Annotated in this window: 42 protein-coding genes and 1 pseudogene; 9 read left to right on the top strand and 34 right to left on the bottom strand. The window is 68.8% G+C overall.

The window, feature by feature from the left end:
• Positions 1-177 precede the first annotated feature (177 nt).
• From EFAMC1_RS02635 to EFAMC1_RS02565, 15 genes are all read right to left on the bottom strand, one after another.
• Positions 178-960 (bottom strand): tyrosine-protein phosphatase, encoded by a 783-nt coding sequence (locus EFAMC1_RS02635; protein ID WP_154052786.1) that lies wholly within the window; start codon positions 958-960, stop codon positions 178-180.
• Positions 961-1,123: 163 nt separating this feature from the next.
• Positions 1,124-2,299, bottom strand: a complete 1,176-nt coding sequence (locus tag EFAMC1_RS02630) for an MFS transporter (protein WP_261981726.1) — start codon at positions 2,297-2,299, stop codon at positions 1,124-1,126.
• On the bottom strand, positions 2,292-4,526 hold the full coding sequence (gene ligA / locus EFAMC1_RS02625; RefSeq protein ID WP_154052785.1) for an NAD-dependent DNA ligase LigA: 2,235 nt from the start codon (positions 4,524-4,526) through the stop codon (positions 2,292-2,294). Before ligA ends, EFAMC1_RS02630 begins: the two co-directional genes overlap by 8 nt.
• A 150-nt stretch (positions 4,527-4,676) precedes the next feature.
• Positions 4,677-6,329 carry a S1C family serine protease gene (locus EFAMC1_RS02620; RefSeq protein WP_154052784.1) on the bottom strand — a complete coding sequence of 551 codons (1,653 nt, stop codon included), beginning with the start codon at positions 6,327-6,329 and terminating at the stop codon, positions 4,677-4,679.
• Between the two features lie 274 nt (positions 6,330-6,603).
• A complete protein-coding gene (locus tag EFAMC1_RS02615; protein WP_154052783.1) occupies positions 6,604-7,278 on the bottom strand; it encodes a DNA-binding response regulator in 675 nt (224 codons plus the stop codon).
• Positions 7,279-7,590: 312 nt separating this feature from the next.
• Complete coding sequence (locus tag EFAMC1_RS02610; RefSeq protein ID WP_154052782.1) at positions 7,591-8,409, bottom strand: amino acid ABC transporter ATP-binding protein; 819 nt, start codon at positions 8,407-8,409, stop codon at positions 7,591-7,593.
• Between the two features lie 13 nt (positions 8,410-8,422).
• Entirely contained in the window at positions 8,423-9,775 is a 1,353-nt protein-coding gene (locus EFAMC1_RS02605) for an ABC transporter permease subunit (protein ID WP_154052781.1), read from the bottom strand.
• A gap of 180 nt (positions 9,776-9,955) precedes the next feature.
• A complete protein-coding gene (locus EFAMC1_RS02600) occupies positions 9,956-10,795 on the bottom strand; it encodes an ABC transporter substrate-binding protein (RefSeq protein ID WP_154052780.1) in 840 nt (279 codons plus the stop codon).
• A 240-nt stretch (positions 10,796-11,035) separates the two neighbouring features.
• Entirely contained in the window at positions 11,036-11,803 is a 768-nt protein-coding gene (locus tag EFAMC1_RS02595) for a ComF family protein (RefSeq protein WP_261981725.1), read from the bottom strand.
• A gap of 54 nt (positions 11,804-11,857) precedes the next feature.
• Complete coding sequence (locus EFAMC1_RS02590; protein ID WP_154052779.1) at positions 11,858-12,949, bottom strand: D-alanine--D-alanine ligase family protein; 1,092 nt, start codon at positions 12,947-12,949, stop codon at positions 11,858-11,860.
• Between the two features lie 174 nt (positions 12,950-13,123).
• Entirely contained in the window at positions 13,124-14,260 is a 1,137-nt protein-coding gene (locus EFAMC1_RS02585) for a TatD family hydrolase (RefSeq protein WP_261981724.1), read from the bottom strand.
• Positions 14,261-14,262: 2 nt separating this feature from the next.
• Positions 14,263-15,192: a 16S rRNA (adenine(1518)-N(6)/adenine(1519)-N(6))-dimethyltransferase RsmA gene (gene rsmA, locus EFAMC1_RS02580; protein ID WP_154052778.1), complete on the bottom strand. Its 930-nt coding sequence runs from the start codon at positions 15,190-15,192 to the stop codon at positions 14,263-14,265.
• A gap of 338 nt (positions 15,193-15,530) precedes the next feature.
• Entirely contained in the window at positions 15,531-17,135 is a 1,605-nt protein-coding gene (gene metG / locus EFAMC1_RS02575) for a methionine--tRNA ligase (protein WP_154052777.1), read from the bottom strand.
• 206 nt (positions 17,136-17,341) lie between these two features.
• Positions 17,342-18,190, bottom strand: a complete 849-nt coding sequence (gene rsmI, locus EFAMC1_RS02570) for a 16S rRNA (cytidine(1402)-2'-O)-methyltransferase (protein WP_261981728.1) — start codon at positions 18,188-18,190, stop codon at positions 17,342-17,344.
• Between the two features lie 98 nt (positions 18,191-18,288).
• The gene (locus EFAMC1_RS02565) at positions 18,289-19,386 is read right to left on the bottom strand and encodes a glycoside hydrolase family 5 protein (protein ID WP_154052775.1); all 1,098 of its coding nucleotides are present in this window, start codon (positions 19,384-19,386) and stop codon (positions 18,289-18,291) included.
• 395 nt (positions 19,387-19,781) lie between these two features.
• Between EFAMC1_RS02565 and EFAMC1_RS02560 the strand changes: the two genes are divergently transcribed.
• Entirely contained in the window at positions 19,782-20,333 is a 552-nt protein-coding gene (locus tag EFAMC1_RS02560) for a glutathione peroxidase (RefSeq protein WP_154052774.1), read from the top strand.
• A gap of 206 nt (positions 20,334-20,539) precedes the next feature.
• On the opposite strand, the gene EFAMC1_RS02555 is transcribed toward EFAMC1_RS02560, so the two are convergent.
• The 5 genes from EFAMC1_RS02555 to EFAMC1_RS02535 all read right to left on the bottom strand — a co-directional run bounded on the left by EFAMC1_RS02555 (position 20,540) and on the right by EFAMC1_RS02535 (position 26,675).
• Positions 20,540-21,121 carry an NAD(P)H-dependent oxidoreductase gene (locus EFAMC1_RS02555; protein WP_154052773.1) on the bottom strand — a complete coding sequence of 194 codons (582 nt, stop codon included), beginning with the start codon at positions 21,119-21,121 and terminating at the stop codon, positions 20,540-20,542.
• A 152-nt stretch (positions 21,122-21,273) separates the two neighbouring features.
• A complete protein-coding gene (locus EFAMC1_RS02550; RefSeq protein WP_154052772.1) occupies positions 21,274-22,536 on the bottom strand; it encodes an alpha-L-fucosidase in 1,263 nt (420 codons plus the stop codon).
• Between the two features lie 21 nt (positions 22,537-22,557).
• Positions 22,558-24,459, bottom strand: coding sequence for an ABC transporter ATP-binding protein (locus EFAMC1_RS02545; protein ID WP_154052771.1), 1,902 nt, complete (start codon positions 24,457-24,459; stop codon positions 22,558-22,560).
• A complete protein-coding gene (locus tag EFAMC1_RS02540; RefSeq protein WP_154052770.1) occupies positions 24,449-26,233 on the bottom strand; it encodes an ABC transporter ATP-binding protein in 1,785 nt (594 codons plus the stop codon). Before EFAMC1_RS02540 ends, EFAMC1_RS02545 begins: the two co-directional genes overlap by 11 nt.
• The gene (locus EFAMC1_RS02535) at positions 26,226-26,675 is read right to left on the bottom strand and encodes a MarR family winged helix-turn-helix transcriptional regulator (RefSeq protein ID WP_154052769.1); all 450 of its coding nucleotides are present in this window, start codon (positions 26,673-26,675) and stop codon (positions 26,226-26,228) included. The genes EFAMC1_RS02540 and EFAMC1_RS02535 overlap by 8 nt, the downstream gene beginning before the upstream one ends.
• Between EFAMC1_RS02535 and EFAMC1_RS02530 the strand changes: the two genes are divergently transcribed.
• A complete protein-coding gene (locus tag EFAMC1_RS02530; RefSeq protein ID WP_154052768.1) occupies positions 26,676-26,927 on the top strand; it encodes a hypothetical protein in 252 nt (83 codons plus the stop codon). It abuts the gene before it with no gap.
• Between the two features lie 556 nt (positions 26,928-27,483).
• Here EFAMC1_RS02530 and EFAMC1_RS02525 read toward each other — a convergent pair.
• The 3 genes from EFAMC1_RS02525 to EFAMC1_RS02515 all read right to left on the bottom strand — a co-directional run bounded on the left by EFAMC1_RS02525 (position 27,484) and on the right by EFAMC1_RS02515 (position 30,753).
• Positions 27,484-28,233 (bottom strand): sulfite exporter TauE/SafE family protein, encoded by a 750-nt coding sequence (locus EFAMC1_RS02525; protein ID WP_154052767.1) that lies wholly within the window; start codon positions 28,231-28,233, stop codon positions 27,484-27,486.
• A 134-nt stretch (positions 28,234-28,367) separates the two neighbouring features.
• Positions 28,368-29,408 (bottom strand): GTP-binding protein, encoded by a 1,041-nt coding sequence (locus tag EFAMC1_RS02520; RefSeq protein ID WP_261981723.1) that lies wholly within the window; start codon positions 29,406-29,408, stop codon positions 28,368-28,370.
• 286 nt (positions 29,409-29,694) lie between these two features.
• Positions 29,695-30,753 (bottom strand): NAD(P)-dependent alcohol dehydrogenase, encoded by a 1,059-nt coding sequence (locus tag EFAMC1_RS02515; protein ID WP_154052765.1) that lies wholly within the window; start codon positions 30,751-30,753, stop codon positions 29,695-29,697.
• A gap of 562 nt (positions 30,754-31,315) precedes the next feature.
• Between EFAMC1_RS02515 and EFAMC1_RS02510 the strand changes: the two genes are divergently transcribed.
• The 3 genes from EFAMC1_RS02510 to ppdK all read left to right on the top strand — a co-directional run bounded on the left by EFAMC1_RS02510 (position 31,316) and on the right by ppdK (position 36,527).
• Positions 31,316-32,290: a pyridoxamine 5'-phosphate oxidase family protein gene (locus EFAMC1_RS02510; protein WP_154052764.1), complete on the top strand. Its 975-nt coding sequence runs from the start codon at positions 31,316-31,318 to the stop codon at positions 32,288-32,290.
• Positions 32,291-32,445: 155 nt separating this feature from the next.
• Positions 32,446-33,354 carry an N-acetylmuramic acid 6-phosphate etherase gene (gene murQ, locus EFAMC1_RS02505; RefSeq protein WP_154052763.1) on the top strand — a complete coding sequence of 303 codons (909 nt, stop codon included), beginning with the start codon at positions 32,446-32,448 and terminating at the stop codon, positions 33,352-33,354.
• Positions 33,355-33,641: 287 nt separating this feature from the next.
• Complete coding sequence (ppdK, locus tag EFAMC1_RS02500) at positions 33,642-36,527, top strand: pyruvate, phosphate dikinase (RefSeq protein ID WP_154052762.1); 2,886 nt, start codon at positions 33,642-33,644, stop codon at positions 36,525-36,527.
• 120 nt (positions 36,528-36,647) lie between these two features.
• Here ppdK and EFAMC1_RS02495 read toward each other — a convergent pair whose 3' ends face one another.
• The 5 genes from EFAMC1_RS02495 to EFAMC1_RS02475 form a co-directional block, all read right to left on the bottom strand.
• A complete protein-coding gene (locus EFAMC1_RS02495) occupies positions 36,648-37,184 on the bottom strand; it encodes an ECF transporter S component (RefSeq protein ID WP_154052761.1) in 537 nt (178 codons plus the stop codon).
• A complete protein-coding gene (locus EFAMC1_RS02490) occupies positions 37,181-37,891 on the bottom strand; it encodes an energy-coupling factor transporter transmembrane component T family protein (protein WP_261981727.1) in 711 nt (236 codons plus the stop codon). Before EFAMC1_RS02490 ends, EFAMC1_RS02495 begins: the two co-directional genes overlap by 4 nt.
• Positions 37,888-39,702: an ABC transporter ATP-binding protein gene (locus tag EFAMC1_RS02485; protein ID WP_187324514.1), complete on the bottom strand. Its 1,815-nt coding sequence runs from the start codon at positions 39,700-39,702 to the stop codon at positions 37,888-37,890. The genes EFAMC1_RS02490 and EFAMC1_RS02485 overlap by 4 nt, the downstream gene beginning before the upstream one ends.
• 1 nt (position 39,703) lies before the next feature.
• Positions 39,704-40,420: a class I SAM-dependent methyltransferase gene (locus EFAMC1_RS02480; protein WP_154052758.1), complete on the bottom strand. Its 717-nt coding sequence runs from the start codon at positions 40,418-40,420 to the stop codon at positions 39,704-39,706.
• Between the two features lie 186 nt (positions 40,421-40,606).
• Entirely contained in the window at positions 40,607-41,248 is a 642-nt protein-coding gene (locus EFAMC1_RS02475; protein WP_154052757.1) for a hypothetical protein, read from the bottom strand.
• A gap of 581 nt (positions 41,249-41,829) precedes the next feature.
• On the opposite strand from EFAMC1_RS02475, the gene EFAMC1_RS02470 reads away from it, so the two are divergent.
• Positions 41,830-44,412, top strand: coding sequence for a ribonucleoside-diphosphate reductase subunit alpha (locus EFAMC1_RS02470; protein WP_261981722.1), 2,583 nt, complete (start codon positions 41,830-41,832; stop codon positions 44,410-44,412).
• Positions 44,413-45,060: 648 nt separating this feature from the next.
• A complete protein-coding gene (locus tag EFAMC1_RS02465) occupies positions 45,061-45,597 on the top strand; it encodes a pyridoxamine 5'-phosphate oxidase family protein (RefSeq protein WP_261981721.1) in 537 nt (178 codons plus the stop codon).
• Between the two features lie 38 nt (positions 45,598-45,635).
• Here the strand turns inward: EFAMC1_RS02465 and EFAMC1_RS11115 are convergent.
• Positions 45,636-45,821: pseudogene (locus EFAMC1_RS11115) on the bottom strand (flavodoxin); the annotation flags it as partial.
• Between the two features lie 377 nt (positions 45,822-46,198).
• Here EFAMC1_RS11115 and EFAMC1_RS02455 point away from each other — a divergent pair.
• The gene (locus EFAMC1_RS02455; protein WP_222838614.1) at positions 46,199-47,257 is read left to right on the top strand and encodes a ribonucleotide-diphosphate reductase subunit beta; all 1,059 of its coding nucleotides are present in this window, start codon (positions 46,199-46,201) and stop codon (positions 47,255-47,257) included.
• A gap of 12 nt (positions 47,258-47,269) precedes the next feature.
• On the opposite strand, the gene EFAMC1_RS02450 is transcribed toward EFAMC1_RS02455, so the two are convergent.
• The 4 genes from EFAMC1_RS02450 to EFAMC1_RS02435 are packed head-to-tail and all read right to left on the bottom strand — an operon-like array spanning position 47,270 to position 51,629.
• Positions 47,270-47,638: a multidrug efflux MFS transporter gene (locus tag EFAMC1_RS02450; protein WP_154052754.1), complete on the bottom strand. Its 369-nt coding sequence runs from the start codon at positions 47,636-47,638 to the stop codon at positions 47,270-47,272.
• An 18-nt stretch (positions 47,639-47,656) separates the two neighbouring features.
• Positions 47,657-49,984: a xanthine dehydrogenase family protein molybdopterin-binding subunit gene (locus EFAMC1_RS02445; RefSeq protein ID WP_154052753.1), complete on the bottom strand. Its 2,328-nt coding sequence runs from the start codon at positions 49,982-49,984 to the stop codon at positions 47,657-47,659.
• On the bottom strand, positions 49,981-50,577 hold the full coding sequence (locus EFAMC1_RS02440) for a (2Fe-2S)-binding protein (protein ID WP_154052752.1): 597 nt from the start codon (positions 50,575-50,577) through the stop codon (positions 49,981-49,983). The genes EFAMC1_RS02445 and EFAMC1_RS02440 overlap by 4 nt, the downstream gene beginning before the upstream one ends.
• 2 nt (positions 50,578-50,579) lie before the next feature.
• Positions 50,580-51,629, bottom strand: a complete 1,050-nt coding sequence (locus tag EFAMC1_RS02435; RefSeq protein ID WP_222838613.1) for an FAD binding domain-containing protein — start codon at positions 51,627-51,629, stop codon at positions 50,580-50,582.
• 402 nt (positions 51,630-52,031) lie between these two features.
• Here EFAMC1_RS02435 and EFAMC1_RS02430 point away from each other — a divergent pair, with 402 nt between their 5' ends.
• Positions 52,032-53,033, top strand: coding sequence for a glycosyltransferase family 2 protein (locus tag EFAMC1_RS02430; RefSeq protein WP_154052750.1), 1,002 nt, complete (start codon positions 52,032-52,034; stop codon positions 53,031-53,033).
• Positions 53,034-53,121: 88 nt separating this feature from the next.
• On the opposite strand, the gene EFAMC1_RS02425 is transcribed toward EFAMC1_RS02430, so the two are convergent.
• Positions 53,122-54,429, bottom strand: coding sequence for an EpsG family protein (locus tag EFAMC1_RS02425; RefSeq protein ID WP_154052749.1), 1,308 nt, complete (start codon positions 54,427-54,429; stop codon positions 53,122-53,124).
• Positions 54,430-54,463 lie beyond the last annotated feature (34 nt).

Genomic DNA, 54,463 nt, shown 5'->3' with positions numbered 1-54,463 from the left:
ATATTCAAATCCGCCTAAACCGCACGCCCAGCTAGCAAGGCAAGGCTGCACCCACACAAATCCGAAAGAACTGCACACCGGGCTTCTCCGGTGTGCAGTTCTTTCGTCCAGTACGCCAGTTCAAGGGGCGAAAACCGACACCAATCCAGGCGCGCCGCCAATCGCGAGCGGGCGGGTCTACGCCTCGAGATAGCGTTCCCGCAGCTCGTTGAGGTCGGAGTCCTTGAACCCGAGCGCACCCTTGATGTAGCCGGCGATGCTGCCGTACTCGCGGTCGACGGCGCCGACGGCCGCACGGATAAAGCGGATGTTGGCGTCGGTGCGCTCGCTTGATGGCTCGTCGGTGTAGATGTTGGTGGCCAGGTAGTCGTCCTCGATGACCGACATCGGCACGCCCAAGATGTATTCCACGAGCATGCTGGCCATGCCGCAGCGGTCGCGCCCCACGTGGCAATGCCACAGCACCGAGCCGCGCGTCGTGTCGAGCACGGTCTTCAGGAACTTGCGGTACGCCTTGATGCCTGGGTCGGACAGCAGGAGGTCGGGGTAGACGGCCTCCATGAACGCAGGCGGGTCGTCGGTGGACGCGCGCTCGAGTTCGAGGAGGCGCGCCTTGGAGGCCTCGTCCTGCGAGATGCCCTCGATGCCGCCACGCATCACGTCGGCGTGCACGTAGCGCACGAGCGGCAGGCGGCGCATCGGGTCCGGCTTCTCGGCAAGCTCATCGTCGCCGCGCAGGTCGACCACCGCATGCAGGTGGTACTCCTTGCGCAGCCGCTTGAGGTCCCCGTCGCGGGCAAAGAAGAGCGTCCCCGAGCGCAGGAGCCTGCCCGAGCGCACGTGCCGCCCGTCGGCAGTCTCGAGTCCGCCGAGGTCACGGGTGTTGGGAAGGCCGGCAAAGTCGATATGGCCGTGGTTCGTCCGCAGCTCGGTGGAGTCCGTTCCGTGCCCGTAGCTCATGCGTCGCTCCCGTCTCTCATGTCTTATGGGAAAACGATAGCGCAAACGGGCGAGGCGGCGGGTCCGCGCGGGGAAGTTTACCAAACGAAACACCAAGCCACAGATGGCAGGGCACGGCAAAAAGAGTGGAACGGCTGCAACACAGACGGCCCGAACCCGTCCCCTACCCCCGGCGGCGGTCGACCCGCAGCGTCAGCGCCACGAGCGCGCAGGCCACAAGCGAGAATACGGCGCCCACGTAGCCGCTCACGCCCATGCCCGGCCCCGACACCACGACGCCGCCCACGGCCGTACCAAACGCGATACCCACGTTGAACGCCATCGGCTCGATAGAGCTCGCCAGGGTGAGCGCCTTGGGATGGCGCTCGGTTGCGATGCGCATGAACATCGAGATGATGGGCACCGACAACAGGTACATCGAGAGGCCCACGGCCATGATGAGCACGAGCGCCCACGGCATGGCCGGCCCCACCAGCGAGAGCGCTGCCAGGAGCAGCGCCTGTACAGGAAACGTCACGAGCTCGGCCCGCATGCCGAAGCGCGCGTCAAGCCAACCCGCGATGAGGTTGGACGCGAGCGTCATGGCGCCGTAGCCCATGAGCGTGGCGCTCGCCGCGGCCGTGTCCATGCCTAGGACCTGCTCGAGGTAGGGTGTGATGTAACCGTAGAACGTGTATACCGACCCCACGCCGAACACGAAGATGACCATGCCGCAGAGGATCGCCGGCTCGCAGAGCAGCACCGCCTGCTCGCGCACGGTGGCAGGCGCGTCGGTGGCGCCCTCGCGCGGCAGCATGGCCACGAGCAGCAGGCACGTCACCACGGCAAGCACGAGCGTGGCCACCATGGCCGCGTGCCAGTCGAGCGCGTCGGCGACGATCTTGGCCAGCGAGGTCGAGATGACCATGGCCACCGAGAAGGCCGCGTACACCACGCTGATTGCGAGCGACACACGCCGGGGGCCGACGAGCTCGGGCAGGTAGGTGACGCCCACGGCAAGAAGCGCCCCCGAGACGCTGCCGATGATGACGCGCGAGACGAGCAGCACGTCGAACGCCGTGGCCACGGCCGCCACGAGGTTGCCCGCGCAGAACAGCGCGGAGTAGCCAACGAGCAGCTGGTAGCGCCTGAATCGCCCCGTCGAGAGCGCCAGCACCGGCGTCGCCACCGCATACGTGAGCGCAAACGAGCTGATGAGCTGCCCCACCCGCGCGAGGCTCACGTCGAACGCGGCCGCAAGCTCGGGCTCGATGCCGATGACCACGAACTCCGAGCACCCAAGCGAGAAGGCGAGCAGGACGAGAAGCCCCACGCAGAGCAGCTTCCGGTTCCTACTCACTGGGCACCTCGCCCGTGGCCAGGATGTGGTCGAGCGCGGCTTCGTCGAACACGGGCACGCCCAGGCTCTCGGCCTTGGTGAGCTTGGAGCCGGCCGCAGCACCCGCCACCACGTAGCTCGTCTTCTTCGACACGCTGCCGCTCACCTTGGCGCCCAGGGCCTGGAGCGCCGCCTTCGCCTCATCGCGCGTGTGGCGCTCGAGCGTGCCCGTGAGCACGAAGGTGAGGCCGGTAAGCGTCTGCGGGCGCTCCTCGGCCGGCCGCTCCTCCTCGAGCGAGACGCGCGCCTCGCGCAGCCGCTCGAGCACGGCCACGTTCTCCGGCACGGCCAAGAACTCGCGGACGCTCCGGGCAATCTTGGGACCCACGCCGTCCACCGCGGCGATGCGCTCCTCGTCGGCAGCCTGCAGGCGGTCGAGCGAGCCGAACTCCGCCGCGAGCGAGCGGGCCACCTGCTCGCCCACGTGTCGGATGCCCAGGCCAAAGAGCACGCGCGCCAGCCCGCGGCCGCGGCTCTCCTCCACCTGCGCCATGACCTTGGCTGCAATGACCTTGCCCACGAGGATGTCATCGCCGGCCACGCTCACGCGACCGGTGGGGCACGCCGCCAGCGCGCGCTCGTCGAGCCCGTCGTAGAAGTCGGCCACGTCGGAGACGAGCCCGGCTGCCACGAGACTGCCGATGAGCTCGTCGCCCAGCCCGTCGATGTCCATGGCCTTGCGGCTCACCCAGTGGCAGAGGCGCTCGTGGGCCTGCGCCGGGCAGTCGATCGAGACACAGCGCCAGGCAACCTCGCCCTCCTCGCGCACGACGGGGCTACCGCAGCTGGGGCAGGTGCGCGGCATGCGGAACTCGGGGGCGTCGGCCGGACGAAGCTCCAGCACGGGACCCACGACCTCGGGAATCACGTCGCCAGCCTTGTGCACCACGATCGTGTCGCCCACGCGCACGTTCTTGCGGCGCACCTCGTCCTCGTTGTGCAGCGTGGCACGCGCGATGGTGGACCCCGCCACCACCACCGGGTCGAACTCGGCCACCGGCGTGAGCACGCCCGTGCGGCCCACCTGGATGCGGATGTCGCGCAGGACGGTGCGCTTCTCCTCGGGCGGGAACTTGAACGCGATGGCCCAGCGCGGCGCGCGCGCCGTGAAGCCCAGGGCCTCCTGGCTCGCGAAGTTGTCGGCCTTCACCACCACGCCGTCGATGTCGTAGTCGAGGCCGTCGCGGTTGGCGAGGGCGTCGGCGCAGTACTGGTGCACCTCGGCGGCCGTCTTGCAGCGGCGCCAGTTGGGGTTCACGCTAAAGCCGCAGCTCTTGAGCCACTCGAGGAAGCCGTGCTGCGTAGTCACGTGGAGCGGGTCCTCGTCGGCCACGGCGTAGATGAAGGTCTCGAGGTCGCGGCGCGCCGTGATCTTGGGGTCCTTCTGGCGAAGGCTGCCCGCGGCGGCGTTGCGCGGGTTGGCGAAGGGCTCGCGGCCCTCGGAGTCGGCCTGCTCGTTCAGGCGCTCGAAGCTGTGCTTGGGCATATAGACCTCGCCGCGGATCTCGAGCGAGTGCCCAAAGCCGCCGCCATCCACGCGACGCAGGCCCTCGGGCTTGAGGTGCATCGGCACGTCGCGGATGGTGCGCACGTTGGCGCTGACGTCCTCGCCCGTGGTGCCGTCGCCGCGCGTGGCCGCGCGCACGAAGGCGCCGTCGCGGTACGTGAGCGCCACGCCGAGGCCATCGATCTTGAGCTCGCACGTGTAGGCGACGGGGTTGGCCTCGCTCGCGCCCAGGGCCTCGTCGGTGCGGGCAAGCCACTCGTCGAGCTCGTCGAGGTTCATCGCGTCGTCGATCGAGTACATGCGCGCCGCGTGCGTCACCGGGGCGAACTGGCGCGAGACGAAGCCGCCCACGCGCTGGGTGTAGGAGTCGGGCGTCACGAGCTCGGGATGCAGTTCCTCGATGGCCTGGAGCTCGCGGAGCATCCGGTCGAACTGGGCGTCCGTTATCTCGGGGTCGTCGAGGGCGTAGTAGCGGTAGGCGTGGTAGTCGAGCAGGTGGCGAAGCTCGGCCGCGCGGGCCGCCGGGTCCTTGGCGTGCGTGTCGGCCGGGTGGGCGGGGACAGCGGGGCCCTGGTCGTCCGGCGCCGATGCGCCCGCCTGGCCCTCAGCCGGGCCGGCGACGGGGTCGGCGCCTCCCTCGGGCATGGCATCAAACAGGCTTGGCGTCGAATCGTCTGACATGGGGTTCCCTTCGCTTCGTCCGCACGCAAATGGCCGGCGGACCCAGTTGTCCGCCGGCCATTATCTCACGCCTTGCTGACCTTCGATTCGTCTCCGCGCCCCGCGGTGGCTGCCTTGTCCGAGCCGCCACCGGACGTGCGGGCCACGTCGCTACGCGGCCGCCTCCGCGGAGGTCGAGGCAGAGCCCGTGGAGGAGTCGTCATAGGAGCTTCCGCCCAGCGAGCCGCCGCGTCCGGTTGATCCGCCGCCGGAGTCCGACCCGGAGCCGTTGCCATAGCCGTACTGTTTGAGGTGTCGCTCGAGGAGCGACCCCTGCGAGCTGGACTGGTCGTCCTGCTGCGACTGCAGCGCCTCGTCGGAGCCTAGGGTGACGCTCACGGTCATCTCCTGCGAGCCGCGCATGAGCTTGACCTGCACGGTGTCGCCCACGTTGTGCGAGCGCACCGCCAGCACCACGCCGTCGGAGCTCGTGATCTCCTGGTCATCAATGGCCGTGATGATGTCGCCCTGCTTGATGCCGGCCTGGTCGGCGGGGCTGCCGCTCGTGACCTCGGCCACGTAGGCGCCCTGGTTGACCGACAGGTTGTTGCGGCGCGCGTTCTGCGCCGTCACGGTCTGGAACGATCCGCCCAGGTAGGCGTGCTTCACGGTCTGGCCGCTGATGATCGTCTTGGCCACCTCGACCGCATAGTTGCCGGGGATGGCGAAGCCCACGCCCGAGCTCGAGCCACTCGCGCTCTCGATGATCGAGTTGATGCCCACGAGCTGTCCCCGCTCGTTCACGAGGGCACCGCCGGAGTTACCGGGGTTGATGGCCGCGTCGGTCTGGATGAGGTTGGTGTAGATGGTGTTGCCCGACGAGCCCTGCAGCATCGTGGAGCGATAGAGCGAGCTCACGATGCCCGTGGAGACGGACTGCTCGAGGCCGAAGGGGCTACCGATGCTCATCACCCAGTCGCCCACCTGAAGGCTGCTGGAGTCGCCCACCTCGATGGGGGTCAGCTTGTTGGAACCCGGGTCGATCTTGATGACGGCAAGGTCGCTCGACTCGTCGGTGCCCACGACCGTGGCGTCGTAGCTGTTGCCGTCAGCCGAGACCGAGATGGTCTGCGCGCCCTCGACCACGTGGTAGTTGGTGAGGATGTTGCCGTCGGCGTCGAGGGTGACGCCCGAGCCCACGCCCTCGCCGTCGCCCGTGGTCACGTTGATGGAGACCACCGACGGCAGGGCCTTTGCGGCCACGGCGCTGGCGAGCTTCGTGGAGTCGTCGGACGGGTTGATGGTGATGGGCTGGCTGGAGCCGCCGCTCGTGGTGATGGTGGTGTTGTTGCCGATGACGCCCGCGAAGTGCAGGGCCGCCACGAGCGCGCCCGCGCCCACCACGCCACCGAGGAGGCCGAGCAGGGCCGCCTTGACGGCGGGGTGCCTGCGCTTGGGCCTCTCGGGCTCGGGGGCGCCGGCACCGGGGCCAGGGACGCCGGGGGCCTGGGGCGGCACCGGCGGCACGAAGGCCTGACGCTGCGTGGCGCCGAGCGGCTGCTGGGTCGCGGCATGGGCTGCCCGCGGAGCGTCCTGAACCGTGGCGCCCGGCTGCGCGGGGGCGCCCGGCTGCGCGGCGTTGGGACGGGCGGCGTCGCCCGCCGCGCGGGCCTGGGCCCTCGCCTGCGCCGCCGCATACCAGCTGTTGTCCTTCGCGGCAGCCGGCTGTGCGGCCGTGGGCTGCCGGGCGTCAGGCTGCACCGGGGCCTGCTGGCTGGGAATGCCGCCCGGAAACGGCGGCCTCTGATCGTTGTTGTCGGACATACCCGCTCCTTATCACATGGCGCTCTCAACGCCCTTTTTGGCCACAGACGCGAGGTCGCCGCCAGCCACCAGATGCCGAGTCGGGCGGCCGGCGGGCGCCGTCGCGTTGTTGAGACATGTTGTACCCCGGAAACCTGAAAGCTCCCACGGAGACACCACGCGCCACCTGCGCAGAACAAGGCTTGCGGCATCCTGAAACAGAGAGGCCGCTGCCCGCTCGCGGCAAGGAGCCGCAGGCTGGCAGTAGTCAGAAAACGCAGGCGCTAACGAGCCGCTACAGCTTGAAGAGGTACCCCACGCCACGAACCGTGCAGATGTGCGAGGCCACTTGCGGCCCCACCTTGGAGCGTACGCGACGGATGTGGACGTCGACCGTGCGCGTGCCGCCGCAGTACTCGAAGCCCCACACACGGTGCAGCAGCGTCTCGCGCGAGTAGGCGCGCGACGGATGCGTGGCGAGGAAGCTCAGCAGCGAGTACTCCATGAGCGTGAGGTCGACCGGTTTGTCATCGATGTAGATCTGGTACGTGGCCAGGTTGATGGTCATGTTGTCGATGACCACGATGTCCGAGGGGGCGTTCTCCTCGCCAGGCCAGAGGAGCTGCGTCATGCGCACCTCGAACTCGTCCTGCTTGGCGCTGGAGAGGATGAAGTCGTTGCATCCCTGCACGGGCATGTGGAGGCCGGACAGCTTGTCCTCGTCCACCACGAGCAGCTGCGGGATGCAGCCGTTGTCCGCAGCATAACCGCTCGCGCGCAAGACGAGGTCGTCGGTAACCCCGGCAAGGTCGAGCGTGATCAGGTCAAAGTCGTTACCGCTGGAAACGGCCTGGTCAAAGGTATCGGGAGTAGCCAGCAGCACGGAGACGTCGAGGGCATGCGACAGCTCGCGCATGCGGTCATGCAGCCTCGTGGTGCGCGATATGAGCAAGACCTTCTTATGGTGCATACCCTGCCCCTTGTCCTCGATACGCGCTCCATCCCGCCTCAAGACAGGGCGTGATAGCAGTCAATAAAGAATACCACGAACCGTCAACATCCATCGGTAAACGGTTACAACCAGCAACAATCAAGAAAGAAGCCCGGCGCCCACTGTGGTCTCGCCGATGGGGCGGGCCGGCAACGTCAGCGTCCGGGGCCTTCCCCTTCGCTCGCCCGCGAGTTCTTTGCCAAGCAAAGCGAGGCAAAGCTGTCTGAGCGGAGAGCGAAGGGGAAGGCACCGGACGGCAACCATCACGAAGCCCGCCCCATCGGCGACGGCCTACACGCCCTTGATGTTGCCGAGGAACTCCGCCGTCCTCTCGCTCCTCGGATGGTCAAACACCTGCTCGGGCGTGCCCTCCTCCACGATGACGCCGCCGTCCATGAAGACCACGCGGTCAGCCACCTCGCGCGCAAAGCCCATCTCGTGCGTCACCACGATCATGGTCATGCCCTCGCGGGCGAGGTCGCGCATGACGCCCAGGACGTCGCGCACGAGCTCGGGGTCGAGGGCGCTCGTAGCCTCGTCGAAGAGCATCACGTGCGGGTTCATGGCAAGGGCTCGCGCGATGGCCACGCGCTGCTGCTGGCCACCGGAGAGCTGGGAGGGCATGTAGTCAACGCGCTCGGCCAGGCCCACCTTGTCAAGCTCGGCCAACGCGACCTTCTCGGCCTCCTCCTTGGAGCGCTTGAGCACCTTCTGCTGGGCGATCATGACGTTCTTTCTCACCGAGAGGTGCGGGAAGAGGTTGAACTGCTGGAACACCATGCCCAGCTTGGTGCGCACGGCGTTGATGTCGGTGCCCTTGGCCGTGATGTCGGTGCCCTCCACGAGGATGTGGCCGCTCGTGGGGGTCTCGAGCAGGTTGACGCAGCGAAGCATCGTGGACTTGCCCGAGCCCGACGGCCCCAGCACCACGACCACCTCGCCCTTGTGCACGTCGAGGTTGATGCCGCGTAGCACCACCGTCTCGTCGTCGTAGGTCTTGTGGAGGTCGCGGATGCTCACCATGACCTCGCGCGAGTCCTTGGGCGCGCCCGAGGACGCGGCGGGCTCGGCTGCGGCCTGGGCGGCCTCGATCGTCTTGTCGTCTGCCATGTCTCGCTCCTCCCTAGGCAAGGTGGTCGCCGTCGATGACGGGCATCTGGCCCGCGCTCTTCCTGGGCTTCCCGCGCTTGCGCGAGCCGGTGTCCTTGCCCAGGAGCCTGGCCTCGAGCTTGCCGACCACGCGGGCGAGCGGCAGCGTCACCACGAGGTAGAAGAGCGCCGCCACGATGTAGGGCGTGATGGAGCCCGTGCTGGCCACTATGGTCTTGGCGTACATGACGACCTCCATGACGCCCACGGCGGCAAGCAGCGAGGTGTCCTTGTAGAGCAGGATGAACTCACTCGTCATGGTGGGCAGGACGTTGCGCAGCGTCTGCGGGATGATGACGTAGAGCATCGTCTGCGCAGCGGTCATGCCCAGCGAGCGCGCGGCCTCGTCCTGGCCCTTGGGGATGGACTGGATGCCCGCACGGAAGATCTCGCAGAGGTAGGCCGCCGAGTTGAGCGCCATCACGGCCACGCCGAGCGGGTAGCTGGGAATCTGCACGCCCGCGAGCGGCAGGCCGAAGAAGGCGATGTAGATCTGGAGGAACGCCGGCGTGCCTCGCACGATGTTCACGTAGAAGCTCGAGACGGCGCGCAGGACGCGGCTCTTGGAGATGCGCATGAGCGCAAGCACGAAGCCGAACGGGATGGCGAGCGGAAACGCCACGAGCACGATGGCGAGCGCCATGATGAAGCCCTGGAAGACGCTCGGGAAGCTCGACACGAGGATGGGCGGGTTCAGGAACAGGCGCAGGAACGTGTTGGAGTTCCACCGCTTGACCCATTCCTGGCCCTCGAGGTAGGTGGCCAGCTGCTCGGTGGGCGTCACGCCCTTGACCGCGATGGTGGGCACGTCGGTGAGCTCGCCGCCCTGGGCGAGCGAGCCTGCCTCGCCCGTCGCGTAGGAGACCTTGACCTGCATGTCGCCGCCCATGGCCGGGAAGTCAACCCCGTAGAGCTCGAGGCGCACGTACGAGCCGGCCGGCAGGGGGTCTGAGAAGGCGTAGGTGACGCTCTGTCCGTCGCTCGAGATCTGGAACTTGGGCGTGTCGCGCTTCATGAGGTCGTTGCCCGGCTTGGAGGGGTCGCTGTCAGAGAGCAGCGTGACCTTGGCGTCGTTTGTGGTGTAGGCGGTGCCGTCGGGCAGCGTGAGCGTGACTGCCGTGAGCTGCTCGTCGTCCGAGGCCTGACCCTCCCACGTGATGCGTGTGTCGGTGGCGCCCAGTACGTCCGAGCCCGAGTCGGAGTTGGGCTTGGCCGTGAGCTTTGCCGTGCTCAGCGCCTGCGCCGGCGCGGGTGCCGCCAGCACGAGCGCGCAGGCGGCCGCGAGGGCGAGGAGGAGCCGGGCGGGTTGCAGGTAGCGATGATTCATGAAGCGTCCGATCGACGACGGGTTGCGCGGTCCCAGCCGGCGGGCTCGGGAGAGCCCTCCCATCTGGGCCGAATCATTGTCGCATGCGAGCCGGACAAGAAATCGTCCGAAACGCCAAAGGCCCCTCCCCCGCCACGGGCCGCAGAGCGGACGGGCGCGAGAGGGGCCAGGGAGGCAAGGCTAGCCGAGATACTTCTTGACGAGCGCGTCGAGCGTGCCGTCGTCCTGAAGCTGCTTGATGGCGTCGTTGACGGCGGAGAGCAGGGCGTCGTTGTCCTTGGAGACGGCGCAGGCGTACTCCTCGCCCGTGGCGATCTCCTTCACGACCTGGGCGTCGGTGTAGGCGTCGGCGACCATCTGCTTGCCCACGGCCTTGTTGGTGACGACGGCCTGGGCCTGGCCGGCCTGCATCGCGGCGAAGCAGTCGGTGGCGTTGCCGTAGGGCTGGGTCGTGGCGTTGGGGAAGTTCTCCTTGGCGTAGGACTCGCCCGTGGTGCCGGACTGCACGGCGATGGTGACGCCGGCAGCGTTGAGGGCGCTCTGGTCGTCGGCCGTGACGGAGGTGTTGTCCTTCATGACGACGATGCACTGGTCGTCGATGTAGTACGAGTCGGAGAAGTTGACCTGCTTCTCCCGGTCGGGCTCGACGGTGATGCCCGAGATGCCCAGGTCGACCTGGCCACCGGCGGCGACGGCGGGAACGATGGCGTCGAACTGCAGGTTCTTGTACTCGACCTCGAGGCCCAGCTTGTCGGCCAGGTCCTTGGCGAGGTCGATGTCGAGGCCCACGTAGTTGCCGTTCTCCATGTTATCGAACGGCGGGAAGTCCGGCGAGACGCCGATGGTAAGCTTGCCGGCGCTGACGAGGCCGAGATCGCCCGTCTCGGCGGCGGTGCTCGCGGCGGCAGAGGTGGCGGCCTTGTTGCCACCAGCGCTGGAACCACAGCCCGCCAGGGCGATCATGCCGGCGAATGCCCCAAAGGCGCCCACGAACTCGCGCCTGCTCATGTTCTTGCTCATGCGTTCCTCCCTCGTCTACCCCGGGCATGTGCGATGCATCCCGAGGCCCCTTCTCCTTGCATCGGTTTTACATTGTATGCATGTATAGATATTTTTCGTACAGGATTCTTAACTATTTCCGTATATTTCTGGCCCCAGGGCCGCAGTCTGGGGAATAAACGGCCCCTCTCGCACGCATCTGTCGCCGCAGAGATGGGGCCTGTTCCGGGCAGATGGCAACTGCCCGGGACGGGCGTCGTCTCACCAGGTGCGGGCGAGGGCACAGGCGGTGACGGACTCGGCACCACGGTCGAGAAGGGCCTGGGCGCAGGCGCGCATCGAGGCGCCAGTGGTCACCACGTCGTCCACGAGCAACAGCGCGCAGCCCGAGACGTCGCCCACCACCTCGACGGCAGACCCCACGTTCTCGAGACGCCGCTCGCGACCGAGCCTGCGCTGGTCGAGGCCGTGTGGGCGGGCCACCACGTCGGCAAGCGGCAGCCCCAGGATGGGCGCGAGCGAGCGCGTGACGGCTTCCATGTGGTCGAAGCCGCGCCGGCGAAAGGCCGCCTGCGTGGCCGGCACGAAGCACACGGCGTCGAGCTCGTCTGCGCAGAAGCGCGCGGCCCCGTCCGCCGCCGGCCAGGCCGACGCCTCGTCGAGCGCGCAGGCGATGGCCGCCGCGATGACGGGCGCCAACCGGCGCTCGCCCGCATCCTTGTGCGCGAGCGCGAGGCGGCGCGCGGGCCCCTCGAGCGGCAGGGCGCACACGCAGGCGCGCGTCTCCCAGGCAGAGCCGCGGGCAGCGTCGCACTCCGTGCAGGTCATCCAGCCAAAGGGGGCACCACAGGTGGGGCAGGCCCAGCGCTGCGAGACCCAGGGGAGCTTCCGGCGGCACCGCTCGCACAGAAGCTCGCCCGGCTCGTCGCAGACGACGCAGCGCGTGGGCCAGGCAAGCTCGAGCAGGGCGTCTCGGGCGCGCTCGAGAAGCGAGGGCACCGGGACGAGAGGCGCCTGCGGCTCACCCAAGCCGCCCTCCCCCACGCGCGTGCGCCCCAGGCCCGCGCCCCCGGGGTCCGTCACCTAGCGGTCCGGACCCGCGACGGCCGCCATGATGAGCTGGTCGAGCACGCCGGCGAGGTCGCGGCCGGCAGCCCTCATCATCTCGGGGAAGCGCGAGTAGCGCGTGAGGCCGGGGATGGTGTTGACCTCGTTCAGGATGACCTCGCCCGCGGGCGTCACGAACAGGTCAACGCGCGCGAATCCCGAGCAGTAGAGCGCGCGGTACACGGCAAAGCCCGTCTCGCGCACGCGCTCCATCACGTCGGCCGGGATCTGCGCCGGGCAGCGCAGCGACGAGTTCATGGTCGACGCGTCGGCGCCGGCCGTCTGGTCCTGGTGGATGTGGAAGAAGCCGCCGTCGGAGACGACCGTCTCGTCCACGACGCCCATCTCGAGCTCGCCGGACGGGTCGCCGATGATGGCGCAGCCCACCTCGGTGCCCACGATGGCCTCCTCCACCGAGACCTTGGGGTCGAGCGCGAAGGCCACCTCGAGGGCGTGGCCCATCTCGCTCACGTCGCCCACCTTCGAGACGCCGTAGGAGGAGCCGCCGCGGGCGGGCTTCACGAACACGGGATAGCCGCCGCAGGCCCGCACCGCCGCGTCGACCGAGGTCTCGTCGCAGCCGCGGTAGAGCACCGCGCATTTGGGGACGCGGATGCCCGAGGCGCCCGCAAGGCGGTGCGACGCGTCCTTGTCCATGCAAAGGGCGCTCGAGAGCACGCCGCAGCCTACGTACGGCAGGCGCGCGGCCTCGAGAAGCGCCTGCGTGACGCCGTCCTCGCCGCCCTGGCCGTGCAGCACCGGCAGCACCACGTCGGCGGGGATGCGCCTGAGCGTGCCGTCGGCGAGGTGCTCGAACAGGCCGCCCTCCTCGCCGGGAACCAGCACCACGGGCAGCACGTCGTGGGTCGCCCAGGCGTCGCCCTCGCACACGTCGGCCTCGTCTCCGGTGTAGTGCAGCCACGCGCCGTCGCGCGTGATGCCGACGAGCTCGAGCTCGTAGTCGAGCCCGTCAAGCTCGGAAAGGACGTTGGTGGCGGAGCGCAGCGAGATGTCGTGCTCGGAGGAGGTGCCGCCAAACAGCACGGCGACGCGGAGGTTCTGGCTCATAGATGCTCCAATCTGGAAGCGCGGGAGCCAGACGGCCACATCCGGGGCCCGCGCGCACAAGCGTGACGTCCATCCTACCAGCCACGCGCGCGAGCGCAGGCGTGGATGCCGCGAGCGGCGGGTCGCGGGGAGGCGGCGGGCGTGCCGGCAGGCAAAGCAAGCCGCTCTCCGCCGTTACAGCCCGAACAGCTCCAGCGCGTTTCTCCAGAGCGCCTCATAGGTGGTCTGGCGCGGCACGCCGAGGGCCTCCTCGCGGACGTCGGCCACGCAGGCGGCCGAGAGCGCCACCATCGCCGGCTCTCCCTCCTCGCCGCGCAGGGGCACGGGCGCCATGTAGGGGCAGTCCGTCTCGGAGACGGCGAGGTTGTCGGGGCAGGCGGCGGCCGCCTCGCGGATGGCGTCGCTTCGCTTGAACGTGACCGCGCCGCCAAAGGCGATGTGGCATCCCAACTCGGCAAACGGCAGCATCGTGGGAGCGTCTCCGGTGTAGCAGTGCAGGTCGCAGCCGCGCGGCGGCACGCCCGCCTCGCGCAGGAGCGCAAGGGCGTCGGCGTGGGCCTCGCAGGCCTCGTCGCCGCGGTCGTCCCGGATGTGGAGCTCGACCGGCAGGTCGTGCTCGCACGCGATGGCCAGCTGCTCGCGAAAGCACGCGAGCTGGACGTCGTGGGGCACGTCGCAGGTGTAGTCGAGGCCGATCTCGCCCACGCCCACGCAGCGCGGCGACACGAGCAGCTCCTCCATGCGCGCACGGCAGCCGGCATCGAACTCCGCGGCGCCGTAGGGGTGCACGCCAGCAACGAGGCGCAGGTCAAGCGGGAAGTCCGGCGTGGGCGCAGCACAGCCGAGAGCCCCGGGAAGCAGGGAGTGGCCCGGAAACTCGGGCGGCACGAGGCCCGCCTGGGCGTAGGCGCCCATGAGCGCGCGGGTGCGGCGCTCGGCGTCGTCGACGAAGGCGAGCAGCTCGGCGGCCGTGCGCGCGGGCTGCGGCGGCTCGTCGTCCCTGTCGGGGTCGGCGCCCGCGCCGGGCACGCAGTCGGTGAGCGCGTCGAGTGGCACTACGAGCAGGCGCACGCCCGCAAGCGCCGCACGCGCGACGGCCACGGCCGGGTCGTGCCCCCAGAACGCCGTGAGGTGACCATGCGTGTCCGCCAGCGGCGCCAGCGGCTGCGGCCACTCGAGCGCCTTCCCCTTGCGGTTGTGGAACAGCTTGCCATCCGCAAGCGACAAGTCCGCAACCTGGGAGGCGTTGGCCGTCTCCTGCGTCCTCCTCGGCGATGAGGCGTCAGCGGGTGCCATCTCGTAAGCGACCATCGTCATGCCTCCAGCGCGGCGGCGAGGCAGATGAAGGCTGATGGGGCAAGGGTCTCGGCGCGGGCGGTGGGGACGATGCCCGTGGCTGCGAACGCCTCGTCGAGGGCGACCTTATCGAAGCCACTCGTGCCCATGGAGTTGCGGATGGTCTTGCGCCTCTGGGCGAAGGCGGCCTCGATCACGTGGGCCGTCGCGTCCAGCTCGCCTGCGGAGAGGGGCCAGCCGGCCTCGTCCGTCGCCTGGCGGCGCTCGATGCGCACCACGGCGGAGTTCACGTGCGGCGCGGGCATAAAGCACGTGGGCGGCACCTCGAAGCGGCCTGTGACCTCGCCATATAAGGCGAGCTTAGCCGTGTAGGCGCCATAGGACTTGCAACCGGGGTTGGCGCAGATGCGGTCGGCCACCTCGGCCTGGACCATGACGACGGCCGCGTCGAGCGAGGGTCGCTCGGACAGGTACTTGAGGATGATGGTGGCCGCCACGTTGTAGGGCAGGTTGGCCACGAGGATGTTGGGGTCGGGGGGGGGCGCGTCGAGTCGCTCGACGATCGACTCGCCCTGCTCGGCGGCCTTCTCGCCCCGTTCGCCCGCGTGGCACACGTCGTCCCAGCTCACGCGCAGCGCGTCGCCCATCACGTAGGAGAAGCTGGGAAACTCGTGCGCTAGGTCGGCGAGTACCGGCTCGAGCTCGCGGTCGGCCTCGATGGAGGTGACCGAGCCCGCGAGCGGCAGCATGCCCAGCGTCAGCGTACCGATGCCCGGACCCACCTCGACCACGCGGCTCTCGGGCGAGAGCCGCGCCAGGTCGAGGATCTTGGCGATCACGTTGTCGTCCACCAGGAAGTTCTGACCCAGCCGATGCTTGGTCGCGAGGCCAAAGCGCTCGAGCATCTGGCGCGTGGCCGTGGGGTTCGCGAGCGGGGATGCGGTCATGCAGGTCCTTTCACGGGAACGGCGGAGGGGTCGCGCGGCGGAACAACGGCGGGCCGCGCAGGGGGCGGGCCGCGCGGGGGGGGCGACGGAGAGCTACGCGGGGACGGCGGAGGGCCTCGAAGCGTCGGGGCTCGCAGCACATGCGTGATTTCGTGTCAGCTGCCCTGGCGCTCCGCACAGCTGACACGCACAGGAGCATTTGCTGGCCTCTGATGCGCCAAATGCTCCCACACGTGTCAGCTGTCCGGAGACGCCTCGCAGCTAACACGCACAGGAGCATTTGCTCGCCGGCACCGAGACCCGTGCCGACTACGCGGGCATGTCGCCCGGCAAGGAGGCTACTTGGTCTCGAGACGCGGGAACAGCGGGTCGCCCTTGGTCACGGGCACGTCGCCCACGAGGCCGCCCCAGGCGCACACGCCGGCCAAGTCGTCGCTCGCGACCTCGGCCTCGCAGGAGATGCGGCGTAGGGCCTCGGCGCTCGTCTCGGGCATGAAGGGCATGAGCAGGTGCGCCACGATGCGGATCGACTCGATGAGGTCGCAAATCACGGCCGCGAGCTCGCCGGCCTTGGCCGGGTCCTTGGCAAGCGCCCAAGGCTCGGTGTCCTCGATGTAGTGGTTGGCGGCGTGCACGAGTTCCATGACCTCGACCGCGGCCTCGTGATAGGCAAACTCGCCCATCTTGGCGGCGTAGCGGTCCACGAGCCCCGTGGCCACCGCACGCAGCGGGTTCTCGCGCTCGGCCCAGCCGGCGGGCACCGCGGGCACCTTGCCGTCGAAGTACTTGGCGCTCATGTTGAGCGTGCGGCTCACGAGGTTGCCCCAGCTGTTGGCGAGGTCGGTGTTGTAGACCTGCTCCATGCGGCCGAAGCTGATGGCGCCGTCGGTGCCGGGCGTGACGTCGCTCATGAAGTAGTAGCGGTAGCCCTCGACGCCCAGCATGTCCATGACCTCGCGCGGCGCGATGGCGTTGCCGCGGCTCTTGGACATCTTCTCGCCCTGGCCGGTCTCCTCGTTCTTGACCATGAGGAAGCCGTGGGCAAAGACGCGCTCGGTCACGGGCAGGCCGGCGGCCATGAGCATGGCGGGCCAGATGACGCAGTGGAAGCGGATGATGTCCTTGCCCACGATGTGCACCTGGGCGGGCCAACGCTTGGCGAACTCGGCAGCGGCCTCCTCGCCGGGCTGGCCGTAGCCCACCGCGGTGAGGTAGTTGATCAGCGCGTCGAACCACACGTAGGTGACGTGCTTCTCGTCGAAGGGCAGCGGGATGCCCCAGTCAAAGCTCGTGCGCGAGATGGAGAGGTCCTTGAGGCCACCCTCGACGAAGGAGACGACCTCGTTGCGACGGATCTCGGGCTCGACGAACTCGGGATGCTCGCGATAAAGCTTGAGCAGCGGCTCGGTGAACTCGGAGAGCTTGAAGAACCAGCTCTCCTCCTGCACGCGCTCGAGGGGACGCCCGCAGTCGGGGCAGAGGTGCTGGCCCTCGGTGTGGCGCTCCTCGTCGGCGTGGCGCACCTGCGTCTCGGTGAAGTAGGTCTCCTCGGGAACGCAGTACCAGCCGTCGTAGCTGCCCTTATAGATGTAGCCGCGGTCCTTCAGGACCTCCCAGAGGTGCTGGACGGCACGGGTCTGGCGCTCCTGCGTGGTACGGATGAAGTCGTCGTTGGAGATCTCGAGCTCGCCCCAGAGGTCCTTGAAGGCCGGTACCAGCGAGTCGCACCAGGCCTGCGGCGTCATGTCGTGGGCGGCGGCGGACTGGGCGACCTTCTCGCCGTGCTCGTCGAGGCCGGTGAGGAACTTGACGTCGTCGCCCATCGCGCGGCGGAAGCGCGCCTGGACGTCGGCCAGGATCGTGGAGTAGGCCGTGCCGAGGTGCGGGGCGGCGTTCACGTAGTAGATGGGCGTGGTGATGAAGAACGAGGGCTTGTCTGCCATGTGCGGAACCTCTTCTGGGACGGTGCGGGGACGCCCGGCATGCGGCCGGCGGCATCCCGCGCAGGCGAATGAGCCGGCGAAATTGTATCGCGACGAGGATGGGCCCTCCTGTCACATTTCCTTCCGGATGATTTGTCACATTGCGCGCAATGTGACAAATCATCCGGAAGGAAATGTGACAGCGCAGCTAGGCGGGCCGCACAGTCCTACTCGCGGGAGAGGGAGACGACGAGGTCGTAGGCCTCCGAGCGGCCGAGGCCGAAGGTGCGCGCCACCTGCTTGGCCAGAGCGCTCTTGGGCACGCCGGCGGAGAGGCCCTCGCGCACGGCCTCCTCGGGCGAGGCGGGCGCGGCCGAGGCCTGTCGCGAGAGCGACGCCAGCTCGTCTCGCCCAGGCCCCTCGACCACGACGACGCACTCGCCCCTGAGCTCGCCGCGCTCGCGGACGAGCCGCGCCAGCCCGCCGGACACGTCGCGCACGCACTCCTCGTGGAGCTTCGTGAGCTCGCGGACGAGCGCCACGCGGCGCGCGGGGAAGGCCTCGGCGATGGAGTCGAGCGTGTCGGCCACGCGATGCGGGGACTCGTAGAACACGAGCGCCCCGGGCACGGGCGCCAGCTCGGCGAGGCGACGCGCGCGCTCGCCGGCCTTGCGCGGCAGGAAGCCCTCGAAGAAGAAGTGCTCCATGGGAAGGCCCGACGCCACGAGCGCGCAGGTCACGGCGCTGGGACCAGGGATGACCTCCACCGGCAGCCCCTCGTCGCGCGCGGCGTCCACGAGGCGCTGGCCCGGGTCCGACACGCCCGGCATGCCAGCGTCGGACACGAAGGCGACGCGCTGACCGGCCGCCACGCGGGCAATCACGGACTCGACGCGGCGCGCGATCACGTTCTCGTCGCAGCGCTCGAGCGGCACGCGAATGCCAAAGCGCGCGAGCAGCTTGCCCGTGACGCGGGTGTCCTCGCAGAGCAGCACGTCTGCCGAGCGCAGCGTGTCGAGCACGCGCGGGGACGCATCGGAGAGGTTGCCGATGGGCGTGCCCACGAGCGAGAGCATGCCGCCCGTGGAGCGCGGCCGGACCTGCTCGCCCGCCGCGGACGCCTGGTCCCTCTCGACCGCGGAGGCACAGGAAGCCCCCATATCCCGCACCCCCATCAGTCGAACATGCCCCGCTCGAAGCTGGAGAGCGCCACGCGCGCGTCCCAGCTCGAGAGCCTGGCCTCGGTCTTCCACGTCTGGAAGAACCACGCGGCGCTGCCGGCGAAGGTCGAGAGCTGGCCGGCCGTGAAGACGCGCTCGAGGGCGATGCGGCCCTCGGGCGTCATGCCGGCGTCGGCCAGGGGGAGCGCCGCGGACCACTCGCCCACCATGACAGGCAGGCCGCTCTTGCGGGCGCGGGCCAGGTAGGCGGCCGAGTCGTCGACGAGGCGGCGCACTCCGGTGGGGCCGGCCGCGTTCATCGACTCAGAGTAGTGATAGATGTGGCCGTCGAGCCACACGTTGACGTAGCGGCTGGGCGACATGAACGCACGCCACGCGCCGGGGATGCCGGCGTCGTGCACCACGAAGACGGGCCTCTCGCCCGCGCAGGAGCGCACCACCTCGTAGGCGTCGCGGTAGAAGTTGCGCAGCAGGTGGGGCGGCACGCCCTCGGTCACGGAGAGGCCCTTTCGCGAGCGGCCACGGACCTCGTCGATGGGCTCGATGCCGCAGAAGTTGGAGCGGTCCGCGTAGCGCGCGGCCAGGGCCCCCACCACGTCGAGCATCGCGTTGCGGAACGACTCGACCTCGCCAAAGAAGCTGGTGGGAGAGCTGGGGTCCGCGCCGGGAGCCGACGCCACGTCGAGCAGGACGGAGACGCCGGCGGCCTCGGCCCAGTCGAAGGCGCTGTCCACATAGGTGAGGCACCCGGCGGAGGGGCCGGGCATGGGGCCCTTCTCGCCAAAGACGAACCACGGAACCTGGAGGCGCACCGTGTCGAAGCCACGCGCAGAGATGCTCGCGAAGTCGCGCTCGGTGATGAAGGTCTCACGGTGCTTTGCCAGCATGGAGGCGTAGCGGGCCGACTCCATCGAGTTGGCGAGGGTCGCCTCGTCAAAGGCGCCGGTGCCCGCGAACAGAGACGGGGTCACCCACGGCTCGAGCACGAGCCAGCCGGAGAGGTTGACGCCGTGGAGCGTGCGCGGGCGCTCGGCGTCGTCGTGCCGCTCGCCGGGGCGCCCGCCCTCGCCTGTCGATCTTGTCCCGAGCATCAGGCCTCCCCTTCTGCGCGGCCGCGTAACCGCGCGCGGTCGCCGTGTGCAGGCCGCTATTCAGAAAAGTATATCCATCAAGCGGACAACAAATCGTCATGGGCGGCCTACATGACAAGAACGTTCGGGGAGGAGTGGAGGTTTGCGGGGGCGCTGACTGCGGAGGCGGCGGGCTGCGGCAGCAGCGGGCTGCGAAGGTCGCTGGGGCGCGGTCGCGAACTGGCGAGCCGCGCCGGAGTGCCCCTCTCACCGCGGCGTCCGGGCCTCTCCCCGGTCTCCTCAAAACGAGGCCCCACGGACATCCCGCCACCCCAGTGGGTATAAGAAATTACGCACGTACGCAAACTCGGGCGTCGCCGCAGGTGCGGCCGCGCCCTTCGACACCTGGAGGAACCATGAGCACGCTCTACGACTTTACCGTCAAGGACCGCGAGGGCAAGGACGTGAGCCTTGCCGACTACAAGGGCAAGGTCGTCCTTGTCGTCAACACCGCCACCGAGTGCGGCTTCACCCCCACCTACGCCGACCTGCAGAAGCTCTACGCCGAGGAGCACGACAAGGGCCTCGAGATTCTCGACTTCCCCTGCAATCAGTTTGGCCAGCAGGCGCCCGGCACCGCCGAGGAAATTCACACCTTCTGCACCGGCCGCTTTGGCGTGACGTTCCCACAGTTTGGCAAGCTCGAGGTCAACGGCGCCAACGAAGCCCCGCTCTACACCTGGCTCAAGGGCCAGAAGGGCTTTGCCGGCTTTGACCCCAACCACAAGATCACGCCGATCCTCGTCGACATCCTCGGCAAGGCCGACCCCGACTGGGAGAAGAAGGCCGACATCAAGTGGAACTTCACGAAGTTCCTGGTAGACCGCGAGGGCAACGTGGTGGAGCGCTTCGAGCCCACCGCCGACGTCGAGACGGTCGTGAAGCCGGCCGTGGAGAAGCTGCTCTAGGCTGAAGGGCAGCGACCCTGCGCAGAGAGGTGCGCAACGACGGATGCGCGCGGGTCTCTCGGACCTGTGTCATGACATGCGGGCCCCTCGGAAGGAATCGACTCTTCCATCCGAGGGACCCGCGTCTTTTTGCCGTGGCTCTGAGGGGTCCGCGACCTCGGCCTGGCTCGGCCACGACAATGCGCCGCAGCTAGATGGCCTCGCCTCTAGTGGCCTTCGACCTCGCGAAGCCAGGCTGCACGCTGCTCGGGCGTGGTGGTAGCCACGCTGCCCAGGTGGTGCCAGCGGCGGTTGGCCGAGCTGCCCTCGCCCAGGCCGCCGATGCCCAGCTGGGCAAGCGTTCCCTCGACAAACGACGGCACGAAGGCCTTGTCGAAGAACGAGGCGTCCTCATCGGACGTGGTATAGAGGTCGCAGGTGGCGAGGTTCGTGAGCTTGCCGAGCAGGCCCGACCCCGTGGGCTCCCAGGAGAACCCGACGAGCATCACCTTGTCGAAGAAGCCGCGCAGCATCGCCGGCACGTCGTTCCACCAGACGGGACAGACGATGGCCAGGTGCTCGGCCTGGGCAAGGAGCTCCTGGTAGCGGCTCACGTGCGGGTCCAGGACCGCCCCGTCGTTGTAGCCGGCGAGCTCGTCTGCGGAGAGTACCGGATCGAAGCCGTCGGCGTAGAGGTCGATGACCTCGTGGCCCCTGCCTTCGCGGTCGAGCCGACGGAGCAGCGCCTCGAGCACCGCGTGGTTGAGGCTGTCGGTGCGGGGATGGCAGTAGACGACGAGCGTGTGCATGGCGTTCTCCTTTGTGATGCCTCCGAGGGACGGAGGGTCGGCCCGGACGGTCCAAGGGGTCGGGTGGACCGGGGCACGGGACGACCGACCCGCCCGCCTCAGCCCGTCCCCAAAATGTGACAAATCATCCGGAAGGAAACGTGACAGGGCTGCTAGCGGTAGGTGATGCGGGCGACGCGGATGACCCAGTCGGTGCCGTAGGCGAAGCCGTTGGCGTCGACCGTGAGGGTTCCGCGCTCAACATCCTGCATGAAGGGCACCTGCTGGTCGTTGTCGAGCCACGAGATTGCGGCCACCGGTCGCGTGGCCCCGGTGAACGAGCGCAGGTTGGAGCCCTCGCCGCCCAGCGTCACGTTGTCGTTGCCCACGATGGCAAGGTCGTGGACGAACAGGTAGCTCACGTCGCTGCCGTCCGCGTCGTGGTCGTCGAGGGCAAAGTCGCGGATGCCGCCGTTGGCCACGAGCGTGGCGCTCGGGCGCGCCGTGTGCACGCTCGTACCTGCCATTCTCATCCACATGCCAATGAGGCGCAGGTAGTTGCGCTGGATGGGCTGGATGGCGCCGCCGGCGGTGGGCCCGATGTTCACGAGCGCGTTGGCCCCGGCGCGGCGCGCGTTGGCGATGGTCTCGATGAGCTCGCGCGGGCTCTTGTAGTCGAGGTCGCCCGCCGCGATGCCCCAGTGCTTGTTGGTGGTGACGGAGACCTCGCCGGCCACGTACTTGCCGTCCGGCTCACCGTGGTTGACCTCGCCCGCGATGTGGCGCTCGTAGGTGGTCACGTCAATCTCGGGGTCGACGATCTTGCCGCGGTTCTTGAGGCCGGTGTTGTTGATGATGATGGCGTCGGGCTGCCAATTGCGAATAGTGCCGTAGAGCTCGGGAAGCTTCCAGTCGGCCTCCTTCTTGTTCCAGTTGCCGTCAAACCAGAAGCCGCCCACCTCGCCATAGTTGCGACAGAGAATCTCGACGGACTTGCGCAGGTACTCGAGGTAGGCGTCGAAGTCCGTCTCGTAGAGCGGCGAGTGCCAGTCGTAGGTGGCCATGTAGAAGAAGGGCTTGATGCCGCCGCGGTGGCAGGCGTCGGCAAACTCGGCCACGAGGTCGCGGCGCGCGGCGCTGTGAGGCGCATCGAAGGTGGAGAGGCCCTGCGTATCGTAGAGGAAGAAGCCCTCGTGGTGCTTGGTGGTCAGCGTGATGTAGCCCGCGCCCATCTCCTTGGCCGTGGCCACGAGGTCGTCGGCGTCGAAGTCGCGCGCGTCGAAGGTCTCGATGAGCCGCTCGTACTCGGCCTTGGGCCGCTCGTGGATGAGCTCGGTCCACTCGCCCGCGGCAAGCTGGGAAAAGAGTCCCCAGTGCACGAACAGGCCCAACCCCATGTCCTCGTACGCCTTGATGCGCGGCAGCGGTTCGCTCATGCGTGTCTCCCATCCCCCGATTTAGGAAAGCTCACGTTTTCCATGGTACAGCGCCCAGTACTCGCCGTGCTGGGCCAGCAGCTCGTCATGGGTGCCGCGCTCGATGATGCGGCCGTGCTCGAGCACCATGATCGCGTCGGCGTTGCTCACGGTGGAGAGCCGGTGCGCGATCACGAAGACCGTGCGCCCGGCCATGAGCGCGTCCATGCCCCGCTCGATGAGGGCCTCGGTGCGCGTGTCGATGCTGCTCGTGGCCTCGTCGAGGATGAGCACGGGCGGGTCGGCCACGGCGGCGCGGGCGATGGCGATGAGCTGGCGCTGCCCGGCCGAGAGGTTGGCGCCGTCGGCCGTGACCGGCGTGTCGTAGCCCTGCGGCAGGCGCGAGATGAAGCCGTCGGCGTTGGCCGTGCGGGCGGCGGCGCGCACCTCCTCGTCAGTGGCGTCGAGCTTGCCGAACCGGATGTTGTCGGCCACCGTGCCGCGGAACAGGTGCGTGTCCTGGAGCACGATGCCGAGCGAGCGGCGCAGGCTCGACTTGTGGATATCGCGCACGTCGATGCCATCGTAGGTGATCTGGCCCGAGCGCACGTCGTAGAAGCGGTTGATGAGGTTGGTGATGGTGGTCTTGCCCGCGCCGGTGGAGCCCACGAAGGCGATCTTCTGGCCGGGCTTGGCAAAGAGGTTGAGGTCGGCCAGCACCGTCGTGCCCTCGTCGTAGCCAAAGGTCACGTCGTGGAAGCGCACGTCCCCGGCAAGCGGCACCTGGCCGCGCGCAAGCTCCATGCCCGCCGCCTCGGGAGACCCCTCGCGCACGACCTTGCCGAGGGCGCCCACGCCATATCCAGCCGGAACGGACCACGCCCAGGCGTCCTTGCCGCCCAGGCCGCCACCGCCCGTGCGCTCGAGCGTGACCACGCCCTCGTCAACCTCGGGCGCCATGGCCATGGCATCAAAGATCCGCTCGGCGCCGGCCAGCGCGGAGAGCAGGAAGTTGCCGAGCTGCGCCACCTGGTTGAACGGCATGGCCGACTGACGAACGAACACCAGGTAGCTGGCCAGGCTGCCCACGTCGGTGAGGCCGGCTGCCGCCAGGATCGAGCCCGCCACGGCCACGATGGCGTAGTTGGTGTAGCCCGAGCTCACGGTGACCGGGATGAGCGTGGCGGCATAGGCCTGCGCCGCCGTGCCGCTCTCACGCAGGCTCTCGTTGTGCGCGCGAAACGCCTGGAGGTTGGCGCCCTCGCGGTTGAAGACCTTCACGACCTTCTGGCCCGCGACCATCTCCTGCACGTAGCCGTCGAGCACGCCAAGCGTCTTCTGCTGGGCCTTGTAGAAGCGCGAGCTCTTCTTGCTCGAGAAGCGCACATAGGCGATGAGCGCCGCGTCGCAGACCAGGGTGATGAGCGTGAGGCGCCAGTCGAGCACGACAAGCAGCACCGTCGTGCCCACCACCTGGATGGCCGCCTGGATGACGTTGGCAAAGCTGTTGTTGAGCGCCTCCGAGATGGTGTCTACGTCGTTGGTGAAGTAGCTCATGACGTCGCCCGTACGGGTGCGGTCAAAGAAGGAGAGCGACAGCCGCTGGATGCGGTCGAAGAGGTCGCGGCGCAGGTCGAAGACCACGCGCTGGGCGGCGCGCACCATCACCTGCGTGTAGCCGAGGCACGACGCCGCGCCCAGGGCGTAGATGACGGCCGTTGCCACCACGCCGCTCACAAACCCGGGCATGTCCGCGCTGGCAAGGCGATTGACCACGGGTTTTATCATGTAAGTGCCCAGGAGGTTGGCCACGGCCGAGACCGCCACGAGCACGGCCACCACCACGAGCCTCCTGCGGGCGTGCCCCAGGTATGCCACGAACTGCCGCAGCGTGCGCCCGAGGTCCTTGGGCTTGCTGAACGTGAGGGCCCGCCTATTCGCCATTGAGGGCACCTCCCCTCTCGGACGCCGCAGGCGCCGGCGTCACCGGCCCGTCGTCGTCCGTCGCCATCTGGGTGCGATAGAGCTCCTGATAGATGGGGTCGTGCGCGAGCAGCTCCGCATGGGTGCCCACCGCGTGCACCGCGCCCTCATCCAGGATCACGATCTGGTCGGCGTCCATCACCGAGGCCACACGCTGGGCGATGACGACCTTGGTCACGTCCCCGAGCCCGGCGAGGCCCGCGCGGATCCTCGCGTCGGTCGACATGTCGCAGGCGCTCGTCGAGTCGTCGAACACGATCACGCGCGGGCGCTTGAGCAGGGTGCGCGCGATGCAGAGGCGCTGCTTCTGGCCGCCGGACACGTTGCCGCCGCCCTGGCCCAGGTCGGCGTCGAGCCCGCCGATGCGGTCGAGGAACTCGTCGACGCACGCCAGGTGGCAGGCGCGGGCGAGCTCCTCGTCCGTGGCGTCGGGGGCGCCCCAGAGCAGGTTCTCGCGCACGGTACCCGTGAACAGCACGTTCTTCTGGAGCACGATGCCCACGGCGTCGCGCAGGGCGTGCACGTCGTAGGCGCGCACGTCATGGCCGCCCACGAGCACCTCGCCCGCGCTCGCGTCGTAGAGGCGCGGCAGCAGCTGCACGAGCGAGCTCTTGCCCGAGCCCGTGCCGCCGAGGATGCCCACCGTGGAGCCCGCGGGAAAGCTCAGCGACACATGGGAGAGCACGTCTCGGCCGGTGCCCGCGGCATAGCGAAAGCTCACGTCGCGAAACTCCACCGAGCCGTCCGGCACCCCCGTGAGGGCGTCTTTGGGACTCTCGATGGTGGGCACCTCCTCGAGCACCTCGCCCACGCGGCGCACGCTCGTAAGGGCGCGCGTCATGAGGAGGAAGACGTTGGAGATCATCATGAGCGAGTTGGTGATCTGCAGCACGTAGCTCATGAAGCCCGTGAGCTCGCCCACCTGCAGGGTCCTGGACAGGATCATCTTGCCGCCGAACCACATGATGAGCACGCTGGCGGCGTACATCGCAACCTGGAAGAGCGGCATGTTGAGCACGGCCAGCCTGAAGGTGCCCGTGGCCGTCTGGGCAAGCTCGGCGTTGACGGCGCCAAAGCGCTCGCACGCCCAGTCGCCGCGCACGAACGCCTTGATGGCGCGGATGGCCATGAGCACCTCCTGGACCACCTCGTTGAGCTGGTCCATCGAGTGCTGGAGCACGGCGTACCTGGGTGCCACGCGGCCGATGATGGCCACGAGGGCCACGGCGAGCATCGGCAGCAGCACGAAGAACACCACGGCGAGGTGCACGCTCATCATGCTCGCGAAGAAGAGCCCCATGACGAGCATCACCGGGCCGCGCAGCATCGGGCGAAAGCCCCCGGTGAGCGCGTTCTGGATGACGGTGACGTCGGTGGTCATGCGCGTCACGAGCGAGGAGGTCTCGAAGCGGTCGAGGTTCTGGTAGGAGAAGCGCTGGACCTGGGCGTACTCGGCCTCGCGCAGGTTGGCGCCGAGGCCCATCGCCGTGCGGGCGGAGAAGCGCGAGTAGCCGAGGCCGAACGCCAGGGCCACGAGGCCGCAGGCGAGCATCTGGCCGCCGCGGGCCCACACAACGGAGAGGTCGTGCGCCATCACGCCCTCGTCGATGAGCGAGGCCGTGAGGAACGGGATGATGAGCTCGAGGGTTCCCTCGACGAAGACGCAGATGGCCGCGAGGACGAAGTCACGGCGGTAGGGGCCGAGGTAGCGGAGCATGAGGCGCATCTCATTCATGGCTGGGCTCCTTTGGCTTTGGCACTGGCGCTGGCTCGAGCGACTCGTCGCGCAGGTTGTGGGTCACGCGGGCAAGCAGTTCGTGGAGCTGTGATGCCTCGTCGGCCGTGAGGCCGCGGAGCATCTGGGCCTCCACCTCGCGGCAGCGGCCGTCCCACGCCCGGACGGCAGCGCGGCCCGCCGACGTGAGGGCGAGCACCTTGGTGCGACGGTCGTCGGGGTTGGCCGAGGCGCGCACGAAGCCCTTGCGGTCGAGAACGTCGAGCATGCGACAGACGGCCGCCGGGTCGATGCCAAAGAAGTCGGCGATGTCGCGCTGGGTGGCCGAACCCCGCACGGCGAGGTAGGAGAGCAGCTTTGGCTGCCCCGGCCCCAGGCCGAGGCTCGCGCCAAAGGGACGCAGCTGCGCGCGCTGGGCATGGAAGGCGCGCAGGATGCTCATGTGCAGGTCATTGAGGGAAAAGCCAAGCTCGGCGTCTTGGGGCGCGGCCTTGGCAGCAGTGCTGCTCGCGGCATCATTGGCACTCCGGGCGTCTTGGGGCCCTGCCACCTTGGCAGCGACATCGTTTCCGCCATCATTGCAGCTCGCGGCATCCTGGGGTGCCGCTGCCTTGGCAACAGTATCGTTCCTGATGCCATTGCAGTTCCTGGCATCACCACCATTTCCAGCGGCACCAGCGCCCCCGAGGCCTGACGGATTCCCCTTCTCTGCCTCGTTTCCGGTCATACGGTTCACTTCCTTGATTTGTCAATGATTGACAAGGCAACATAGTAGGCAATGGGCGAAATGGCTTCAACGTGCCAGTGGACGGCGATCGAGGGCCAGCCCAATTCAGCATTTGGCAAACGCAGAATCAGGCGGCAAAGTTCGCGGCGTCCACGTGAGGCCCACGCAACCCTTTAGCCGCAGGCGCAATTCCGGCGAAGACGCCGCTCGGCCTGGTCGCCGCCGACACCATATTTACGGGCGACTCGGCCACAGCAGGCCTCCGCAAGCCATCTACCGGAGACGCGACCTTTTTTCGGACCTCTTTTTTTGGTAGATCGCTTTCGGCCCCCAGAAACAGGGCCTTCTTGAGGCTAGGTTTTGACCGGAACCGGAACCGGAACCGCGAGCGACCGGACGAAATCGACTATTGCGGGCCTTCAAGAAAGGTCGATGGCATCGGCCAGTGCGGCGCTCCCAGCAAAGTCGACGGCGTCGGATATGCCGGAAACAGGCTCGGCTTGAGGAAAACGGTTCCAGGCCCTTACAAAGCAGCGGCCAGAAGGGTCTGCGCCAGATAGTAAAGTCCGGCCAGCCCGATGAGCACGTAGGTGACGCGACGAATCATCGCGGTGTCGAGGCGGTCGACGACGCGGTTCGCAACCTGCTGTCCCGCGAGCTGCGCCGCCGCGGCAACGACGATAACGGGCACAATCGCCGGCACGATGATGCCCTGGAACGCCCGGAAGCTCACGCCCCAGATCGTCGTCACAAGAAAGAAGAGCTGCAACGTGCCCAGATAGGCACGCTTGTCGGAGGTGCGGGCCAGATAGTAAACGACCATGAGCGGCCCGCCGATGCCAAAGAGGCCGTCGCACGCCCCGGAGATGAGGATGCAGGCAAGCGACGGCACGAGGCCCATGGCCGCCGAGCCTTCGGCCCTTCGGACGAAGAGGAAGTACAGGGAGAGCACGACGAGAAACGCACCAAGCGCGCCCTTGAGCAGGGTCGCGTCGACCGCTCGGGCAACCAGGATGCAGACGCTGCTCACGGCCATGAACAGGAGCGCCGGCGCCACGGCCTGAAGGGGACGGACGTAGGCCCGATAGCGCCAGACCATCGACACGAGGAACGGAAGTCCCATCGAGACCGAGATGGCGGAGCCCGTCACCACCCCATAGGTAAGCGGCAGCACGGTCATGGCGATAATCCCGGCCCCGAAGCCCGACACACCCTGGACGAATCCGGCCAGCACACCAGCGACCACGACCATGCCAAGACTTGCATACCCCACGCTAGACCCCTCGCGCCGCCGATTGTTGGGAACAGTCAAGCGAGCGAAAGGCCGGGGCCTCGCGAAGAGCGGCGTACCGTAATGGACAGAACATGGAGACCGCCTCCCGCCGTCTTCTTTTCAGGTAGTTTTCATTATAAGTGCTGACGAGCGGAGATCTCGAAGCGTGGCGAATGGTTTCGGTAGGCGCTCGCGTCGCGCACGAGCGGCACGAGCACCTCGCGCAGCCACGGCCGACGAATCGAGGGCCCGATGAACACCGCCGTGGGTTCCGAGCCCGCGCCCCCGTCCCCGGACTCGTAGCCCGTGACCTGCCACATGCGGTCGACCACGTCGAAGCGCAGCCACTGCCCGCCGCACGGCAGGTAGCCCTTGGCGCGTACCACCTCGCCAAACACGCCGGCCACGAGCGCATCGAGAAACCAGAGCAGGTGGCTCTCGCTCGGCAGCGACAAGTCTGAGAGCGACAGGCTGTCAAATCCGTCGTCAGCGGCCGAGGGTGCCCCCGCGAGCCTCCTGCCCGCGGAGGCGCGAGCACGGACCGGAGAGCCTGCCGCGCCGCGCGCATCGCCCGCCGCGGACGGCCCGGCGCCCCCGCCGGCGAGGTCGTCCTCCAGCAGCCCGGAGAACCACGCGTCCGAGAGCTCGTCCCAGGACCTGTCGACCAGCCGCGCGTCGGGGCTCACGCCCCGCACCCACGCCGCGAGCTCGGCCAGCTCGCCGGTGCCCGCAAGCTGGGCCTTCGAGACGACCACGGTGCTGGCCGTGCGAACCTGGTCGAGGTAGATCTCCTCGAAGCGCTCGCGCTGGCGCACCCACGCCGTGGCGTCGACGATCGCGAGCGGGGCCAGCAGCGAGATGCGCTCGTAGCTCACCTGGTCGATGTTGTCGAGGATGGACGAGAGGCGCGCCACGCCCGTGGGCTCGACCACGAGGTACTCGGGGTCGAGCGTGTTGGCAATCGTGAGCACCGACGTGGCGAAGTCCTGCTTGCCCGTGCAGCAGATGCAGTTCTCCGTGCTCTCCCAGACGGAGAGCTCGTCGGTCTCCGAGAGGACCTTGGCGTCGATGTCGGCCTGGCCGTACTCGTTCTCATAGACCACGAAGTCGCGCCCCGTCCGCCGGGCGAGCTCCTGGATGAACGTCGTCTTGCCCGCCCCCAGAAACCCCGACACCACAAGAATCCTCAAACCCCAACCCCCAATACGTAATAAGAACAAGAAGCCAGACAACCCCCACGGACGCCTCATCAAGCCGGTCGTCCGCGCGGCGCCAGCCGCGCGCGGGGGCCTTCGGGCCTCCCGCAACAGCAACGTCAGCGCCCCGCCCCCTCCTATCGTCAGCCGCGAGTTCCGCAGGCAAGCGAAGCGCAGCCGAGGACTGTTTGAGCGGAAGATGATAGGAGGGGCGGGGCGACCTCGAACGATATGGGCGGAGGCCCGAAGGCCCCCGCCCGCGACGCTAGTCGATCACGACGACCGGCTTGATGAGGTCGGCCGGCTTGTCCCTCATGAGGAAGAGCGCCTCCTCCAGGTGCTCCCACCCGTGGAACACGTGCGTGGACAGCGGCGCAACGTCGAGGCGACCAGAAGCCACGAGCGAGCCGAGCTTCTCCATGCGCAGGCGGCCACCCGGCATGAGGCCGCCGCGGATGTCCTTGTGGCCCATGCCCACGCCCCACTCGACGCGCGGGATCTTGACGTAGTCTCCGTTGCCGAGGTAGTTGACGTTGCCGATCTTGCCGCCGGGCTTGAGCGCCTTCACCGCGTCGATGAAGGTGTCGCAACCGCCACCGGCCACGACCACGCGGTCGACGCCCTTGCCGCCGGTGAGGGCGAGCACCTGGTCGGCAATGGGGCCGTCCTTGTAGCTGACGAAGTCCGTGGCGCCGTAGCCCTTGGCGACCTCGACGCACTTGGGGCGCGTACCCACGGCGATGATGCGAGACGCACCGCGCAGGTTGGCACCGGCAACGCTCATGAGGCCCACGGGGCCGATGCCGATGACGAGCACCGTGTCGCCGAACTGGACGTCGGCCAGCTCCACGCCGTGGAAGCCCGTGGGAACCATGTCGGAGAGCATGCAGGCATCGACCGGGTTGATGTTCTCGGGTAGCAGCGCCAGGTTGCCGTCGGCGTCGTTCACGTGGAAGTACTCGCCAAAGACGCCGTCCTTGAAATTGGAGAACTTCCAGCCGGCCAGCATGCCGCCGGAGTGCATGGAGTAGCCGGCCTGCGCCTCGAGGGAGTTCCAGTCGGGGGTGATGGCGGGCACGAGCACCTTGTCGCCGGGCTTGAAGTCCTTCACGAGCTCGCCCACCTCGACGACCTCGCCGGACGCCTCGTGGCCCAAGATCATGTCGTGGCGCTCGCCGATGGCGCCCTCCCAGAGGGTATGCACGTCGGACGTGCAGATGGCGACGGCCAGCGGCTTGACGATGGCGTCCATCGGCCCGCAGGCCGGACGGTCCTTCTCGATCCAGCCAGACTCGCCGATCCTGAGCATTGCGTAACCCCTCATGCGATCTCCTCTCGTGTCGTCTCATCGTGGGGCGCCAGGCCGCAACCGGGCATCCCCAGGCAGTCGCGCGCGACTGTCCGGCGGGCGAACCCACCCCGCCGCCGGCCACGGGATGGGCCCCGCGGCCAGGCAGTCGCCATCCGGACGACTGCCCCGAGCAGGAGTGCCACCAAAGAGCTTGGCACGCCAAGAGACGATTCTTGGTGATGCCGGCCCGGGGCAGGCGCCTCGGGCCGGCACGCACTGGGCCAACGGTCGGAATCCTCCGGGGAAAGGCCGTTACTTGAGTAGCATTTATGGCGAGACACTGGAGTCTTGGCAAATCCGACCTCCGGAGAATAAACGGGAGGAAACTGGGCGTTTGTAGTTAGGCTGGGCAAACCGGCCCCGCCTGATGCCGGGTCGGACAGGTCGGCCTTGCCTGATGCCGGGTCGGGCAAGGCCGGTTTGCCCGGCCTGAAGTCAGGTCGGGCAAACCGGCCTTGCCAAATACCATACCCTTGATAGCATATGGGCGAAAACGAGACGGGCGCCGGGGAATGCCCGTCAGGAGAGGACTGCCATGTCAGAGAACAGCGCCGAGAAGGCGACGACCGACACCGCGACGCCCAAGGCCCCCAGGGCCATGCGACGCGCAAACCGCGAGGTCACAGACCCCGCTGACCTTGCCGGCATCATCGGGCGGGCGCACGTGCTGCACGTGGGCTTCTCCGACGCCGAGGGCCTGGCCGTCGTTCCCATGAACTACGGGTTCGAGTGGGCCGAGGGGCGGGGCCTCCCCACCTTCTGGCTCCACTCCGCCGGCGAGGGGCGCAAGGCCGACGCCTGGGCCTCCTCTCCCGAGGTCGCCCTCGAGCTCGACGTCGAGGGCGGCGTCATCACGGGTGACTACTCCTGCGCCTACTCGTACGCCTACGAGAGCATCATGGCCTGGGGGCGCATCCGGCCCGTCACCGACGCGGCCGAGAAGCTGCGCGGGCTGACGCAGGTCATGGCCCACATGGCCCCGGGCGTCCCGGTCACGTTCTCGGACGAGGCGGTGGCGCGCGTGGCCGTGTGGCGCATCGACGTCGAGCGGATCTTGGGCAAGCGGCGCGAGGCCAAGGCGCCGAAGGCGGCGGATGCCGCCGCGCATCCCGCGGCTGCCTCGGGCGACGACGCCGCGGCCAGCCCCTCCCCCACCCCCGACGCGGGCGAGCCCAAGCCCAAGAAGGGCAAGAGGGACAAGCGCGACAAGCACGACGACAAGCGCGACAAGCCAAAGAAGGACAAGGCCAAGAAGAAGGAGCGCAAGGACATGGGGCTCTTCGGCGAAATCGAGGCAAGGCTCACGGGCAAGAGGGCCGACTCGGCCGACGAGGAGCTCAAGCGCAAGAAGAAGGCCGATCGCAAGGCCCTCGAGAAGGCGACCGAGGAGATCCTGAAGGGCCAGCGCTGCGACGGCTGCGGGCACCACTGCAAGCTCATCGACCCGCGCTGCGGCAAGGGCAAGAAGCTCCGCGCCAAGCGCCTCGCCAAGGCGGGCATCCGGGAGTAGCCCGGCAGGCCCACAGAGACACGCACAAACACGTCGCGACCCCGCCGGCCGGACCCCACGCGCAAGCGCAAGGGCCCGGCCGGCGGCGCGTTCGGCACGCCCCGTCACCGGAGGGCTACGATGGTCGCAGCGACATCGCGACAACGGGAGCGGCCATGCTAGACCTCACGAAGCTCGGGACCGAGCAACGAAACCCACGCACCATGGAGCTTGACGCCTTCACGCCGCTCCAGGTGGCCGAGGCCATGAACGCCGAGGACGCCCATGCCGTGGAGGCCGTCCATGCGGTGCTTCCGCAGGTGGCCACGGCGATCGAGTGGGCGGGCGACAGCCTAAACGCCGGTGGCCGCATCATCTACGTGGGCGCCGGCACGTCCGGCCGGCTCGGCGTGCTCGACGCCGTGGAGTGCCCGCCCACCTTTGGCGTCTCCTATGAGACGGTCGTCGGCATCATCGCGGGCGGCGAGGACGCGTTCGTGAAGGCGGCCGAGGGCGCGGAGGACCACGAGGAGGCCGGTGCGGCCGACCTCGCCGCCAAGGGCCTGACCCCGCACGATCTCGTGGTGGGCCTCGCCGCGAGCGGGCGCACGCCCTACGTCGTCGGCGCCCTGCGCAAGGCGCGCGAGGCAGGCTGCCGCACCGTGGCGATCGCCTGCAACCCGGGCTCCAGGATCGGCGCCGAGGCCGACCTTGCCATCGAGCCGGCCACAGGCCCCGAGGTGCTCACGGGCTCCACGCGCCTCAAGGCCGGCACCGCGCAGAAGCTCGTCCTCAACATGATCTCGACCGGGGCGATGGCGCGCGCGGGCAAGGTCTACGAGAACCTCATGGTCGACGTGAGGCAGTCGAACGAGAAGCTGCGCGTGCGCGCGCAGAACATCATCATGGAGGCCTGCGGCTGCACCCGCGACGAGGCCCGTGCATCGCTCGGGGCGGCCGGCGGCCACGTGAAGGCGGCCATCACGATGCGCCTACTCGGGTGCTCGGCCGAGGAGGCCGCAGAGGCGCTCGACGGGGCCCACGGCCACGTGCGCGTCGCAGTCGAGAGGCGGCGTACGGCGTAAGAGGTGGCGGACGAGGCGTAGGGGGGGGGTGCGCCGCGCCGTGAATCCCGCGCAGAAGCCCCGTCACCGCAGGCCCAGACATGAAACGGCGAACGGTAGCGTGGCGTCGGTGGGTGGTTTTGCCCCGCCGGTGCCACTCCTTTCGCCGATATAAGTTGACCACTAATCGATAGCCATTTGCGTAGATAAGATGTATATGGATTTGTGGTCATCTCTGTGACCGCAACACCGTACCCTCTCCTCCAAGTCGCTCGCACGGGGCGGGCGGCACGACGAAGGGGGATGACATGGAGCGAATCGAGGGGCGCGGGGCCTGCGTCGAGGCCGTGGAGGGGCAGGGCCACAGCGCGGCGCCGGACGGCACCCGCCGCATCTGGCGCTTCGGCACCGACGAGCGCGGGGCCGACGTCACGGAGGGCACGGCACGTGACAACCAAATCCTCGGCGGCAAGGGCGCGAACCTGGCCGAGATGGCGCGCCTGGGCCTCCCGGTGCCGCCGGGCTTCACCATCACCTGCCAGACCTGCATGGACTACGCCCGCGGCGGCAACACCTGGCCCGCCGGTACGCTCGAGGCCATCGACGAGGCCCGCGCCGACCTCGAGCGCCGCATCGGCAAGCGCCTGGGCGACGCGCGCGACCCCCTGCTCGTCTCCGTGCGCTCCGGTGCCCCCATCTCCATGCCCGGCATGATGGACACGGTGCTTGACCTGGGCCTCAATGACGCGTCGGTCGAGGGGCTCGCCGCCCAGACGGGAGACGCGCGTTTTGCCTGGGACTCCTACCGCCGCTTCGTCCAGATGTTCTCCAACGTGGTCATGGGCATCGACTCCGACCTCTTCGAGGAAGCCATCATCGAGGCGCGCGAGGCCACCGGCGCCGCCTCCGACGCGGACCTCGACGCGGACGCCCTCCGCTCCCTCGTCGCCATGTTCAAGCGGATCTTCGCCGAGCACGCCGACGCCACGGCACACCCGGAGCTTCTGGACGAGGAAGGCGTGCCGGCCTTCCCGCAGGACCCCACCACCCAGCTCCGCCTGGCCATCGCCGCCGTCTTCGGCTCCTGGGACTGCGAGCGGGCACGCCTCTACCGCCGCCAGAACCACATCGCCGACGACCTGGGCACGGCCGTGAACGTGCAGGCCATGGCCTTTGGCAACAAGGGCGCCACCTCCGCCTCGGGCGTGGCCTTCACGCGCAACCCCGCCACCGGCGAGCGAGAGCCCTACGGCGACTACCTCGTGAACGCCCAGGGCGAGGACGTCGTGGCCGGCATCCGCAACACGAGCCCCATCGAGCGGCTGCGCCACACCCCGGGCCTGGGGCAGGCCGGCGAGCAGCTCGAGCAGGTCTTCGGCATCCTCGAGCGTCACTACCGCGACATGATGGACATCGAGTTCACCATCGAGCAGGGCCGGCTCTACCTCCTGCAGACGCGCGTGGGCAAGCGCACGGCCCAGGCGGCGCTGCGCATCGCCGTGGAGATGGAGCGCGAGGGGCTCATCACCCGCGAGGAGGCGCTGCTGCGCGTGAACCCCGCCCAGCTCGACCAGCTCATGCACCCGCAGATCGCCGCAGACGCCGAGCGCGTCGTGGTGGCGCGCGGTCTGGGGGCGAGCCCCGGCGCCGCCGTGGGCGAGGTAGTCTTCTCCGCAGCCGACGCCGTAGCTGCCAAGGCCGAGGGCAGGCCCTGCGTGCTCGTGCGCTGGGAGACCACGCCCGACGACCTCGCCGGCATGAGCGTGGCAGAGGGCATCCTCACGAGCCACGGCGGCAAGACGAGTCACGCCGCCGTCATCGCCCGTGGCATGGGAAAGCCCTGCGTGTGCGGGGTGGATACCCTGCGCATCGACGGCGAACGGGGTGAGGCGGCCGTGGCCGGCAGCGACCTTGTGCTGCGCGCGGGCGACGTCGTCTCCATCGACGGCGCCACGGGCGAGGTGATGCTCGGCTCCGTCGCGCTCGAGCGTCCGGGCACCACCGGCGAGCTCGGCACCATCCTCGCCTGGGCCGACGAGGTGCGCCGCATGGGCGTGCGCGCCAACGCCGACAACCCCGCCGACGCCCGCCTCGCGCTCGAGCTGGGGGCCGAGGGCATCGGCCTCACGCGCACCGAGCACATGTTCCTCGGCGAGCGCAAGGAGCTCATCCAGCGCTTCATCCTCACGGACGACGAAGCCGAGCGTGCACGTGTCGCCGGCGAGCTGGCCCGCGCCCAGGAGGGAGACTTCTACGAGATGCTCCGCGAGATGGACGGCCTGCCCGTGACGATCCGCCTGCTCGCCCCGCCGCTGCACGAGTTCCTCGACGACCCGCGCCGCCTGGCAGTGCGCCTCGCCCACCTGGAGGACAAGGTCCAGGCCGCCCAGGGTGAGGAGCGCGAGCGCCTCGTGGCGGAGGCGGCCGGCGTGCGGTGCTTGCTCGAGCGCATCGACGCGCTCAGCGAGGCCAACCCGATGCTGGGGCTTCGCGGCTGCCGCCTGGGCTTTGCCTACCCCGAGCTGCCGCGCCTGCAGACGCACGCCATCGCCCACGCCACCGTCCGCCTCAAGCACGAGGGGCGAAACCCGCGGCCGCACATCATGGTGCCGCTCGTGTGCCTCAACGCCGAGATCCGCGAGATGCGCGCCATCGTGGAGCGCGCGATCATCGACGTCGAGGCCGAGACGGGCGTACGCCTGGGCGAGATCCCCGTGGGCACGATGATCGAGCTGCCGCGGGCCGCCGTCATGGCCGACCGCATCGCGCGGCACGCGGAGTTCTTCAGCTTTGGCACGAACGACCTCACGCAGACGGCGCTCGGCTTCTCGCGCGACGACGTGGAGGGCAAGGTGCTGCCGAGCTACCTCGAGGGCGGCATCATCCCGAGAAACCCGTTCGAGACGGTGGACGAGGGCGTGGCCAAGCTTGTGGGCATGGCCGCCGAGCTGGGGCGCAGCGCCCGGCCGGGCATCTCGCTGGGCGTGTGCGGCGAGCACGGCGGTGACCCGGAGTCCATCGCCGCCTTCTACGACCTGGGAATCGGCTACGTGAGCTGCAGTCCCTACCGCCTGCCCGTGGCAAGGCTCGCCGCCGCGCAGGCCACGCTCACGAGCACGGCGCGGCCCTACGTGCCGCCGACGCCCGCCGTCGCGGCGACGCGCGAGCGCCCGGCCTGGGCGCAGCAGGCGTAGCGGCGCGAGCACGGAAAGGGCGGCGGAGACGCTCGCGCGAGAGCGTCTCCGCCGCCCCTGTCGGCACCGTATGACAGGCCGCCCGGACCTACGCCCAGGCCAGCCCGCGCGCCTTGCCCCCTACTTGCCCGAGTAGCGCGCGGGCACGAGGCCGGCGTGCTCGAGCGCCGAAACGATCGGCACGATTACGACGAGCTGCAGGATGATGCCCGGCAGGCCCATCGCGAAGTAAGCAGCGCCCCACGCCGCGATCGAGTAGCTCCCGGCGGAGAAGATGAGCGCCTGCAGCACGCCGCCCACGATGCGACCCACGAGCATGGACCCCACGAGCGACACGTAGAGGTCGGCTACCGCCTTGCCCGTGCGCACATATTGGGACAGCAAGCCCGCGACCAGGCCGTACACCGCGAGCTCGCACACCATGGAGGGCAGCATCGGCGCGGGCGGCATGCCCGTGAGCGCGCTCGAGAGCGCCGGGGCCAGGATTCCGGCCACGAGGCCGGGAACGGGACCCACGAGCAGGCCGCAGACAAGCACCGGGACGTGCATCGGCAGCCAGACCATACCGGCGTTGGGAATTGCGTGGAAGAGCATCGGCAGCACCACGCCGAGCGCGGCGCACACGGCCGTTACCACGACTTTCTTGACAGGATTCATCCTCTTACCTCTTTCTCTCCAGATTCCAACCTATACCCTCGGGCCTCCATGGCCGCGGAGAGGTCGTCAGCGCGGCGGAAGGCCGCGACGAAGATGGGCACGAGCAACCGCGCGTAGCCGCTGAGGTAGGCCCAGGCCCGGCGCGGCCCCCGCAGCCGTGCGGACCCCGCCGCCCTGAGCCGCTGGGCGCGGGCGAGGTGCGCACACTCGTCCATGAGCGTGGGCACGAACTGGACCGTGACCCCCACCGTGAGCGCAGCCACCTCGACCGGGACGCCGAGGCGCGCCAGGGGCGCGAGCAGGTCGCGCACGCCCGAGACGACCTGTTGGGGCCGCGTGGTGGCGCAGAGCAGCTCGCCCAGCGTCGCCACCAGCGAGAGGCGGCACACGACGCGCACGCCCTGCGCCAGCCCCTCCCACGTGAGGGTCGCCGGACCAAGCACGAGCAGGGGCCGCGTACCCGAGAAGAACAGGGCATTCAGCGCGAGCACCGAGACGCAGAACCAGCGCAGGGCCCACACCACGCCAAACGCCTCCCGGGGCGGCACGCGCGAGAGGGCCACGAGCGCACAGGTCACGACGAGCCCCGCCGGCACCGGTGTCGCGACGACGAGCACGACCGCCAGCACGAGGCCAACGAGCTTGGCCGCGCCCGGGAGGCGGTGCACGGGTGACGAGAGGGGCAGGTAGCGCCCGATTCTCATCATGGGCACACCACCTCCTCCCGGGCTGCGGCCCTGGCCCCGGCGGCGCGGCAGAGCCCCGCCAGGCGGCCCGCGAGCTCGCGCGCGCCCAGGACGCCGACGAGGCCGAGCCCAGACGCGTCGCGCCCCCAGGCCTGCGCGAGCCGCTCGGCTCCCCTGGCCGCAGCCGAGGCTGCAAGGCCCACGGAGCGCATGCGAGCCGCGTCGCCCATCGTGGCGCGCACGTCCCCCTCGAGCACGACGCGACCGTCCGCGAGGGCGACGACGCGCGTGGCCGTCTCGGCAACGAAGCCGCAGTCATGGGAGGAGAGCAGCACGAGCGCACCCGCGCAGGCAAGGCGCCGAACGAGCCGTGAGACGTTCGCGCGGCCCAGCGGATCAAGGCCGGCCGTGGGCTCATCAAGCATGACGACGTCCGGGCCGGGAGCCAGCACGCTTGCCAGGGCAACGCGCCTCCTTTGGCCACCCGAGAGCGAAAACGGCGAGCTCGTGAGCACCTCGTCGGGATCCAGCCCCACCTCGGCGAGGGCTGTGCGCACGCCGCGCGCGACCTCGTCCGCGCCAAGGCCCGAGACCCTGAGCGCAAAGCCCACCTCGCGCCCGACGCTCGTCTCGAAGAGCTGGCGCTCCGGGAACTGGAAGGCAAAGCCAAGCCGGCCCTCGAGCTCCCGGCGCGCCCGGACGTCGCGCGCGAGGTCGCGCCCACAGAACTCGGCCACGCCCGAGGAGGGGTGCGTGAGGCCAGCCGCGAGCTCGAGGGCAGACGTCTTGCCCGCGCCGGTCCTCCCCACGAGCGCGACGACCTCGCCGGACCTCGCGGCCAGGCTTGCCCCCTCGAGGGCCACGCGCTCGCCGGGAAGCCCCCGGTCGTAGACGAGACCGGCGTCCTCGAGCGCAAGCGTGGCGCGGGCGGCGCCGGGCTCGGGCGATACGGGCGTGGAGGGCGGATCGGGTATGGGGGCGCGCACGCCGAAGGGATGCCCGCCAGCCAGGCTCGGCCGCAGCAGCTCCGCCAGCTCGGCAAAGTCGAGCGGGCAGCGAGGGGCATCGGCGCAGAGCCCGAGTGCGCGCAGCTCGCGCCAGACCTCGACGACCGCAGGCGCGGATAGGCCGCAAGACGCGAGCAGGCCCGCGTCGGCGAGGACCTCGGCAGGCGCCCCGCAGGCGACGAGGCGCCCGGAGCGCATCACGAGCAGCCGGTCGCAGCGCGCCGCAAGCTCCATGTCGTGGGTCACGGCAACCACGGCCCCGTGTCCGCGCAGTCCCTCGATGACCTGGATGACCTCGGACTTCCCCTCGTCGTCAAGCATGGAGGTTGCCTCGTCGAGGACCAGCACCTCGGGCGAGGCGGCAAGCGCCCCCGCGATGGCGACGCGCTGCTGCTGGCCGCCCGAGAGATCGTGCACGTCCCGGTCCTCGTAGCCGGCAAGCCCCACCTGGGCCAGGGCGCGCACCGCCGCCTCGCGTGCCTCGGACGCGGAGGCACCGAAGTTCAGGGGCGCGAAGGCCACGTCCTCGCCCACGACGCTCGAGACGAACTGGTTCTCGGGACTCTGGAACACCATCTGGCAGCGGCGGCGCAGCTCGTGCACGTCGGCGCCCGGCCTCAGCTCGATGCCGGCGACCTCGAGCGAGCCCCGCTGCAGGGGCAGCAGCGCGTCGAGATGGCGAGCGAGCGTGGTCTTGCCGCTCCCGTTTGCGCCCACGATCGCCACGAACTCGCCCTCCTCGACCGAGAAGGAGACGTCGTCGAGCGCGGGGGCGGAGGCGTCGTCGTAGGAAAAGCGCAGGTGGCGGGCCTCGATAACGGGCATCTCAGAGGTCGCCCCGCGCATCGGGGAATGATGCGGCTGCCGCGTTGGCGGAGGCTGAGGCCGCCGCGTCGGGGATAGGCGTTGCCGCCGCGTCGGCGCGCAGCGTGCCCGAGACCACGTAGATTTCCTCGTCGAGCTCGACGTCGACGTCAAACCACGGCGCCACGATCCGGGCCAGGTCGGTCGCAGGCATGAGGCCGCGCGACACGGCCGAGGGCGTGGCGCTGTGGCCCCCGTCGATGACGGCTCGGCTCGCGTCGTGAGCGATGGTGAGGCGGCCGCCCGGCGCAAGCGAGCGAGCGACGTTGGCGACGAGGCGCGCGGGCGAGACCATGTGTGGCAGGGCGTTGAAGACCATGGTGCGGTCGGTCGTGGGCAGCGAGCAGACGGACGCGTCGCCCACGCCAAAGCTCGCGCGTTCGCCGAAGCCCTTCTCGCGCGCGCGGTGGACCATCTCGGCCGAGAGGTCGATGCCGTGGACGCGGGCCACGCCGCGCCGGAGGTAGCACGGGACGAGCACGCCCGTGCCGCAGGCGATGTCGAGGACGCTCACGCCCGGCAGGATGTCCGCCAGATCGAGGATGCGCTCGATGCGGGCAGGGTCGTGCTCGCAGACGCCGTCCCAACCGTCGGCCAGTCGGTCAAAAAAGGCGCGGACCTCACCCACGTTGACGCCGGCATCGCCCATCGTGGCCTCGCTTCCCTCGAGCTCGATCATGGACCTGAGCCTAAACGAGGCGAGAGTATAGAACCAAGTTGGTGATTTGTTCGGAAATTAGTGAACTTATTGGCACTATCGTTCGCAAACTGCCCTCGCGGGCGACTTCGGTCAGGCCCACTCTGGGATGGGGCCCGGGAATCGCCGCCTGTCGAGCGGGCCTGTCTTGGGCTTCCGAAATGCCGCCTAGCTGTTCGCGAGGCGGTTCAGGAGGTCCGTCGCGGAGCCGGCGGCGTTCTTGGCGCCCTCGCTCAGCTGCGACGCGGCATCGCCCAGCTGCGACCTCACGTCGCCGAGGTCGATGGAGCCAAGCTTGTCGAGGGCGTCTCCCGCTAGCGAGCCGAGGGTCTCGCCACCGGACGAGTCCGCCGACTCGCCGGTCTCTGGGGCGGTCGTCGTGGCCTCGGGCGAGGAGGGCTCCACCGCGGTCGGCGAGCTCGCGGCCCTGGACGCCGCCCGGTTGGTCGCCGTGCAGGAGCCGACCTGGAAGGCTATGACAATCGCGAGGATGACAGCGAGGACGGCCGCGACCCAGGCGAACGGGTTGCGTCGCGGGGTCGGATGCCGCGAGGCCGCCCAGGTGTCGGCCGAGGCAGGGGCCCGGTCGCCATCGTCAGACCCCGGGATGTAGGGCGGCTGCTGCGGGGGCGACGCCACGAAGGGACGGCGCTGGGTCGTTCCGTCGTCCGCCGGCTGCGCGGCGAGGGGCTCAGTGTCCTGGCCGGGCTCGCCCGACGGCTGCCAGCCGCCGATGGGCTCGGTGACCCCGGTGTCGATGCGACGGGTGGGCTCGGCATCCCCGCGGGCGTACGCATCCCGGTCTTCCATGGCCCCTCCTCCGCCCGACGAGAGTACAGACAATGTGTTGCCGACCACAGACAACACGCTGGCCTTCCCAGACGACGCGCCGCCCGTCCCAGAAAGCCGCGCGGCCCGCCCCGGACAACGCTTTGCCTACCATTGTTCCCCACCAGAGGGGGCGGCTTCTAGACAGATTGCCGCGCGGAGGCAGTTGGTCGATAGGTGTCCCCCACGGGGTCCGGGTCGTTGGCTCATATCCTTCCATGTTGCTTGGAATTGACAACCAATATCAACTTTCTGGGAGAGATTCGGAGGGAGCTGGGAGGGGCTCGTACGCGCTTCTCGCAATCGCCACCGCACAGGTGGCAGTTGTGGAAGTCTTGAGTAGGCTCCGACAGAGCCGCAGGGAGACACAATCTGTGGGGCGGCGCGGTCCCTCGGGCACAGCGGGTAGTGGCATGATGGGTCGCCGGACGCAGCACGCGGCACACGCCCGCAAGCCAGACATGGCACCGGGCACGCGCCGGACACAGCACGCGGTGCCCGCCCACGCAAGCCCAGACCAGCTCGCGGGCACACGCTCACACGACACGCGAAGCGGAGACGACGTGAACATAACCAAGCGTGACGGCCGCACGGAGGCCTACGACGGATCGAAGATCACCTCGGCCATCGACCGAGCGTTTGCCGAGGTCGCGGCCCAGACCGGAAGCGAGCCCGCCTCTGCCGAGACGCTCGCCTCCCTGCTCGCGGCCGTCGAGGCCGCCATGGCCGAGCGCAGCGTCTCGACCGTGGAGGACATCCAAGACATCGTCGAGCGCGCCCTCATGGAGCAGGGCTACTTCGACGTGGCCAAGAGCTACATCCTCTACCGCCACACGCGCGCCGAGGCCCGCCTCACGCGTCAGGCCATCTGCGCCACCGCCGGCACCGACGAGCTCGACCCCGTCCTCGAGCGCATCGAGCGCGACTTCCCCGAGCAGGACTACGCCCTCGCCACCCTTTTGGCCAAGGCCCGCGGCTTCGTGAAGAGCGGCATGGACACCGACGAGCGCCTCGGCGCGCTCACCAAGGCCGCCGTGGAGCTCACGAGCCAGGAGGCCCCGCGCTGGGAGATGGTGGCCGCCCGCCTGCTCGCCTTCGCCTTCCACCGCAGGCTCGCCGCCGCCGAGGCCTCCCGCGGCATCACCAACTTCTACGAGAAGCTGCGCCACCTCACCGACCAGGGCCTCTACGGCGACTTCATCCTCGGCCACTACAGCAAAGCCGAGATCGACGAGGCCGCCGGCTTCATGGTGCCCGAGCGCGACGACCTGTTCACCTACGCGGGCCTCGACCTTCTCCTCAAGCGCTACGTCATCTGCTCGCACAGTCACGAGGCGCTCGAGAGCCCGCAGGAGATGTTCCTCGGCATCGCGCTCCACCTCGCCATGAACGAGGGCGAGGACAAGGCCTGCGCCGCGGACGTCGCCGCCACCGGCACCGAGCCCGCCTCGACCGTTCGCCTCACGTGGGTGCGCCGCTTCTACGACATGCTGTCGCGCCTCGAGGTCACCATGGCCACGCCCACGCTGGCCAACGCGCGCAAGCCCTTCCACCAGCTCTCGAGCTGCTTCATCGACACCGTTCCCGACAGCCTGGAGGGGATCTACCGCAGCGTCGACAACTTCGCCAAGGTCTCCAAGTACGGCGGCGGCATGGGCATGTACCTGGGCAAGGTTCGCGCCAAGGGCGGGAGCATACGCGGCTTCGAGGGCGCGGCCGGCGGCGTGATCCGTTGGATCCGCGTCATCAACGACACCGCCGTGGCCGTGGACCAGCTGGGCGTGCGCCAGGGCGCCGTGGCCGTCTACCTCGATGCCTGGCACCGCGACCTGCCCGAGTTCCTGCAGCTGCGCACCAACAACGGCGACGACCGCATGAAGGCCCACGACGTCTTCCCGGCCGTGTGCTACCCCGACCTCTTCTGGAAGATGGCCGAAGAGAACCTCGACCAGCCCTGGCACCTCATGTGCCCGCACGACATCCTCGTCGTGAAGGGCTACGCCCTCGAGGACTACTTTGGCGAGGAGTGGGAGCGCCGCTACAAGGAGTGCGTGGCCGACCCGCGCATCCCCAAGCGCACCGTGAGCGTCAAGGACATCGTACGCCTCGTGCTCAAGAGCGCCGTGGAGACGGGCACGCCGTTCGCCTTCATGCGCGACACGGTGAACCGCGCCAACCCCAACCCGCACGCAGGCATGATCTACTGCTCCAACCTCTGCACCGAGATCGCGCAGAACATGAGCGAGATTCAGAGCGTGTCGACCGAGGTCAAGACTGAGGACGGCGACACGGTGGTGGTCACCAAGACCCGCCCGGGTGACTTCGTGGTCTGCAACCTCGCGAGCCTGTCGCTCGGGCACCTGCCGGTGGAGGACGAGGCCAAGATGGGCGAGGTGGTCGAGACCGTCGTGCGCGCGCTCGACAACGTCATCGACCTCAACTTTTACGCGCTGCCCTACGCCAAGATCACCAACCGCCGCTACCGCTCGATCGGCCTGGGCGTCTCGGGCTACCACCACATGCTGGCCAAGCGCGGCATCAAGTGGGAGAGCGAGGAGCACCTGGCCTTTGCCGACGAGGTGTTCGAGCGCATCAACCGCCACGCCATCGCCGCGAGCGCCAGGCTTGCCGCCGAGCGCGGGAGCTACGCGCTCTTTGACGGCAGCGACTGGCAGACGGGCGCCTACTTCGATAAGCGCGGCTATGCGGGCAAGGCCTGGGAGCCGGTGCGCGAGGCGGCCGGGCGCGGGATGCGCAACGCCTACCTGCTGGCCATCGCGCCCACGTCGAGCACGTCGATCCTCTCGGGCACCACGGCCGGCCTCGACCCGGTGATGCGCCGCTTCTTCCTCGAGGAGAAGAAGGGCTCGATGCTGCCGCGCGTGGCGCCCGAGCTCTCGATGCGGACGTACTGGTACTACAAGCCCGCGCACCTCATCGACCAGACCTGGAGCATGCGCGCGGCCGGCGTGCGCCAGCGCCACATCGACCAGGCGCAGAGCGTGAACCTCTATGTCACGAACGAGTACACGATGCGCCAGGTGCTGAACCTCTACCTGGAGGCGTGGCGCGACGGCGTGAAGACCATCTACTACGTCCGCAGCAAGTCCCTCGAGATCGAGGAGTGCGAGAGCTGTGCGAGCTAGCGAATAGGCTGATGGCGGCGAGACGGGCGCTTGCTCAGGGCAAGCGCCCGTCTCGCATTAACGCAGGGAGCGACGCGGCAAGGCTGGGCGCACCTCGAACGATACTATCGAGTTTGCTGCAGTTCACGGGAGAAGCTGAGAGTAGACGGCAGACGTGCGCCTTCGCTACCTGTGGTTTCACAATGACCGGATGCCCGTTTACTCAGCGGGATCCGCTTCGACTGCAGCAAACTCAATAGTTTTGTTCCGGGACGGCGAACGGCGGCGTCCGTCCCGGGCAAATGCCACCTATCGCAACGCTTCCGTGTGGGAATCCGACGAACCAGAGATTCGCAGCCACCACGCTTTGACGCATTTGCCGCCCGCGAGCACGTAAAAGCGTGGTGGCTGTAAAAGGCATGGCAGTGATGACGCCCGCGCGGAGGAATAAGATAACGGTTGCCCGGGGGCACTTGTCGTCTGGGTAGTTGCTATCCGCAGTTCCCGACCAACTCGGATGCGCGTCCTTCGGTTCCCGACCAACTCGGACAAAAATGGCCTCGGCTTCGTCCGAGTTGGTCGGGTCTAGCGATGCAGACGACAGGCACCTTGGGCACACGTCATCAACATGAGGGACGCAAAGCCCAGCGGGGCGAGGAAAGGACGGCCATGGAATCGGCGATTCCCATGCGCAGGAAGCGTCAGAGCCTACCCGAGGAGACTTGTATTGAAGTGCTCGAGCGCGGGACCTCGGGCGTGCTGGCGCTCAACGACCCGGAGCAGGGCGTGCCCTACCAGGTGCCCGTGAACTATGGCTACCGCGACGGGCGCCTCACCTTCCACGGCGCCACCGTGGGCCACAAGGTCGAGCTGCTCAAGGCGGACCCACGGGCCTCGTTCACGGTCATCGACCAGGACCAGATCGTTCCCGAGCAGTACACCTCGTGGTTTCGTAGCGTCGTCTGCACGGGGCGGCTGCGTCTGCTCACGGATCCCGACGAGCGGATGGACGAGCTCATGTTCATGGCCGAGCGCTTCTGGCCCGACCACGAGGAGCACGCGCGCGCCGAGATAGCTGGCGCCTTCGACCATACGGCCGTGCTCGCGCTCGACATCGAGACGATGAGCGGCAAGGAGGCCGCCGAGCTCGCCCGCAGGCGGAGGGCCGGGGAGCTGTTGGGCAGGGCCCCGCGTCTTCCGCTGTAGGGCGGGCGGGGTTCCGCGCATCTCGAGATGCGCGGCGCCACATACCACCAGATGGGAAAGCCAACGAGCACCACGTCGAAGGTCGCGAGGCCGTCCGGGGCCTCGGCAAGCTCCGGCCTCGTACGATGGTCATTCATCTCGCGCGTACTGCGGCTCTGCTTGTCGTTCCAGTTGAGGTCCGCCGGGAAGCGAAGCGCGCGCCGTTCTTCGCGTAGCGACCGCACGGTCGCCTGCCCCGGCCCTCCAAGACGAAAAGCGGGAGCTCCCAGGGCAAAACGCTGCCCGCAATTTCAAAACTATCGAGTTTGCTGCAGTTCAATCGGCATTGCCCAAGTAGCCGGGAAAGAGCCAACTCGTTTACCAGGGCCTTGAGTTTTGGGATAACCGTCCCTACTTGAGAGGGTCGACTTCGACTGCAGCAAACTCGATAGTTTTGCTCCAAGGCGTTCCCAGAACGCTTCGAAGCCGGCTCAAAGGGGCCCCGGAGGGGCCCAAAGTGCGCGACCGCACACACATTCTCACCCAAGTGATGTGGTGTACTGGTCACCGACGAAAGAAGCGGCCCCGACCCCAGCCGGGAACGCACGGAGAAGAGGAAGCCATGACCGAGCACCCCATGCCCAAACTCACCAAGAAGGCCCTGTTCAACCCCGACGGCGACACCGACGTCCGCGCACGCCGCATGATTGGCGGCAACACCACCAACCTCAACGACTTCAACAACATGAAGTATCCCTGGGTCAGCGACTGGTACCGCCAGGCCATGAACAACTTCTGGATTCCCGAGGAGATCAACCTCTCCCAGGACGTCAAGGACTACCCCAACCTGCCCGAGCCCGAGCGCGTGGCCTACGACAAGATCCTCTCGTTCCTCGTGTTCCTCGACTCGCTTCAGACGGCCAACCTCCCCAACGTGGGCGAGTACGTCACGGCCAACGAGGTAAACCTGTGCCTGCACATCCAGACCTTCCAGGAGTGCGTGCACTCGCAGAGCTACTCCTACATGCTTGACACCATCTGCTCGCCCGAGAAGCGCAACGAGATCCTCTACCAGTGGAAGACCGACGAGCACCTACTCAAGCGCAACGAGTTCATCGGCAACCTCTACAACGAGTTCCAGGAGAGGAAGGACGCGCCCACGCTGCTGCGCGTCATGATGGCCAACTTCATCCTGGAGGGCGTGTACTTCTACTCGGGGTTCATGTTCTTCTACAACCTGGCGCGCAATGGCCGCATGCCCGGCAGCGCCCAGGAGATCCGCTACATCAACCGCGACGAGAACACGCACCTGTGGCTGTTCCGCAACATGATCTTGGAGCTGCAGAAGGAGGAGCCCGAGCTCTTTGGGCCCGAGGCCGTGGCCGACCTCAAGGCGATGCTCGAGGAGGGCGTACGCCAGGAGATCGCCTGGGGCCACTACGTGGTGGGCGACGACATCCAGGGCCTCACCAAGCAGATGATCACCGACTACATCAAGTACCTGGGCAACCTGCGTTGGAGCTCGTTGGGCTTCGGGCAGCTCTATGTGGGGTACGACGAGGAGCCGGCCGACATGCGGTGGGTGAGCCAGTACAGCAACGCCAACATGGTGAAGACGGACTTCTTCGAGGCCAAGTCGACGGCGTATGCCAAGTCGACGGCGCTGGTGGACGACCTGTAGGCCGTTGCGGCTTCAACGCACCTGGCAGGCCCCGCCACATATGCCTGCGGTCGAGGTCACTTTTCGCTTTGCGAAAAGTCCCTTAGCCCCGGCCTCCGGGTCATGGCGGGTCTCCCCTGTTGGGGTCGGGGCGGCGATTGCCACGGCGGTGCCGATGGCGCCGGAGAGCTGCTGCGGGGTGTTGATGACGGCATTGCCGTCGGCCTTGGTGGCGGCGGGCAGAAAGCCCAGCGACGTCGTGAGCATGTTGCCCACCATGAGGCTCTGGCCAAACGCGAACACCAGGCACACGAGCGCGACGGAGAGCGCCAGCCATCCCGGCAGGTCAAAGGCGTCGCGATCGACCTCGTGGCTCTGGCGGATCGAGCAGACGCCCGGCACGCATCCCCAGCACGCGGCCTACTCCCCGAACAGCGCCTTCTCCGGCGTGACGGGCAGCGTGCGCACGTAGTTGCCCGTCGCGTGGGCCACCGCGCTCGCAATCGCGGGCGCGGGCGTGTTGATGACCACCTCGCCGATCGACTTGGCACCGAACGGGCCCGTGGGCTCGAAGCTCGGCGCAAAGTCGACGCGGATGTCGGGCACGTCCATGCGACTGGGAATCTTGTACTGCATGAAGTTGCGCGTGCGCATCCGGCCCGCCGGGCTGTACTGCACGTCCTCGAAGAGTGCCATGCCGATGCCCTGCCCGATGCCGCCCTCGGCCTGCACGCGGGCAAGGTTGGCGTTGGCCACGGTACCGCAGTCTACGCACGCGGCGTAGTCGACGACCGTGACCTTGCCCGTCGCCTTGTCCACGTCCACCTCGGCGATGCCCGCCATGAAGGGCGGGGGCGAGACGGGCTGCGTGTTGGAGGAGGTCGCCGTGAGGCAGCCCAGCTGAAGGCCCGCGCCCACCGTGCGGTCGGCGAGCTCGGCCAGGCTCATCTCGAGCGCCGCGCCGTCCGCGCCTGTGGCACGCAGCACCTCGCCATCGAACTCCACGGCCACGGCGTCCACGCCCCAGGCCCGCGCCGCCTCCGCGCAGATCTTCTCCCGCAGCGCCCGCGCCGCCTCCACGGCCGCCCGGCCCGAGATGTACGTGCCGCTCGACGCGTACGCGCCGCAGTCGAAGGGTGACACGTCGGTGTCCACCCCGCGCACCACGATCCGGCTCGGATCGCACTCGAGTACCTCGGCGGCAAACTGCACGAGGATGGTGTCGCAGCCCTGCCCCATGTCGGTGCAGCCGATGTTGAGCACGTAGAACCCGCCCTCGTCGAGCTTTATCTCGACCGTGCCGATATCGACGTTTGAGATGCCTGAGCCCTGCATCGTGAGTGCCACGCCCAGGCCGCGCACCCTATCGCCGAGGTCTCGGCGCAGGGGCTTGTCGGCCCAGCCCACCATCTCCATGGCACGGGTGAGGCAGTCGTCGAGCCGGCAGCTGTTGAGCGTCTCGCCGTAGTACTGCGGCATGACCTCGCCCTCGTGCACCATGTTCTTGAGGCGCAGCTCGCACGGGTCCATGCCTAGGCGGTCGGCCAGCTCGTTCACGGCGCTCTCCACGGCAAAGCAGCCCTGCGTGGCGCCGTAGCCGCGAAAGGCCCCCGCCGGCTCGGTGTTGCTGTAGACCACGTCGTAGGCGAAGCGGCTCGCGAGCGCGTGGTTGTAGATGGGCAGCGTCTTGTGCCCGGTGAGGCCCGCCGTGGTGGGGGCGTGGTAGCCGTAGGCGCCGGCGTTGGAGAGCTCGTAGAGGTCGATGGCCACGATGGTGCCGTCGGCGCGCGCACCCACGCGCACGTGCATCTGCATCTGATGACGCGTGTTTCCGCAGGCAAACGTCTCGTCTCGCGTGTAGACGCACTTGCAGGGCCGGCCCAGCATGTAGGCCGCGAACGCCGCGAACGGCTCGTTGCAGCCGCTCTGCTTGGCGCCGAAGCCGCCACCGATGCGCGGCTTCACCACGCGCACCTGGCCCTTGGGGATGCAGAGGGCATTTGCCACCATGCGGCGCACGTGGAAGGGGACCTGCGTGGAGGCCACCACGCAGAGGCGGCCGTGCTCGTCGGTGTAGGCATAGCTCGAGAACGGCTCCATCATGGCCTGCTGGGCGGCCTGCGTGACGTAGGTCTCGTCCACGATGACGTCTGCCTGGGCAAACGCGGCGTCGAGGTTGCCCACCTCGGAGACCTCATGGGCCACGAGGTTTCTGGAGAAGTCCTCACCGATGGGGATGTAGGCCTTGATATCGTCCTCGTCGTGGATGACGACGGGGTTGTCGAGCGACTCGCGGAAGTCCGTGACGGCCGGCAGCACCTCGTAGTCGACCTTGATGCGACGGATGGCGGCATCGCAGGCCTGGACCGAGGTACCCACCACGATAGCCACCTCGTCGCCCACGTAGCGCAGCGTGCGGTCGAGCAGCAGCGTGTCGTAGGGGCTGAGCTCGCGGAAGCTCTGGCCGGCGAGGGTGTAGCGCTCCTGCGGCACGTCGGCGTAGGTGTAGATGGCCTCGATGCCGGGCGTCTTGAAGGCGCGCGTCACGTCGATGGAGCGGATGCGCGCGTGCGCGTGGGGCGAGCGCATGAGGCGCACCACGAGAGCGTCGGCCGGGGCGAGGTCGTCGGTGTAGACCGGGCGGCCCTCGAGCAGGGCGAAGGCGTCCTTCTTCACCACGGCGTGCGAGACGGTCCTGACCTCGCCGGCGCGGCGGTCGGGGGCGATGTAGCTGGAGACGACGCTCATGCGCGCACCTCCTGGACGGAGGCGGGCTGGGCGGCTGGCTGGGCGGATATGGCCGGCGCGTTGTGCTCGGCTGGCTCGGCGGACTCCGCGGGCACCGCGCTCGCCGCGGGCCGGGCGGGCGTGGCCGCGAGCACGGCGGCGGGCTGCTCGGTGCCGAGGAAGCGGCGCACGGCGCGCATCTGGCTCGCGTAGCCGGTGCAGCGGCAGAGGTTGTTCGCGAGGTAGCGGCGGATGAGGTCGTCGGTGACCCGGGAGTGGTCGCGGCGCAGCGCCATCACGTTCATGACGAGGCCCGGCGAGCAGAACCCGCACTGCTCGGCGCCCTCCTCGGCCATGCAGCGGGCAAACTCGGCGGACTGCGCGCGCAGGCCCTCGAGGGTGGTCACCTCATGGCCGTCGGCGCGGCCCATGACCACCGAGCACGAGAGCACCGGCCGACCGTCGAGCCACACGGTGCACAGGCCGCAGTTGCTCGTCTCGCAGCCGCACTTGACGCTCTTGAGGCCGCGGGCGCGGAGGAATTCGAGAAGGCGCAGGTCGGGGACCACGTCGGCTGAGACCTTCTCCCCGTTTATCACAAGCTTGACCTGCATGGCTACTCCCCTCCCCTCTCGGACCTGCGGTGCGAGCCGGACGCATGGCGGGCGACGGGCGCGGCAGCGCGGGCGTCGGACCTGGCGGCATGGGCCTCGGACCCGGCGGCGCAGACGCCGGAATCTGCGCGGTGGGCATCTGCGGCGCCGCGCTCCGGGCCGCGACGTGCCTCGCGCTCGTCCTCGAGGTCCTCCGCGGCGCGCTGGCGCGTGTCGTCGGCCACGTCGCGCTCGCTCTTGCCCGCAGCCTCGAGAATCGCCCGCCGGCCCAGCTCGCGCGCGAGGTGGCGCCGGTAGCGCTCGCTTCCGCGCATGTTGGAGCCCATCGGCAGCTCGGAGAGCCGCTCGCACGCGGCGTTGAGCTCGTTGGTCGTGAACTCGGCGGGGAGGCCGAGCGCCTCGCCAGCCACCAGCACCGCCCGCGTGGGCCGCGCGCCCACGGCGACACGCCAGGCACCACCCCACTCGGCCGCGCACACGTTGAGCACGGGGAAGTCGGTGGCGCTCCTGCGCACGCACTGGAAGCTCGCGCGGTAGTCGCGCATGCGCACCACGAGCCGCACGAGGATGTCGCGCTCGTAGGGCGAGGCCGCGAACTCTGCGAGCGGCATGCGGCCGGCACCGGCCAGCTCCACCTCGCAGTCGAGCGGGAGAAGCGCCGTGAGCACGTCGGAGAAGCCGAAGCGGCCAAAGAGGCTGCCACCCACGGTGGCGAGGTTGCGCATCTGCACGCCCACGATGTCTCGCACGGCATGCTCGAAGACGTGGCAGGTAGCGTCGTTGAACTGCTCGTGGCACTCGAGCTCGTGGAGCGTCACCATGGCGCCCACCGACCAGGCGTCGCCCTCGGAGGCCGGGCGCGCCGTCTCGAACTCCACACGCTCGATTCTGCCGAGCCCGCAGGCGGAGAGGTCTATGACCATGGGAATCTTGCGGTTCTGGAGGCGAAGCCACACGCCTCCGCCCAGGATGCGACTCGAGCGGCCCTTCCTGAGGAGCTCGTAGGCCTCGGCCACGCTGGCCGGCCGCTCGTACTTGCCAAACTGCAGCACAACTCTCCTTCGCTTGCGCGTACCTGGCAGCGCGGGACCGACGGGAACCGCGCGCGCAGACCATCCGGCGACGGGCATGCCGCACCGGCAGGGCTGCCGCCGGGCGAAGGCGTCGTGCGCCGGGGACCCCACGAGGGGTCGCGCGTCTCAAGGTTGGGATAACGTAGGTATCCTAGAGGAATTCGAGCCTGAGCGCGACCGATTCGAGCCCGTCTCCACAACCGCAAGATCTGTCACGTTTCCTTCCGTATGATTTGTCACATTTTCCTTCCGTATGATTTGTCACATTTTGAAAATGTGACAAATCATACGGAAGGAAACGTGACAGCGGCAGACGTCAGGACGCGCTCAGGCGCAGGGGTTACACTGTGTCAAGCCACACCCGACCCACCAGGAGTTCCCATGCGCACACGCCCCGTCCTCGCCATCGTCGTTCCCTGCTACAACGAGCGCGAGGTCCTCCCCATAACCTGCAAGCTCTTCAAGGCCGAGCTCGACGACCTCGCCGCCAAGGGCAAGGTGGCCCCGGGCAGCCACGTGCTGTTCGTGAACGACGGCAGCTCAGACGACACCTGGCAGATCATCCACGACCTCGCGGCCAGCGACCCCGTCTTTCGCGGCCTGTCGCTCTCGCGCAACCGCGGCCACCAGAACGCACTGCTCTGCGGCCTCATGGAGGCCCGCCACCACGCCGACGCCACCATCTCCATCGACTGCGACGGCCAGGACGACATCGCCACCATGGAGGCCATGGTCGACGCCTACCTCGATGGCTGCGACGTCGTCTACGGCGTGCGTTCCAGTCGCGAGACCGACACGTTCTTCAAGCGCTTCTCGGCCCAGTCGTTCTACAAGCTGCTCGAGCACATGGGGGTGGAGTGCGTCTACAACCACGCCGACTACCGTCTCATGAGCTCGCGCGCCCTCGACGCGCTCTCGGAGTTCCACGAGGTCAACCTGTTCCTGCGCGGCATGGTGCCACTCGTGGGCTTCAAGTCGACGAGCGTCTACTACGAGCGCCACGAGCGCATGGCGGGCCGCTCGCACTACCCGCTCTCCAAGATGCTCGCGCTGGCGATGAACGGTATCACGAGCCTGTCGGTGAAGCCCATCCGCATCATCACCATGCTGGGCGCGCTCGTGTGCACCCTCGGCCTCATCGGGGCCATCTGGGCCATCGCCACCGCCATCCTGGGGCACGGCGTGCACGGCTGGGCCAGCACCATCGTCATCGTCTGCCTCATGGGCGGCGCACAGATCCTGTCGCTTGGCGTCATCGGCGAGTACGTGGGCAAGATCTACCTCGAATCCAAGCACCGCCCGCGCTGGATCGTCTCCGAGCGCACGTGGGAGGACGAGGGCAAGGACGCAGACTCGCACAAGGGGAGCGACGCGCAGGCGTAGGCCGACTGGGCTTTCGGCGGGGTTCTCGCCCGCCCTACCGGGCCGCACCACTGCCGAGTCTCAATGGCCCAGCTAGGCCCCGCCCGCCCTACTCCGTGACCGGGCGGTCCGCCTCGGGGATCTCGGGCGGCGTGTCGAACATGCGCGCCACCTCGTCGCGCGGCGTGGTGAGGATGCTGCGGTAGGGAAGCACGTCGTCCTTGCCGCCCGCGAACTGTATGCAGCTCGTGGCCAGCCAGCACGCGCAGGCCACCAGCGCGAGCGCGCGGCGCAGGCGCTCGCCGGACAGCGGCCCCAGGCGCAGGCCCAGCCGCGACACCTCCCGCAGCGCATAGGGCAGCTGCAAGATCAGCAGGGGCGCGAGGTAGCGCGCCACCCGGTCGACGATGTAGGGCAGAAACGCCTCCGAGACGAGCAGCGCGACCAGGCACACCTGGCACATCGTGAGCGCCGACGCCCAGCGCCCCCAGCCAGGCCCGCCCACGAGCCGCACCCGCGCGCAGCCCTCGGACACCGCGGCCTGCTCCCCGCGCGAGGCCTTCCGCAGTCGCCCCGCATAGGACCACACCGTGAGCGTGAGCGTCACCCCAGCCGTCACGATGGCGTTGGGGCGCAGGTGGGGCGAGGTGTAGAGCCCCGTGGGGTCGTAGAAGTAGCGCCCGTAGCGCGTACCCTCGAGCAGCACCGCTGCGGCCTGCTCGCCCACGAGCGCGAGCGTCACGAGGCCCACGACGAGCGCAAGCACGCGGCGGCCGTTGAGCGGCACGGCAAACAGCGGCCACATGAGCAGCCAGAACAGGGCGCTCGAGTGGGCCAGGGCACCGGCCAGCACCCACAGGGCGTAGCGCACGAAGGAGCGCCGCCCCACCTGCGGGCGGTCGTCGCCGTCCTCCCCGCTCCAGCCCACCCAGGCGAAGGCGTTCAGCACGCAGGCGATGGCGACCCACTGCCGCACGATGTTGAACGACTCCAGGTAGAGGCCGGCGACGAGGAACAGCGCCACCGAGAGCGTGGGCGAGCACGAGAGGCGCCGGCACGCGCGCAGCGTGAGGCCGCAGACGAGCGCCGAGGTGATCGCGAAGAACCACTGGACGTTGCCCCCGAGCGCCACGGTGAGGCGGATGAGGGCCAGAAAGCCCGGGTCGATCCCGAAGCGCATGGAGCCACCGTCGGCGTAGACGCGGAAGACCTCGACGTAGCCGAGGTAGAACTGCTTGCTTGAGTAGTCCGTGCCCACGTCGAAGCGCAGGGCCGAGGGCAGGAAGAGCGCGAGAAACGCGACGGCCCACAGGACGTTGGCCCACATGCGGGACGAGAGGCCGCAGGGCGGGGCGACGCGACTCGCGGCGGTGACGCTGGCGATGGCGAGGGCCCCCGTCGAGAGGTAGACGAGCATGCGGAGTCCTTTCGACGCGCGATGGGTCCTCACG

This window comes from Olsenella uli, from assembly GCF_901212675.1.
Taxonomy (GTDB): Bacteria; Actinomycetota; Coriobacteriia; order Coriobacteriales; family Atopobiaceae; genus Parolsenella; species Parolsenella uli_B.
The sequence above is the reverse complement of the archived record's forward strand: the minus strand, read 5'-3'. Positions and strand labels throughout refer to the sequence as shown.

Bases quoted from the DNA above. Each gene is read 5' to 3' on its own strand.
- EFAMC1_RS02635 (WP_154052786.1), bottom strand. From the start codon at position 960: ATGAGCTACGGGCACGGAACGGACTCCACCGAGCTGCGGACGAACCAC.
- ligA (WP_154052785.1), bottom strand. From the start codon at position 4,526: ATGTCAGACGATTCGACGCCAAGCCTGTTTGATGCCATGCCCGAGGGA.
- EFAMC1_RS02620 (WP_154052784.1), bottom strand. From the start codon at position 6,329: ATGTCCGACAACAACGATCAGAGGCCGCCGTTTCCGGGCGGCATTCCC.
- EFAMC1_RS02615 (WP_154052783.1), bottom strand. From the start codon at position 7,278: ATGCACCATAAGAAGGTCTTGCTCATATCGCGCACCACGAGGCTGCAT.
- EFAMC1_RS02610 (WP_154052782.1), bottom strand. From the start codon at position 8,409: ATGGCAGACGACAAGACGATCGAGGCCGCCCAGGCCGCAGCCGAGCCC.
- EFAMC1_RS02605 (WP_154052781.1), bottom strand. From the start codon at position 9,775: ATGAATCATCGCTACCTGCAACCCGCCCGGCTCCTCCTCGCCCTCGCG.
- EFAMC1_RS02600 (WP_154052780.1), bottom strand. From the start codon at position 10,795: ATGAGCAAGAACATGAGCAGGCGCGAGTTCGTGGGCGCCTTTGGGGCA.
- EFAMC1_RS02590 (WP_154052779.1), bottom strand. From the start codon at position 12,949: ATGAGCCAGAACCTCCGCGTCGCCGTGCTGTTTGGCGGCACCTCCTCC.
- EFAMC1_RS02585 (WP_261981724.1), bottom strand. From the start codon at position 14,260: ATGGTCGCTTACGAGATGGCACCCGCTGACGCCTCATCGCCGAGGAGG.
- rsmA (WP_154052778.1), bottom strand. From the start codon at position 15,192: ATGACCGCATCCCCGCTCGCGAACCCCACGGCCACGCGCCAGATGCTC.
- metG (WP_154052777.1), bottom strand. From the start codon at position 17,135: ATGGCAGACAAGCCCTCGTTCTTCATCACCACGCCCATCTACTACGTG.
- rsmI (WP_261981728.1), bottom strand. From the start codon at position 18,190: ATGCTCTCGCTCGTGGGCACGCCCATCGGCAACCTCTCCGATGCGTCC.
- EFAMC1_RS02565 (WP_154052775.1), bottom strand. From the start codon at position 19,386: ATGCTCGGGACAAGATCGACAGGCGAGGGCGGGCGCCCCGGCGAGCGG.
- EFAMC1_RS02560 (WP_154052774.1), top strand. From the start codon at position 19,782: ATGAGCACGCTCTACGACTTTACCGTCAAGGACCGCGAGGGCAAGGAC.
- EFAMC1_RS02555 (WP_154052773.1), bottom strand. From the start codon at position 21,121: ATGCACACGCTCGTCGTCTACTGCCATCCCCGCACCGACAGCCTCAAC.
- EFAMC1_RS02550 (WP_154052772.1), bottom strand. From the start codon at position 22,536: ATGAGCGAACCGCTGCCGCGCATCAAGGCGTACGAGGACATGGGGTTG.
- EFAMC1_RS02545 (WP_154052771.1), bottom strand. From the start codon at position 24,459: ATGGCGAATAGGCGGGCCCTCACGTTCAGCAAGCCCAAGGACCTCGGG.
- EFAMC1_RS02540 (WP_154052770.1), bottom strand. From the start codon at position 26,233: ATGAATGAGATGCGCCTCATGCTCCGCTACCTCGGCCCCTACCGCCGT.
- EFAMC1_RS02535 (WP_154052769.1), bottom strand. From the start codon at position 26,675: ATGAGCATCCTGCGCGCCTTCCATGCCCAGCGCGCGCAGCTGCGTCCC.
- EFAMC1_RS02515 (WP_154052765.1), bottom strand. From the start codon at position 30,753: ATGAGGGGTTACGCAATGCTCAGGATCGGCGAGTCTGGCTGGATCGAG.
- EFAMC1_RS02510 (WP_154052764.1), top strand. From the start codon at position 31,316: ATGTCAGAGAACAGCGCCGAGAAGGCGACGACCGACACCGCGACGCCC.
- murQ (WP_154052763.1), top strand. From the start codon at position 32,446: ATGCTAGACCTCACGAAGCTCGGGACCGAGCAACGAAACCCACGCACC.
- ppdK (WP_154052762.1), top strand. From the start codon at position 33,642: ATGGAGCGAATCGAGGGGCGCGGGGCCTGCGTCGAGGCCGTGGAGGGG.
- EFAMC1_RS02495 (WP_154052761.1), bottom strand. From the start codon at position 37,184: ATGAATCCTGTCAAGAAAGTCGTGGTAACGGCCGTGTGCGCCGCGCTC.
- EFAMC1_RS02490 (WP_261981727.1), bottom strand. From the start codon at position 37,891: ATGATGAGAATCGGGCGCTACCTGCCCCTCTCGTCACCCGTGCACCGC.
- EFAMC1_RS02485 (WP_187324514.1), bottom strand. From the start codon at position 39,702: ATGCCCGTTATCGAGGCCCGCCACCTGCGCTTTTCCTACGACGACGCC.
- EFAMC1_RS02480 (WP_154052758.1), bottom strand. From the start codon at position 40,420: ATGATCGAGCTCGAGGGAAGCGAGGCCACGATGGGCGATGCCGGCGTC.
- EFAMC1_RS02475 (WP_154052757.1), bottom strand. From the start codon at position 41,248: ATGGAAGACCGGGATGCGTACGCCCGCGGGGATGCCGAGCCCACCCGT.
- EFAMC1_RS02465 (WP_261981721.1), top strand. From the start codon at position 45,061: ATGGAATCGGCGATTCCCATGCGCAGGAAGCGTCAGAGCCTACCCGAG.
- EFAMC1_RS02455 (WP_222838614.1), top strand. From the start codon at position 46,199: ATGACCGAGCACCCCATGCCCAAACTCACCAAGAAGGCCCTGTTCAAC.
- EFAMC1_RS02445 (WP_154052753.1), bottom strand. From the start codon at position 49,984: ATGAGCGTCGTCTCCAGCTACATCGCCCCCGACCGCCGCGCCGGCGAG.
- EFAMC1_RS02440 (WP_154052752.1), bottom strand. From the start codon at position 50,577: ATGCAGGTCAAGCTTGTGATAAACGGGGAGAAGGTCTCAGCCGACGTG.
- EFAMC1_RS02430 (WP_154052750.1), top strand. From the start codon at position 52,032: ATGCGCACACGCCCCGTCCTCGCCATCGTCGTTCCCTGCTACAACGAG.
- EFAMC1_RS02425 (WP_154052749.1), bottom strand. From the start codon at position 54,429: ATGCTCGTCTACCTCTCGACGGGGGCCCTCGCCATCGCCAGCGTCACC.